Source organism: Halorubrum sp. 48-1-W (genome assembly GCF_003287355.1).
Lineage (GTDB): Archaea > Halobacteriota > Halobacteria > Halobacteriales > Haloferacaceae > Halorubrum.
Genome location: NZ_QMIM01000031.1, coordinates 1 through 55765 on the forward strand (window position 1 = coordinate 1; position 55765 = coordinate 55765).

Here is a 55765-nt window from a genome sequence, read left to right on the forward strand (position 1 = left end):
AGACGACCCGTTCTCCCCCAGTGTCGTCGGAGTTATCAGACATCTGTATCGGATGAATTTTCGAGAGGCAGGCTCTGTTGAAATCCTCTTCTTCAGACAAATTCTCACCTGAAACAGCCGGTCGATGAGAGTCGCTTACAGAGTATTTCAACAGAGTCCAGATCACCAATAGAAACCGTTCTAACTACCCACCGAGTGCGTCAACTTCGGTGAAGTAATACTGGTTTTCGTAGTGGATATACACAGCATAGCAATCCGTGTCCAACAGCTCCGGTCGCTCATATGTGGTGTAGTGTCCCGTCTCTTCGGAGTTGGACCGTAGATCACCTATCGCATTCTTAACCTCTTCCTGTGCTCCGGCGGGAAGCTCCGCAAACTGGCATCGAACACTACCTTCATCAATATCGTTTGTCGCTACTGATACGGTAATTCTGTGTGACGGGGGGTCTTCGTCCGCTTCGCTATTGTTGTCCGTAGAGTTATTGTCACCGTTTCGGGCAGGCTTCGTCTCTTGACCCATACACCCACTAATACCAGCGGCAACTCCGCAGTATATCAGAAGCCGTCTGCGGTTCATACAAAAAACTGTGAATATGAGACCGTATATGCTTTCTCCGAATATTGTACTGAGCGATTCGTGAGGCCCCTGTATTGACCGCTCAGAGTGATCGGTCGATGTTGTGAATGAGACAAGCGATAGTAAGTTCACGGAACTGCTTCCACCAGCGTCGTGATCGGACGAACGCACCGTACTTCCGCTTGAGCGTTGAGTTAACCGTCTCTGATTGACTCCGCTGGCCGTAGAGATCAGTATCTAAGCGCGCGTTCCATGCTCGGTGGAGTGGTGTGAACTCACGATGCTTAATTAGTGGCCGAACCTCGTGTTGCCGGGCAAGCCGCCTGATTTTCTGGTCGTCGTAGCCCTTGTCACCGAGCAAAATGTCAATATCCTCGGGATTGCGCTTGATCAACGATGGAGCGATCTGGCTATCGTGTTTCCGAGTCGTCGTCACGTGTAAATCGAGGACTGCGTTCACTTTCGCATCGACCAGCAACGTAACCTTCAACTGCTGAATCGTGAGTTCGGCCCGTTTTGTGTAGTGTTTTGACGCGTGACTGCGGTCAAATCCTGACGCATCAACTCCAACAACTCCGCTCGTCGGGAGTAGCGTCGCAGAGAGAGTCAATATAACACGCCACACAGCCATATCAAGCCGGTTGAACGCCTTACAGAGCGTTGAAGGCGTAGGAAGTTCAGATAAGCCGAGAGTTCGACGGATTCGTGGCATCTCGATCAGTTCGTCAAGCAGACCACGATAGGTCGTGTTCTTCCGCACTTTGAGACACAGCAGAACAACGTGCTGCGGAAGTGTGTAGCGGTGTTTGGAGAACTTTGATGAGTATTGAGAGACGGCTCGGCGGGCCAGATGGATTGCCTTTTCAGTAAACCGGAGAATCTGCGACTTCGGGAGGGATTTCATCTCGTCGAATTACAGGCTGAATATGTAACTCTCTGAGGATTTCAACAGAGCCGTTCGTTCGTATTTTCGGCTGTACAGTTAGTTACGATTCCAGCGGGGCGAGTATACCTGTACAGGCGTTACAGCAAGGTTGGACTGGCATAAACCAATTGTGTGGCTCTGTTGAAATCCTTAGAGACTGATGATTTCTACCAGTTCCGATCAACACTGGTGATCTACCTATCCTGACGTTCTCTTTCTATTATCTGTTCCAACTCTTTCTGAGTCATGACTGCCGAGAACAGATCAGGGTTCAACCGTTCGCCAAGCTGTCGATATGCGCGTTCGGACAACCAATAATACTGTAAGGTGTCGTCAAAGCGTGCCGCAATCGCCTCACCTTCGCTATCTAAGAAGTATGCGTGTGTCAGACCAGGAATATACAACGACAGCACGGCTTCGACTACATCTGGGGTCGTAGCGCATCGCCCCTGAATCGTTCCATCATTGTACTCGCTCTCGACGTACGAGATTTCACTTTCTAGGAGCGTCTTGACGGCCTCTTCATTCCGATTCCGGAGAAATTCATCTATCCCGTGAACTCCGACTGTGGCTACTTTCCGAGGATTTACGTCCAGAACTGCTTCCGTAATCGTTCGTGCGAATTCGTGGTATCGGTCCGACGGAAGTCCGTCTTTATCCAGGATGTATTTCGTTTCGTCGTCCGGTCCGTCAACGGATTCGTGGAAACCGCTCGCCTTCTTGGTGGTCTCCATCCTGGCTTTGATAGCCTCCTCTAATTCGTCCATATCCACCTCTCCTAACATCTGAGCGAGTCGTTCACTTCCACTGGGCTTACTCCCGTTTGACATTAGTAAACAGCCTCGGGCGCGGTGGCCCGAGGCTTTTTGTAATTCCCTCAGCCGTGCGCTAGCACTCCCTGCTCGGCAAGCGAGCGGGATGAGGGTGGGCGGCTTACGCGCCCCGACCCGGACAGACGCACCAACCGTACTTGCGGCTGGGTTTTGTGAGTCCGGTAATTCGTTGTGTTCCCATCGAGTTTCGCCTTCTCACGCCACGCGATGTTCACTGATGCATTCCGGTCAGCGTGGTCTTGCACCACGTCACACTCCTCGTTCGGACAACGGAACCGCCGTCCCTGCCGATCTCCACGCTCACCACAGCACGAACACGTCTGCGAGTTATAGTACGCATCCACCGTATCCGTGGGAATCTCTCGCCATGTCGCCTTGTACGAGACAAACTTCTCGAACTTGTGGAACGGCAGTTTGTGCAATCGGCGGTTCATATACGCCCCGTACTTGATTTCGCCCCGGATGCCGCTCATGTCCTCGAACACGATAACCGGATTCGAGTACTGCTCTGCGAACTCCACAACAGCACGGGAAAGCCGATGCAACACCCACTCGGTGAACCGCTCCTCCTTGTCACCGAGTGTGTGGTAGATGCTCGTTTTGCCGTGTTCTTGACAGCGAGTGGTGATAGTGTGGTAGCGTTGGCGTTCCTGCTTGACTCGTCCGTAATCGAGGACGAGTGTACCTTTCGTCTGCATCGTCTCGCGGTCAAGCGCGGTGAGTGCGACGTTGCGCTCGTTGATGTCCACGCCAACCAGCGTTTCGGCGGTGTCGGGTTCGGGCACGTCGAACTCGCGTGTGACCGTGACGTGTAGGGAGTACACGCCATTGCGGTACAGGAGTTCGGCCTGCCCCACATCCACCTCATCCGACGTGAGGGCATCTCGAAGTTCGTCCATCGCGTCCGGCTCGCCGCGCAGATGACCCCTCACCTTCTTGTAGGGTTTTGGGCTGATGCGGAACTGGACGCGGTTCGTGTCGTTGTCCACGGTGAGGCGGTAGCCTTCCGTGTGCGCCATCACGAGTGGATACGCACCAGATTTGTCCGTACTCGGCGGCGTCGGCTTGCCGCCATCGGGGTCGTCTTGATTTTCCCACCACTCTTTGAGCGATTGGTAGGAGTCCCACGTTTGGAGTGCTTTGCCGACGACCGCGCACTTGTTGTTCCGCAAGAAGTCGTCGCGGTCAACCTCCTTCTGTATCCCGGTGCGATTGTACCCTTGCTGTTTGAGGCGGATGGTCTCGTTGAAGATTTCGCGTGAGGCGAGGTGAGCGTCGTGAAGCCACGACCGTTCACCAGACGCTATGTGAAGACGCGTCTGAATCGTCTTCGTAGCTTCCTCACCCATGCTTTGACAATCATTTCAGACTATCATAAATTCAGGGGTTAGGGATGGAAAAGTACCGTAGTCACGCACATTCGGTTAGTTCCTGTAAGTATCACTTCGTCTGGTGTCCGAAGTATCGCCACCCTATTCTCGATGTAGTGGAGGACGATGTGCGAGAGTTGTTTGGTGAGACTGCCGACCACTTCGGTCACGAAATTCTGGCGTTGGAGATCGCGGACGACCACGTACACTTGTTCGTGCAAACAGACCCGAATCACAGTCCGGCGGACATTGCTCGGCAATTCAAGTCGTACTCGGGTAAGCACTTGCTGGAGCGGTATCCCGAGATTCGGGAGGCGTATTTCTGGGGTGGTGGATTCTGGAAGGTCGGGTACTACGTGGGAACGACGGGAGCGGTGTCGGAAGAAGTGGTTGAACGGTATATCGAAGAGACGGAACACGCGCCAGAGTGACGCGCTTCACCCCCGCCCACGGTGGGGCGGGGAACTCGCGCTGTTTTTCGTTTAGATGCCCGCGTTCTTCACAAATAAGACTACTGCCGCTTCAACGCTGAACCGCTAGAAACGACTGATAAACTGCCTGTAAGGTGAATCTAGCAGATCACAACTGAAGGCCCACTACTACCTTTGATCGATAGCGGGTCATCGCTCAGTACGCAGTTCTCATCGACCAGCTGTTTCAGGCGGGAATATATCTGAAGAATAGGATTTCAACAGAGCCAGGAGTTCTTATTCCTTGAAGAGCACGTGCTACGTGACGCTGAACGCCAGTACCAGCCAGTATGTCGGGCGGCGGGGAAAGCGTACTGTTACTTCCTTCAAATACCGAGATCGCGGAACGTCCAGTCATTCGAGAGATCTGCATCGAAGCCCATCTCTTCGACGAGGTCGCGGATGCGCTGTTCGACTGTCTCGTCGAGTTCGAAGGCGTAATCCAACTCATCGTACCAGTCGTAGTACCGTGGCATCCCCGGCCAGTGGCTGTCTGTTTTCAGTCCGTAGACGCAGTCGAGCAGGTAGCGACGATATGGCATATCGTCACGGGTGACGCGAGGGAGCGTCCCATTGATCGATTCGTCTCGTACCAGCTGTTCAAGTAGGTCGACGGCAGCGTACTGGTCAGCGTAGAAGGCGTGTTCGACTGTTGGGTTGACGGAGAAGATGTCCTCCGTCGTACGGGCGTGGAGCTGGTCGACGACCGAGTGGTTTGGATGTCCGATTCCCCACCCATAGGCATGGACTTCCTCGCGCGCGACATCGTCGCTTTCGGGAGCGTTGACCGCGACAGTGTTCAGGTATTCGAGTGCCTTGACCGGAATCGCCTCGACACCATCGGTTATCCGCGTTCGAATAAGATATCGCCCGACAGCGTTTGCTATTGTGGGCGTGACGAGCGGAAATTTGTCCTTCCCAGTGGGCTCATGCGCATCGATTACATCCGCAAGGAATGGCCAACCGTGTACTCTCGCTGCATCGTCGAGTTCGTTGCTGACGCGCTCGTAGTATGGCCAGAACACGTCCCGAAACGTGTCTCCACTGCTGTCTTCCTCGACTGCAGTCGAGAGTGCTGCTTCGAATTCGACGACTGCGTAGTGTAGAGCATCCACGTCACCGTCGGAGAAACGATCAAGCAGGTTATCGAGTTCGGCAACCTCCTTGTTCCGTTTTTCGCTTGTAGATGAGTCAGATTTAGACCTCCCCGAATCGGTCGAGGTTGAGAACGTGTCCGATTGGACATCGCCACAGTCGTGAAGTCGGAGACGAGTGAGTGTCTCGAACGACTCCCCGCAATCGTCGCACTCGTGAGCCATAGTCCGACTAGAGGCATGTGAAGGAAATGTGTTCCCTCTGGAGCCGGATTTCGGAACTAATCTCTCTCCCCTAGCGAGTACCGACCTTCCCCAATCTCGATGTCTCTTATCGAGATGGACGAGGACTTCTGCGTGTCGGAGTCAGTATCTCGTAGTGGCTTCGACTCCCGAGTCTCGTCGAACGATCTTTCGACGTATCGCTCAGCGATCGTACGTCGAGTGGCCGGCGTATGATTCGACACCACTGTATGACCGAACGTCGCTCGCGGGACTGGAATCAGATGTTCGGACGATTTCGGAGACGTGGTTCAGCCACGAGAGCCACAACTCGGTCGAAAAGTTCGTCTGTTCGCTACCGCTCGCTTACTTCAAATTCGAGACCCATGACCGCTATGCGGGATCGACGAGCTACGAGATGGACACCCTCTTTCGAGTGTTCATGTTGAAAGAACTCCACGGATGGGACCACGAGACAGCACTCGTCGGATTCCTCGAGTGCCACCCTGAATTGCGTGAGCAACTCGGACTCGAGAGCGTTCCGAATCAGTCGACGCTCTGGCGTAGCTGGCACGAGCGCTTCACGGGTGAGTTACGAGACGGTTGAGACGGCTGCCCAGACGGCCCTGATCAATGCCCAAAACGCGGGTGTGAGCGTTCCGCGTGACCCGGACAGGACGCTCCCTCAGCGAGGAGACAGTACCGGAGACTCCGATCCGGACGAGCAGACCGTGCTGGAACAGGCGGGAACGATCACGGATCACGTCAGTCGCGTTGTCTTCCCGGCGTTCTCGATGGATCGCGGAGAGGGTTGTGAGATCCACGAGAATGCCTACTGGGACTTACAGACCTATCTCTGCCTCCGCGAGAACTTAGCTGCCAATGAGGGGGCTCGGAGCTTCATTTACGAGTCGACGCGTAGTCGGACACCGCTGGGACACGCCCATCGTGATCAGATTCGTGACCTCTCGATAGCGGAGATTCGTGAGATGTACCGCCAGGCCGTGAAACGGCTACTGGATGAAGTCGCGGAGACAGAGCAGTTCTTCCGAGCCGGAATCGTGGCCATCGACATCACTGAAGCTGAGCCCTTCACCGGTGATAGAACAGGTCACGAAGATGAGATCATCGGGACAAAAGAGAAGACCGACGAATACGCCTATCAGTGGGCGACCGTCCAGCTCGTCGGTAATGCGGTCCCGATTGTCTTAGACGCAAGGCCGGTGCGGCGTGGCGAGAGTCGGCTCGAAATCGTCGAGGATCTACTTGACTCGGCTGAGGACCTCGTCCACGTTGACAGCGTGCTGATGGACAGAGAATTCGACAGCCAACACGTCTTGGAAATGATTAGCCAACGCGGGCTCACGTACGTCGTTCCAAAGCGGATGCACACGAGCGAGAGAGCCCAGGCGAAACGGCTCTTGAAAGTGAGACAGATCGATACGTGAACGACCGTAAGCTCCACTTGGGCAAGAATGAGTGGCACCAGACGACGCTCGTGTACCGTCGAAACGAGAATTCTGAACACACTGACCACCGGCAGTATTCGGTGTTCATGTGCAACGGTAATGTGGGACTGCTGAGTGAGTACGGCTATCGCTGGGAGAGCGAGAGCGACTACCGGAGCATTAAGCGGTTCATGGCCGCGACAACCTCGAAGAACTTCGTACTGCGATTCTTCTACTTTGCGTTCGCCTGTCTGCTGTACTCAATCTGGCGGGCCGTCGACCTCCTCGTACAAGTCGAGTTGACGGGTGAGTACGAGCATTCTCCGATTGTGACTGCGGACAATACGCTCACACTGTTGAAGAAGGAAACTGGAGTCGGGTAATCGCTGATATTGAGCTAGTGAGAACAGGGGTAACGAGCGGCAGCGCTGTTCTGATCTGTTCAGATACGCAGTTCTAGTTGGGATACTAACTGGAAGTGATGTCCCGACCCGAGTGTGAACCGTGTCAAGTTCGGTGGTTCGGCTGATATCGTACATACCAGCGGTGCTATAGCCGCCGTAGTCTCAACTTCCCCGAACGACGTATTTTATATCGTGAAATGTGGTTTATCATTCGGGACGCCCCGACGCGCGTCCCTTTTAGGAATCCCCGGAGTAGAGCCCGTATGGTACGCAACGTCGCCGGCGATATGGCGGAACTCGCGCCCGAGGACTTCTACCTCCTCTCGGGTGTCGAGCAGGGGATGCGCTTCTCCGAGTGGGTGCGCCGCGACACGCTCCCGGACTACGCCGACCTGACGCCGGAGGAGATAGACTACCGGATCGACCGGTGTCTCGATCGCGAGCTGATAGAACGGAAGACGATCCAGTACGAGGGGTACCAGCTCACCTTCGAGGGGTACGACGCGCTCGCGCTCCGGACGTTCTCCGAGCGCGGGACGATAGACGGCGTGGGCTCCCCGCTCGGGCTCGGCAAGGAGGGCGACGTCTACGAGGTCCAGTCGTTCAAGCCGCTCGCGTTGAAGTACCACCGCGAGGGGTACACCAACTTCCGGGCGGTCAACCGCGAACGCGAGTACACCGCCGACCGCGACCACGTCTCCTGGATGTACACCGCGCGCAAGGCGGCCGAACGCGAGTACGAGGCGATGGAGTCGCTGTATCCCGACGTGTCCGTCCCCCGTCCGGTCGATCACAACCGCCACGCCATCGTGATGGACAAGTTCCCCGGCGTGGAGCTCGCCCGCGCGAAGCTCGAACCCGAACAGGCTGGGGGCGTGTTGGACCTGATCTACCGCGAGCTGGTGACCGTCCACGAACTCGGCTGGGTCCACGCCGACATGTCCGAACACAACGTCGCGGTCGCCAACGAGGGGATCACGGTGTTCGACTGGCCGCAAGCGGTCCCGACGGACCACGAGAACGCCCGCGAGTTCCTCGAACGCGACGTGGCCAACCTCCTGCGGTACTTCGGACGGAAGTACCCACACGAGATCGACCGCGAGACCGATACCGCCGCGATCGCCGACGCGATCGCCGACGGCTCCTTCGAGACGGTCCGGGCGTTCGACAAAAAATAAAGTGAATACTGCGATATGAAATTCGATCGACGCCGTCCCTCGCCGCCCACGTCGTAACGCCTACCACCCGCGGCCACGAGGACCGGGTATGAACGCACGCGACCTGATGGTCGAGGACGTGAGGACGGTCCCGGCGGACGCCGACGTGAGCGACGTCTTCCACAAGTTCGCCCGCAACCCCTTCTCGGGCTTTCCGGTGGTCGACGACGACGGTCGGGTGGTGGGCGTGGTCACGGAGTCGGACCTCGTCGACCTGTTCGAACCGGAGGAGGAGACGCTGTGGATCCCGATCGGGCTCCCGCCGTTCGTCGACACGCTCACGTATCAGGTGAAACCGCCCTGGGGCGACCTCGACATGGGGATCGACCTCATGCGCAATGCGGACCGGCCCATCACCGAGGTGATGACGACCGATCCCGCGACGGTCACCCCCGACACCGACGTCGACGAGGTGCTCGAACTGCTCTCCGGCGACGACCCGGACATCAACCGCCTGCCGGTCGTCGACGACGACGGCGTCCTGGTGGGACTCATCGCCCGACAGGACGTGGTCCGCGCGTTCCGCGACAGGCGGATCTGAGCTGTCGACCTCACTCGGCGTCGAGCCCGACGAGTTCCGCCTCCACGTCCTCGACGAACGCCCCCCGTCCGCCGACGGTGACGGTCCCGTCGTCGGTCTCGACGGTCAGGGAGTGCTGGACCGGGAACGCGTTGTTCGTCGGCTCGACCATCCCCTGGGTGACGGAGACCACACGCCCGGACACCTCGACCGCCTCGTCGTCGGGCGTCCGCCGGCCGGCGACCGTCGCTCGGAGGGACGTGCCGCTCCGGAGGTGTCGTGTCGCCTGGAACACCGCGTGTCTGAACGCCGCGTACTCGGCCGGCAACGGAGCCGGCTCGGCGACGGTCGCCTCGGCGGCGACGGGCCAGTAGTTTCCCATGAACGACCCCGTTATCACGGGGGAGAGCTGTTCCTGGGCGAAGACGATCGCCTGGCGGTCGGAATCCGACCGGCGTAACAGCTCCGGCGGTGCGACGAGCCCCCGCGCCGAGTCGACGGTGAGCATCGTCGGCATCGCCTCCTCCCACGTCCGGACGACGCTGGCTATCGGCCCGTCGTCGGCGATAGGCTCGTCCTCGTCGATGGTCTCGTCCTCGTCGATGGTCTCGTCCTCGTCGATGGTATCGGCGACGGCGGTGACGTCCCGGCTCCCGTCGAGGTCCTCGGCGTCGGTGACGACGAGCAGTACGAGGACGCCGCGGTCGACCGCGTCCGCCAGCCCGTCCCGGACCGCAGGGAGGTGTTTCGCCGGGAGCGAGAGCGTCACCTCCGCGTCGGCGTCCTCGAGGAGCGACCGGATCCGCTTTAGAACGGTGACGCGTGATTTGACCACCTCGAACTGCTCGGTTTCGCGTTCGACCCGAGAGTAGCGCTCCTCGAGTCCGGGCCGGATCGCGTCCGCATCGGACCGGAGCCGGCCTATCACCTCCTCTGGCGGGTTCGCGCGGATCGTCGTCGGCACCGCGTGGTCGTGGACCTCGACGAACCCGCGGTCCGCGAGCGACTCGCTCACGCTGTACACGTAGCGCTTCGAGACGCCCGCGGCGTCGGCGACCGTGCTGGCCGTCGCCTCGCCGTGTTCGAGGAGGGAGAGGTACGTGTCGATCTCCTTCCCGGAGAGCCCGAACCGGCCGAGGAGGTCCGTCAGCGTCCGGTCGTCCATACGTCGAAGGGGTAGACGGGGCACTTATACCGGTCGGTGGTGGTCGATGCCGGTCAGATCGGTCACCTCACGCGAGGACGGCGACACTCTCGACGACGACCGCACCGTCGACCGGCTCGTTGGCAAACAGGTCGCGGTCGACCCGCTCCGGTACGTCCACGGTCGCCGGCGAGTCCGCGAAGTTCACGACAACGAGCAGGCGGTCGCGGGGACTGGTCCCCCCGTCGCCGGCCTCCGATCCGGCCGTCCGTTCGTACGCGGTCACGCGGTCGGGGTCGCCGGCGATGACCTCGGTCGCTCCGGAGCCGGCCTCGAAGTCGACCGCACCGACGCGGAGCGCCGGTTCGGCGGCCCTGAGCGCGGAGAGCCGTCGGTGGAACTCGGTGAGCGCGGTGTCGCCGTCGTGCCAGCGGAACGGCCCGCGGGTCGTCTCGTTGCCCCGTTCCTGTCCCGCGTACACCATCGGCGCGCCGGGGAGCGTGAACGTCACGGCAGTGGCCGCGCGTAGCGCCGGTTCGCCGTGGCTCGTCAGGTAGCGGTCCTCGTCGTGGTTCTCGACGTAGCGCAGCTGTGCGCCCGGATCGTCGAACCCGAGCCACCGCGTGCGCTCGAGTGCGTCCGCGACCGCGTCGGCCGGCTCCCGTCCGGCCCCGACCGCGTTCAACGTCCCGTACAGCGAGGTGTCGTAGTGGAGGTGGAACTCGCCCTCGCCGTAGAAGGGGTCGTGCGGGAGCGTCTCGTCGAGGAGCAGGACGTCGTCCGGGACGCGGTCGGCGACCTCCTTCCAGAACCCGTGCGGGACGCCCCAGGCCACGTCCGCACGAAAGCCGTCGACGACGGCCGCCCACTCGTCGACGACGGACAGCATCCACGCCCGGACGGCGGGGTCGTCGTAGTTCAGGTTCGGGATCCGCCCCCAGTCGAAGCGGTACTCCGGGACCTCGCCCGCGGGGAGCACGGCCCAGTCGATCCCCGTCACGTCGACCGCGGCGTCGGCCCGGCGGTAGCGGTCGGCGTAGTCCGGCAGGCCGGCCGAGTGAAGCTGGAACGCCGGGTGGTCGCGGGAGGTGTGGTTGATCACCAGGTCGAAGACGACCCGGATCCCGGCGTCGTGGCAGGCGTCGACCAGCGACTCGAACGCCGCCCGCGACCCGAGGTCGTCTGCCGTCTCGAAGTAGTCGGTGACGTGGTAGCCGTGCTCGGTCGGCGAGGCGAGCACGGGGGTCAACCAGAGCGCGTCGACGGCGAGGCTCTCGAGGTAGGGGACCCGGCGTTCGATCTCCCGGAACGTCGTCGGGAGCGTGTCGCCCGCAAACGACCGGACGTACACCTCGTACACCGTCGGCGACGCCGCCCACGCCGGCCGGGCGTGTGGGTTCACCACCGTGGAGGACGCCCCCCACGTCGACCCGTCCCCGCCGGCTCCGCCGTCCGGTTCGACCCGAACCGTCGCCATCGCCCCGTGTCGCTCCGCGTGCGGGACGGCGTGGATCCGGAGTTCACCCTCGATCCCGTCCAGCTCCCGGAGCGGGACGGCGAGCGCGTGGCCGTCCGAGCGAGCCTCGATGCGCTCGACGTCGGCGGGGTCCGCGTCCCGGTCGTCGACGAGGAAGGTCACGTCGACGTCGGCCGGGTCCGTCCCCGACCCCGGCGGAACGCCGACGTCGGCCTCGACGACGAGGCGGCGGTCGGCGGCGTCCTCGCCGGACACGTCGTCCGCCGTCGTCTCGACCCGGCCGTCGAACGAGAGCCGGGGACGACCCGGACCGTCGACCTCGTGGACGACGTGGCGTTCGTTCCCCCGGTCGTCGTTGGCGACGAACCCGACGCCGTGACGGCCCGGTGGGAGGCGGGTCCGGTAGACCCACTCGTCGTCCTCGCGCGTCGGACGGTCGCGCGCGAGCAGTCGGTCGTTGTGTCGCCAGAGCAGGGAGACCCGCTCGACCGCGTCGTCCGCGACCGGGAGGCCGCTCGCGGGCACGCGGACCTCGGTCTCGCGGCGCTCGTCCGGGAAGACACGCACGCGCTGGCGGTGCGATCCGTCGGGCGCGTCGAGCTGTAGGACGTAGGTCCCCGGCGCATCCGGATGGAGGTGGACGACCGGGTCGTCCGGCCGGCCCGTCTCGCCGGGCCGGAGGACGGGGTCGTCGCCGGTCCCGTCGACGTCGCTGTCGGTCGTGCTAGCGGCGTCGCTGTCGGCGGGCGCCTCCAGGAGCGTCCACTCGTACCGTCCCGACGGGTCCGGGTCGCGCGGGGCCAACTCGACCGACCGCCCGACGCTCGTCGCCCGCGGCGGTCCGGGCTCGTACATACCTCCATCCTGGGGCGGACTCGCTTGAGCGTTTCCGTCGTGAACAAATTATGATTGACTATTTCACCAAAGATTCATTCGTGGCCGGCACGTCCTCGCGACCAATGCAACTACGCGACGCGCTCGACGACTACAAGCGAAACGCGGGCCACAACCGGCGCTTCCCGGGCGAGCGACGCACCGTCACGGGACGGTTCACGGGCGGTGACGGCCGGCTCGTCCACGTCGCCCCCGACGGCGGACTCCGAGACTTCGGGTACCCGCTCACCGGCATGAGCGGGCTCACCCGCTCGCGGTTCGGGCTGGCCGTCGACGGCGACGTGACCTGGTTCGACCCGTCGCGGGCGCGTCAGCGGTACGTCGACGACACGCCGCTCGTCGAGACGGTCCACGGGACCGACCGCGCGACCGTGCGCCGGTACGACCTCGCGGTCGGGGACGCCCACCTCACACACGCGACCGTCGAGCCCGACCCGGACGCCGACCGCGACGCGGACGACTTCGCGCTCGTCGCGTACGCGGCCTTCGCCCCCGACGGCCGCGACGACCACGTGGGACAGCTCCGCTACGACGACGCGGTCGAGGTGTACCACGCCGACGAACACGACTTCCTCGCGAGCGCCACCGGCTTCGACGACCTCCGCGGACAGCTTCCGCCTACGTTCCCCGAGGTCCTCGACGACGCGCCGATCGACCTCCCGCGCGACCGCGACGCTGCCCGCTACGACGAGGAGCGGCTCTCCGGGGAGGTCGTCGTCGAAGCCCCCGTCGAGGACGCCACGGCGACCCTCGGAACCCTCCTCACGGACCGCTCGGAGACGAACCGCGAGACGGCGCGGAGCCGCCTCTCGACGCTGTTCGCGGAACTCGACTCCCCGGAGGCGCTGGCCGCCGCCGCCGCCGACACGACCCCGACCGTGTCGGCCTCGATGCCCGAGCGGGAGTCGGTCGTCGCGGACCTGCGGGTGTTGTCGTTGCTGTCGGCGGAGAGCGGCCTGCGGATCGCCGGGCCGGACTTCGACCCACACTACCAGCACTCGGGTGGCTACGGCTACACCTGGTTCCGCGACGACGCCGAGATCTCGACGTTCCTCCTCGAGTCGGACGACCGGCTCGGCCTCGGGCTCGACGACTGGCACGCCCGGTCCGCGCGGATGTACGTCGAGGCCCAGCGCCCCGACGGCTCCTGGCCCCACCGGGTCTGGCCGCGGAACGGCGCGCTCGCGCCCGGGTGGGCGAACGCGCGCATCGAGGACGGCCCCGACGTGGACTACCAGGCCGACCAGACCGGCAGCGTGATCGCGTTCCTCGCCCGGGCACGGGGGCGCGACGTCGACGTCGACGGGCTCGATCCGGCCCTCGTCGACGCGCTCGCGAGCCTCGACTCGACCCTCGCGGACGACGGGCGTCCCGTCGTCTGTCAGAACGCCTGGGAGGACTCCGTCGGCCGGTTCACGCACACGGCCGCGACGTTCCTCGAGGCGTACAGCACGCTCGCGCGTCACGGCGCGGGGCTCGCCGGCGACGCCGACGGCCGGTTCGACGACGTGCCCGCCGACCACGCCCGACGGCGTGCCCGGGAGGTGTACGACGCGCTCGACGACCTCTGGGTTCCGGATCGGGGGTGTTACGCGCTCCGCGAGACGGTTCACGGCGACGTCGACGACCGGCTCGACTCCGCGACGCTCGCGCTCGCGAGCGCGCACCACGCGTACGACGCGCTCGGTGACGCTCCCCAGGCCGGGAGCGGCGCGGTCGACGACGGACGACTCGATCGGCTGGTCTCACACGTCGAGCGCGTCGTGGACGGGCTGGCCCGCGAGACGGACGACGTGTCGGGGCTGTTCCGCTACGAGGGCGACGGCTGGCGGCGCGTCGACCAGCCGGTCGAGAAGGTGTGGACGGTCTCGACCGCGTGGGGCGCACACGCCTGCGCGGAGACGGCCGCCCTGCTCGCCGACCACGAGGATCCCCGGGCGGAGCGGTTCGCCGAACGCGCCCGCGACCTGCTCGGGGTCGTCTCGCCGGACGGCCCGCTGTGTGAGCCGACCGGGTACCTCCCCGAGCAGTTCTTCGACGACGGGACGCCCGACAGCGCCACGCCGCTGGGGTGGCCACACGCCATCCGGCTGGCGACGGTCGGGACGCTCGACGCGCGCGGGATGTTGACGGCGGAGCCCGTGCCCGCCGACGACTGAGGAACCGACTCAGGACGACTGAAGAACCGACTCAGAACTCGGCCAGCCCGGCCTCGATCCGGTCGAACCCCTCCTCGATCCGCTCGGCGGAGTTGGCGAACGAGAGCCGGAGGTGGCCGGGCGTCGAGTCGCCGAAGCCGTCGCCGGGCGCGAGCACGACGCCGTGTTCCGTTAGCAGGTGTTTCGCGACGTCGATCGCGGGCGCGTCGAGCCCGGGGTCGAGGTAGGCGTAGAACGCGCCCTCCGGCCGGGGACACGAGAGGCCGTCGATCCCCGCGACGCGGTCGACCACGAGGTCCCGGCGCTCACGGAAGGCGTCGTACATCTCCTCGTAGGGTTCCTGCGGGCCGGTGAGCGCGGCGACCGCCGCGTGCTGGGCGACGCTCGACGCGCAGGCGGTCGTCGACTCGTGGACCCGGGTCACGTCGTCGATCACGTGGTCGTCGCCGGCGAGCCAGCCGAGCCGCCAGCCGGTCATGGCGTACCGCTTCGAGCAGGAGCCGACCGTCAACACGTGGTCCGGGTGGCCGGTGTAGGCGGCGATCCCCTCCGCGGGCCCGTCGTAGGTGAGCCCGAGGTACACCTCGTCGGCGATCACGTAGGCGTCGTGGTCGGCCGCAGCCTCGACGACCGCCCGGCACTCCTCGGGGTCGAAGACCCTGCCGGTCGGGTTCGAGGGCGTCGTGAGCACGACCGCGGCGGTGTCGTCGCTCATCGCGTCGACGACGCGGTCCGCGTCGAGGGCGAACCCGGTCTCCGCGGGCATGGGCACCTCCCGGAACGTCCCGTCCGCGAGCCGCGCCTGCGTCGCGTAGTTCGGCCAGGTCGGCCCGGGGACGAGCAGTTCCTCGCCCGGCGAGACGGTGGCGAGCGTGGCAAGGTGGAGCGCCTCCATCCCGCCGACCGTGACGACGACCTCGTCGGGGTCGTGTTCGACGCCGTAGTCGCGCGCGAGCGTGTCGGCGATCGCGCGTCGGCAGGCGGGCGTCCCGGCGTTGGCGGTGTAGTGGGTGGCGCCGCCGCGGGCGGCCTCCGCGGCCGCGTCGATCACGTGGTCGGGCGTGTCGAAGTCGGGCTCGCCGACCTCGAGTCGGACGAGATCGCCGCCCCGTTCCTGTGCGAGGTCGTACATTACGCGGATGCTCGATCGGTCCGCGTCCCGGACGCGGTCGGTCGGCGTTGGCATACCGTCCCCACGGCGATCCGTCCCAAAAGGGGTTGGGTCGCGGAAATCGTGAGATTTGGGGGGCTCCGCGGCCGACAGTCACACCATGTCGCCACGCACCGACGAGCCCTCCTGGTCGGCACGCTCGGTCGTGAGCGCGTCCGCGACCGCCCCGGCGACGTCGTCGTCGACGCCGAGCGTCGAGAGCGCAGTCGACAACGTCGGCATCGCGAACGATCCCGCCCGAAGCCGATCGAACGCCTCGTCGTCCCGGCGGCCGTCCGCCCAGAGACAGACGCCGCGGGGGTCGAGAACCTCCCCGTACGCCTCCCTCGCGAGCGCGCCCTTCAGCCGCTGGGTCACGTTGTCGCCGAAGCTCGCGTTACACACCTCGAGGTGGACCGGGACGTCGGGAACGTCGCCGGCGGCAGGGTCGGCGGCAGTGCGATCGTCGCCGGGCGGCTCGCCGTCCGCTTCCGGCACGGCGAGCAGTTCCGCCGCGAGACACTTCTCCGGGGCGGCGTACCCGTTGTCGCTGGCGCGGACGCGGTCCGGATGTGCCTCCGCCCACGACGCGCGGACCGTCGTGCCGACGCCCTTGATCCCGTACTCCGCCTCGAAGGCTGTCGCGGCGTCCGCGTCGCTCGCCATCAGGACGTCCTTCGTGAGGTAGACGTCGAGCCGGTCGATCGGGTCGAGCCCGAGCGCCACGTCGCCGAACGCCCACACCTCCCGGACGGGCACGGGCATCTCCTCCTCCTCGACGCGGTCGACGATCGTCTCCAACCGGTCGACCGCCCGGTCCAGTTCCATCGACCCGCGGTACGGGCGGCGGGCTCATACGGGTTGCGCTCGCGGGACCCGACCCGCGAACGCCGGCGGATCCCCTACTCGGCGATCCCCGCCACGCGCCCGGCGACCGACTCCCAGTGGCCGCCCTTCCAGAACCACTGCCCGCAGTCGGCACAGCGCCAGCGACGCCCGGAGGGCGGGTCGTCGGGGACGTATGCTGGAGGGTCGTCGGTGGAATCGGCTCGTTCGAGCGGGCCGTTACAGGCACCACAGCGGGTCGGTTCCGACGCCGTCCTGACGGCGTAGCCGGCGTCGGAGACCTCGCGGAGCTGGTCGAGCACGTCGCGTTCGGTGAGGAGCAACGACTCGTCGACGGCGGCGGCGAGGTCGCGATCGCGGGTAATCAACAGCCGGTTCTCGGCGGTCGCACGCGCCGCGATCCGGTCGTCGTCCTCGATCCCCTCGTCGAGCGCGTACGCCGCGTCGTATCCACAGAACCGGAGGTACGTCGCGAGTTTGCCGCACATCACGTCGAGGAGGACGCGCGGCCGGTCGGCGTGGGCGTCGGCGTGAGCCCCGACGCGGTCGGCGTTCGATTCGGCGTCGACGTCGGAGCCGCACATCTACCCGAGGAACTCGCGGAGTTCGTCGACCGAGTACGTGTTGAGTACGTCGGCAGTCTCGGCCCAGCCGCGACGGGCGGTGTGGACGCCGTACCGGGCGTTGTCCAGTTCGCGGGGCGTGTGCGCGTCCGTGTTCACCGCGACCGTCGCGCCCGCGTCGACGGCTACGCGGACGGCGCTCCCGTCGGCGTCGAGGCGGGCGGGGTTCGCGTTCACCTCGATCGCGACGCCCTCGCGGGCGGCCACTGCCGCGACCGCGTCCATGTCCGGGTCGAGCCCCTGCCGCTCGTTGATCCGCCGACCGGTCGGATGGCCCAGGATATCGACCTCCGGGTGTTCGACCGCCCGGACGAGCCGCTCGGTGGCGGCGTCGGGGTCCGCGTCGAGGGCCGAGTGCGGGGAGGCGACCACGATGTCGAGCGTCGCGAGCGTCGCGTCGTCGGTGGCGAGCCCCCCCTCGGCGTCGATGTTGGCCTCGATCCCGTGAAACACCTCGATCTCGGCGTCGACGGCGTCGACAGCCTCGGCGACCGCAACCGCCTGTTCGTCGATCTCGGCCTCGTCGAGCCCGACGTTCCCGAACACGCCCGGCCCGGCGGCGTGGTCAGTGACGGCGTGGTACTCGTACCCGCGGTCGGCCGCGGCCGTGATCATCTCCGCGATCGTGACCCTACCGTCTGACCAGTCGGTGTGGGTGTGGAGGTCGCCGCGCAGGTCGTCGAGAGCGACGAGTTCGGGGAGGTCGCCGGCGACAGCGGCCTCGATCTCGCCCGCGTCCTCGCGGAGTTCCGGCGGGACGAACGCCATGTCGAGCGCCCCGTAGACGCCCGCCTCGGTCTCGCCGGCGACCCGGTCGCCGACCCGCCGGCCGGCGTCCGGGTCCGCCACGTCGCTCACGTCGAACAGGCCGTACTCGTTGAGCTTGAGCCCGCGGTCGATCGCGCGGTTGCGGACCGCGACGTTGTGCGCCTTCGACCCGGTGAAGTACTGGAGGGCCGCGCCGAACTCCGCGTCGTCGACGACCCGCAGGTCGACGCGGGTCCCGTCCGCGCGGACGCTCGCCTTCCCGGTGCCGGCCTCGATCGTCGCGTCCGCCGTCGGCCAGTCGACGAAGGCGTCGACGATCGGCTCGCGCTCGTCGCTCGCGACGAGGAGGTCGATGTCGCCGATGGTGTCCTTCCACCGCCGGATCGACCCGCACACCTCGACTCTGGAGACGCCGTCGACGTCCGCGAGGTACGCGAGGGCGTCGTCGGCGACCGGGCGGGCGTCACCGAGGCGCGTCCGCTTCCGCGACTCGCGCGCGAAGGGGACGTTCTCGAGGATCGACTCCTCCGTCTTCGCGCCGAACCCCTTCACCTCGCGGATCTCGCCGGCCTCGGCGGCTGACTCCATCTCGTCGAGCGTCGTGATGCCGAGTTCCTCGTAGAGCGTCCCGACGGTCTTCGGGCCGACGCCCTCGATCGCCGTCAGCGCCGCCATGTCGACCGGGAGCTCCGACCTGAGCTCCTCCAACTCCTCGATCTCGCCCGTCTCGAAGTACTCGACGACCTTCGCAGCGATGGCGTCGCCGACGCGGTCTATCTCCGCGACGGCCGCCTCGCCGTCGGCTGTGAGGTCCTCGATCGGGGTCGGGTGCTCGCGGACGTTATCGGCGGCGCGGCGATACGCCGCGGGCTTGTACTCCACGCCCGTCGCCTCGAGTCGGTCCGCGAACTCCTCGAGGAGCGACGCGATCTCGTCGTTCCGGCTCATTCGGGGGATCGTTCGGCCGGACGGGTCTTATACTGTCGGCCGGATGGTCGGTCGCGCATCCGTCACGGGGGGAATCGCTCAGTACAGCCTCAGAACGATCACTTGTAGTGCGGTGGCGCGTGCCTCCGAGCGCCGCGGCCGCGGCGCTCGGAGAACCGCGCGAGGGAGATCGAGGTGACCCGCCGGCGGTTCCGGCGGGTTACCGAGACCGAGGCTGGGGAGGCGTGAGGTGCGGGGCTGTGCGGGGTGGGACTCAAAGGGGCAGTCGCGAGGAGGCCGTAGGCGACACAAGCACCGCAACGAGGGAGCGATAGCGACCGAGTGAGGAGCGCAGCGAGCGTACGGCCTCCTCGCGGCTGGGGCTTTGGAGGTGTTTACCGTGTCGGCAACGCTCCCGTACTCACTGACCCGATCCCCATCCAAACGACCGTACTATTAACGGCCGGCCTCCATCGGTCGATTCACGAGTTCACGAGGCACCGGATCGCCACGAACGGCTCCGAGACGTTCCTCGACTCAAAAAAAAACCGGCTGTTCGACGAGCGCCGTCAGTCGTCGGACGGCGAACTCTGCTGTTCGGTCCGCACCGCCTGCGGCACGAGGTCCTTGCGGCTGGCGTCGAACTCCGAGATCCCGTAGACGAGCCCGTAGAGCAGGCCGACGCCGATCGGCAGGAGGACCAGCGGCGTGATCCGGGTCGCGCCCCAGACGGTCAACAGCGTCGCGGCGACGACGAGGACGGTCACCGCGTAGTACATCTGCGTCCGGACGTGGTCGATGTGGTCCGCCCCGGTGAACGTCGACGCCAGGATCGTCGTGTCCGAGATGGGCGAACAGTGGTCGCCGAAGATGGCGCCGCTGAAGACGGTCCCGACCGCGACCGGCAGGAGTTCGGGCGTGGAGTTACCGATGCTCCACGCCAGCGGGATGGCGATCGGCGTGACGATGGCCATCGTCCCCCAGGACGTCCCGGTGGAGAAGGCGATCACCGCCGAGGCGAACAGGATGACGACGGGCAACAGCGTCGGGGTGACGATGGTCTCCGCGACGCTCGTCACGTAGATCCCCGTGCCGAGTTCGGTCGTGACGGTGCCGATGGTCCACGCCATGACGAGGATGGACGCCGCGGTGATCATCATGCTGAACCCGTCGATGATCGTCTCCATCGCCTCCTCGAGGTCCATCAGACCGCCGAAGAACCCGGAGATGAGGCCCATCGCGACCATCGAGAACGAACCCCACAACAGCGCGTCGACGAACGCGGCGTTGCCGACGATGTCGATCAGTTCCGCGTTCGCGCCGGCCCCCTGGATGCCGGTGTAGGCGGAGCCGGCGAAGACGACGGCGATGAGCGATCCGACGGGGAGGAAAAAGTACCGGAGCTGCGGCGAGTCCGTCACCATATCTCCGAGGCTGTCCTCGGCGCTCTGCATCGGGACGGCGTCGTCACGGAGCACCTTCCCGTGTTGCCACGAGCGGTGTTCGGCGTCGAGCATCTCGCCGAAGTCGCGCCGCGTGATGACGATGATCCCGACCATCACGATGGCGAACAGACAGTACATGTTGAACGGGATGCTCTGGAGGAAGAGGCTGAACGCTCCGGGCGCGTCGACCCCCGCTTCGATCCCGGCGGAGTCGTACCCCTCGCGGATCATGCTCAGCTGGTAGACGACCCAGCTGGAGATGCCGAACGTCGCCACCGGCGCGGCGGTGGAGTCGATGATGTACGACAGCTTCTCTCTGGACATCCGCATCTCGTCGGCCATGTCCCGCATCGTCGTGCCGACGATGGCGGTGTTGGAGTAGTCCCCGAAGAACCAGAGCATGCCGAAGATCCACGTCGCGAGCCCGACCTTCCGTTGGGAGTTGAGCCGGGAGGTGGCGGCGTTCCCGATGGCTTTCGCCCCGCCGAGCCGCCAGATCATCGCGACCCCGCCGCCGAGGAACATCACGATGGTGAGGATCTTGGCGTTGAACAGGCTCTCGCCGAGCGACGACACCGTCCAGTTGAGTGTCTGGATGACCCCGAGGCTCCCCGTGAAGATGATCCCCCCGGACCAGATCCCGAGGAACAGCGAGAGGATCGCCCGGCGGGTAACGATCGCCAGCACGATCGCCAGGAGCGGCGGGACGACCGATATCGCCCCGAAGGTCTCGCCGCCCGTCATTCGTCACCCTCCACACTGTGGCGCGTTTCGAGACGACGACCCCCGTCGATCGGGTCGGTTCTCGGCCCGTACTCCTTCTCGGGTCGGGTAGTTAGACTGTGTGCGTGTATCATGTGCTACTCCCTCCCATGTCCGGTGTAGTGTCGATAGATATGGTACATAAACCCACCGATGTCAGAAGAAAAGTTGTCGTGATAAACACGAGAGGGCGAACGGGTGTCCGGTTCGGCCAGTACTGTTGCTGAGATAATAAGAAGGAGAATCGATCGGCGGATTTCGTCTCGGATCGTCATCCGGAGGATCGCTCCCCGAGGGGGTGGACGCACGGAGCGACGGGCCCGAGGGATCGGGGAGTACATCCTCACTCGGTCGCCCACAGCCCCGTCACCACGACTGCAGCGAGCGTGGTCGAGCCGGCGAGTAGCGCGAACGCGGGACGGAACCCGGCGACGTCGGCGATCGCGCCGACGATCCCGGGCGCGAGCGCGCCGGCGCCCATGAGCAGGGTGCGGACGACGCCGATCCCGCCGCCGGCGATCCGGTCGGGGAGGGCCTCGACCAGGTACGCCCCCCGGACGGGCCGGTAGCCGTGGGAGCCGAGCCCGAGCGCTGCGACGAGGACGCCGAGGACGATCGGGCCGGCGTCGACGAGGAGGACGACGCCGACGAGCGAGACCGCCGCCAGCCCGAGCGCGACCGCCATCACGGGGAACCTGCCGAGCCGGTCGGAGAGGTCGCCGGAGACGAGCTGGACGAACGTGACGGCGAACAGCACCGAGTACAGCAGGCTCGCCGTCGACGTGGACAGCCCGGCAGCTCGCGAGAGGTACAGCGGGAAGAACGCGACCGCCCCGTTGTACGCGAACGAGGCGGCGACCGTGGCGAGCACGAACGCCGTCAGCCGCCGGTCGCGGAACGACGCGAGGTACTCCCGGGCGGTCGGCTCGGGGCCCTCCCGTGGCTCCCCGCGGTCGGCGTTCTCGGGGAGTCGCTTCGGGACGCGCACGGCGAACGCGGCCGCCACCGCGAGGACGACGAGCCCCGAGACGACGAACAGCCCGCGCCAGTCCGCGCCCGGCAACCGGTCCAGGAGCGCGGCGAGGGCGGGGGGCGCGGACACGAAGAGCACGACCGCCGTCGGCGCGGCGACGCCGCCCAACGCCCCGATGGTGTCGTGTGCCCCGAGCGCGCGCCCCGTCCGCGCCGGGTAGACGCGCGCGAGGAGCCGCACCGCGACCGTCTTGTGTGCGCCCGTCCCGCCGCCGATGACGAGCATGAGGGCGGCGAGCGCGAGGAACGGCGTGTCGGCGACGAGCGCGAGCGCCCCGATCCCCGCGACCGCCGCGCCCGCGACGATCACCCGCACCGCGCCGACCCGGTCCGCGAGCGCGCCGCTCGGGAACTGCATCAGCGCGTACACCAGCATGAATCCGGTGTACGCCGTCCCGACCGCGGCGTTGCTCACGCCGTAGCTGGCCTGGAGCGCCTCGAAGAGCGGCGGGAACGCGTATCGGAGGAACTTGCCGAGGAACCACAGAACCGCCGTCAAAAGCAGGACGTCGTAGCCGGCGAGCCGCCTGAAGTCCATCGGCCGCCCTTGTCCGGTCGGACGCTTAAAATGGCGGGAGTCGGCAGGGCTGACCGTCGGGTCGACGGGCGTCGGACGGCGCGGTTCGGTCCCGCCTCCGGCTCATCCGAACGGCCCTTTCCCGCCGCCCATCATGTCGCCGAGGCCGCCACCGCCGCCCATCTTCTTCATCATCCGCTGCATGTCGCCCTCGCCCATCCCCTGGAACTGCTGGATGGTCCGCTCCATCATCGAGTGCTGTTCGAGCAGTTGGCGCACCGTCTCCTCGTCGGTGCCGGAGCCGCGCGCGATCCGCCGGGTGCGCTCCTGGCCGACGACGCGGGGGTTCTCCAGCTCCTCGTCGGTCATCGAGTCCATGATCCGCTCGAACTTGCGCATCCGGTCCTGGGTGACGTCCATCGCGTCGTCCGGGAGCTGGTCCATCATCCCGCCGCCCATCCCGGGGATCATGTCCATCACCTGGTCGAGCGGCCCCATCCGGTTCATCGCGTCCATCTGTTTTTTCATGTCCTTCAGGGTGAACTCCCCCTTCAGCATGTCCTCGGGGTCCCAGTCGTCGTCCTCCTCCTGGGCCTCCTGCATCGCGCGCTCGACGCGCTCGGAGAGCTGTTTGAGGTCGCCCATCCCGAGCAGTCGCGAGATGAACCCCGAGGGTTCGAACCGCTCGATGTCCTGGACCGTCTCGCCGGCGCCGAGGAAGGCGATGGACGAGCCCGTCTCGTTGACGGCGGTGAGCGCCCCGCCGCCCTTCGCGGTCCCGTCGAGTTTGGTGATCATCACGCCGTCGATGCCGATCGACGCCTCGAACTGGCGGGCCTGGTCTTTGGCCCCCTGCCCGATCGCGGCGTCGAGCACGAGCAGCGACCGGTCGGGGTCGACCTCGCGTTCGATCTCCTCGATCTCGGCGATGAGGTCGTCCTCCAGGGCGTGTCGGCCCGCGGTGTCGACGATGCGCACGTCGGCGTCGGCGGTCGCAGCCATCCCCTCGCGGGCGATCTCGACCGGGTCGTCGGCGTCGGGGTCGCCGTAGAAGTCGACCTCCGCCCGCTCGCACATCTGCTTCGCCTGGTCGTACGCGCCGGGCCGGAAGGTGTCCGTCTGGATCACCGCCGGACGGAGCCCCTTCGTGGAGAACCACCACGCCATCTTGGCGGCGGAGGTGGTCTTCCCGGAGCCCTGGAGCCCGGCGAGGAGGATCGTCTGCGGTTCCAACGGCAGTGCGGTGGAGTCGCCGACGAGCGCGACCATCTCCTCGTAGACGATCTTGAGGACGTGGTCGCGGGCGGTCGTGCCGCCGGGCGGTTCCTCCTCCAACGCGCGGGTCTCTATCGAGTCCGACAGCTCCATGACGAGGGAGACGTCGACGTCGGCGGAGAGCAGCGACCGCTGGATCTCCTTGACGATCTCCTCGACGTCGTCCTCGTCGAGCCGCGCTTTCCCCTGGAGCTTGTCGAGGCTACTCCGCAGGGACGTTCCGAGGTCGTCGAGCACCATTTGCCGGAGGTAGACGGTCCACGCGGTAAAGCCTTCGTTCGTCGCGGGAGCGGGGCGGGAGCCGTCACAGCTCCTCCCTTGCCGGGATATTTATGTATCACAGGTATCTGGTTCGCGTATGGACCGCGACCCCGTGAGCCTCCGAGACGACTTCCCGATACTGGACCGGGAGGTCGACGGCGAACCGCTCGTCTACCTCGACAACGCCGCGACGACCCAGACGCCCACCCAGGTGTACGACGTGTTCCGCGAGTACTACGAGGGGTACAACGCGAACGTCCACCGCGGGATCCACGGGCTGAGCCACGAGGCCTCCGTCGCCTACGAGGAGGCACACGAGCGGATCGCGGAGTTCGTCGGCGCGAGCGGCGGGCTCGAGGAGGTCGTGTTCACCAAGAACGCCACGGAGGCGATGAACCTCGTCGCCTACGGCATCGGGATGGAGGAGTTCGGCCCCGGCGACAACGTGGTCGTGACCGAGATGGAACACCACGCCTCGCTCGTCACCTGGCAGCAGGTCGCGAGACGGACCGGCGCGGAGATCCGGTATATTCGCGTCGAGGAGGACGGCCACCTCGACATGGACCACGCCGCCGGAGTGATCGACGACGACACCCGCATGCTGTCGGTGGCGCACGTCTCGAACGTCCTCGGCACGGTGAACCCCGTCGCCGAGCTGGCCGACCTCGCACACGACCACGGCGCGTTGGTCTTCCTCGACGGCGCCCAGTCGGTGCCGAACCGCCCGGTCGACGTGGAGGCGCTCGACGCCGACTTCCTCGCCTTCTCGGGCCACAAGATGGCCGGCCCGACCGGGATCGGCGTGCTCTACGGGAAACGCCACCTCCTCGAGGAGATGGAGCCGTTCCTCTACGGCGGCGAGATGATCCGCCACGTCACCTTCGAGGGGTCGACGTGGAACCGGCCGCCCTGGAAGTTCGAGGCCGGGACGCCGCCGATAGCCGAGGGGATCGCGCTCGCCGCCGCCGCCGACTACCTCGACGGGATCGGGATGGATCGGGTCGCAGCCCACGAGAACGACCTCGCCCAGTACGCGATGGAGCGGCTCGGCGAGCGCGACGACGTGGCCGTCTACGGCGTCCCGCCCGGCGAGGAGCGCTCCGGGCTCGTCTCGTTCAACGTCGACGGCGTTCACGGCCACGACCTCTCGTCGATACTGAACGACCGCGGCATCGCCGTCCGCGCGGGCGACCACTGTACCCAGCCGCTCCACGACCGCCTCGACATCCCGGGCTCGGTGCGGGCGTCGTTTTACGTCTACAACACGGAACGGGAGGTCGACGCCCTCCTCGACGCGCTGGAGAACGCCCGGGAGCGCCGCGACGAGCTGGTCGCGTCCGACCGCTTTCACGACCGCTTTTCCGACCACTACCGCTCGCCGCGGAACGCGGGCACGATCGCCGACCCGACGTTCACGAAACACTCCGCGGAGACCTCCTGTGGCGACGACGGCGAGTTCTACGTGGAGCTCGACGACGACGGGACGGTCGCCGAGATCGGGTTCGAGAGCGAGAGCTGTGCGGTGAGCACCGCGGTCGCGAGCATGGTCTCGGAGGCGCTGACCGGCGAGCCGATCGGGCGTGCGCTGGAGGCCGAAGCGATGATCGAGGAGCTCGTCGACGGCCACTACCCGGACCTGCGCCGCGAGTGCGTTCGAGGCCCCGCCGAGGTGATCGCCGAGGCCGCGCGCGACCACCTCGACGAGCGACGGCCGGTGACCACGAGAACGGACTGACAGCGGAGACGGCCCGCGTCGGTTACCCGTCCCCGTCGATTACCCGCGCGCCCGCCGGGTGGGTGTGACAGACCGTGGGGTCGTAGCCGGCGTCGGAGAGCCCGGTCCCGAGCGCGAAGACGGTGCGACCGAGCATCGCCATCGCCGCGCCCGTCCCGGGTCCGTCGTCGGCCTCGACCGCGTCCACCGCGTCGATCGCCTCGGCGACTTCGGGGACGAGCAACCCGGCCCGCTCCGCGAACTCGCGGGAGGCGTCCATCAGGGTAGGGACTCGTGGATCGGCACGGAGCCGGGAGAGGGCGCGCTCGCCGGCCTCGGTGAGTACGGCGGTGTCGCCCGCGAGCACCGCCTCGGTCGAGAGCTCACCGAACGTGACGTACTCGACGCGGGTGTGTGCGGGGATCCCGTCCAGTTCGCCGTGGCCCGGTGCGCCGGGCTCGACACGGATCGGGATCCCGCCACGCGCCTGTGCGACCACGTCGCCGAGCCCGGTTCCGCGTTCGACCTCGGCCTCGTGAGCGAGACGAACGAGTTCGTTCTCGGAGCGCCCCCGATCGGCGACCGCGTTGGCGGCGAGCGCCGTCCCCAGCGCTGACGCCCCCGAGACGCCGAAGCCGGCCCCGACCGGGAGGTCGGTCTCGAGGACCACCTGCGCCCGCACGTCGAGCGCTGCGAGCACGTCCGCGACCGCACCGATCGATGCCGACTCGCCGTCGAGGGTGAGCGTGGCAGTGCCGCCCACGGCGGACGCGTCGTCGGCCAGCGTGACAGTCACGTCGACGCCGTCGGAGAGGGTCAACCCGGCACCGCGGGAGCCCGCGGCAGCCGGGTCCGCGGCGGGGTGTGCACTGAAGAAGGCGGTGACGTGGCCGGGGACGAACGCGGTCGCCCGCTTCCCGTTCATGTATCTCCGCACGCGAAGCCCCTGATTAACGGTTGTTATCGGCGACCGTCCGCCACCGTAGCCGGTAAGTATCGGCCCCGAGAAGCGGACGACATGCGACGTAGCCTCCGCGCGCCGGTCGCCGCCCTCCTGGCGACGTTCGTCCCCGGCCTCGGACACCTGTTCTTGGGGCGGCTCGGGCGGGCGATAGTGTGGCACGTGACGGTCGTCGGCGGGGCGCTCGCGTTGTACAGCCTCTCGGATGCGGACCCCGTCGACCCGAGCGAGTCGATCGCCGACGTCACAGCCGGGATCCCCCCCGAGATCGCCCTGCCGATATCGGTGCTCGTCGGGCTCTCCGCGGTGGACGCGTTCCTCGTGGCGCGCTCGCAGGCCGCGGAGGCGGACCGGGCCGACGCCGCGACGGCGGCGATACGTCGACACGCTGCGGAGGGAAGCGAGGAGGACGCCGTCGGTCGCCACGGACTCGGGGCGAGAGGTACCGAATCGGACGGCCTCGGGACGAGCGACGCGACGGCGACGACCGCCGAAACACCCGCCAGCGAACCCGCGAACGTCGAGTGTCCGCACTGTGGCCGCGAGACCGACGCGACCCTGGACTTCTGTCACTGGTGTACGGAGCCGCTCCCGTGGGACGACGCCGAGTAGGTGGCTCGTTCGCGATCCCCCATCTCGCCGGGAGCGCAGGAGTCATGTCTACCCGGTCGTAACCCCGGAGAACCGATGTTGTTCGCGGCGCTCGCCACGCTGGTCGCGGGAGTCACCCTCGCGTGTTTCGCCCTCCTGTTCCCGGCGTGCGTCGGGATCGAACGGGTTCAGTCGGTCGCCGAGGACCGTGAACACCTCCGCCGTCGACTCCGGGCGGTCGGTCCCTACGTCGGCGGGCTGGGGGTCGTACTGCTCGTCAACAAGGGACTCCTCGACCGGCTCGAGGCGTTCTCTCGACGGTACGGCGTGGACGCGACCGCGTGGTTCTACGCCGTCGAGGGGGACTTCGTCGCGACCCTCCAGGGAGCGATCCCCGACTGGGGACTCTACTACTTCGCGCCCGTGTACGTGATCGGGTACGTCGTTCTGCTCGTCTTCCCGTTCGTGACGTACCTGTTCGCCGAGAATCCCCGGCCACTGAAGACGCTCGTGGCGGCGTACGCGGTCAACTACACCGCAGCGATCGGCTGTTACGCGGCGGTGCTGGCGTACGGTCCGCGAAACTACCACCGCCTGCCCGGAGCGGACCCGAACGCGGCGCGCGTCGGGGAGCCGCTTCTCGACTCGTTCCGGCAGGTGACACAGCTCACGGCGCGGGTGAACGTCGAGACGAACGTGTTCCCCTCGCTTCACACGGCGCTTTCGGTGACCGTCCTCCTCGTCGCCGTTTCGACCCACGAGGAGTTCCCGCGGTGGACGCCCGTGGCCGCGTTCCTCGCAGGCAGCATCGTGATCGCGACGATGTACCTCGGGATCCACTGGGCGACCGACGTCGTCGCCGGCGTCGCTCTCGCTGTCGTCAGCGTCGCCGTCGCGGGACGGATCGTCGACCGAGCTGGCGGTCGGAGCGTGTGGTAGTTTCTCACGAGGCCGAACGGTTCCCAGCGGAACTGGAAGACGCCGGGCCACACGGAGACGACGTTCGGACGCTTGCCACGGAGTCGTGAAAACTGGAGAGAAAAACATCAGATATATGGTTTTAAAGCGAATATATAAGATACCAAGACTATATCAACCGTTCAGGGAACGTGTCGGATTCGGCGTTCAGCGTCGCCGTCACTGGGGAGCGGTCCCACGACGTCAGTCGCGGATCGCCGGCGACGCATACATTTAACACTCACAGCACCCGATACGTCTCTATGTCTACCGAGCAAGTCGTCCTGCCGGACGTGCGCGTCGACGTCCGCAACATCGGCGGGATAGACGAGACGGCGGTAACGATTCCGTCAGGTGTCTCCGTCCTCACCGGACGGAACGCGACGAACAGGACCTCGTTTCTCCAGGCGCTGATGGCCGGCCTCGGCAGCGACCGAAGCTCGCTGAAGGGGGACGCCGAGGAGGGTGCCGTCACGCTCGAGATCGGCGATGAGACGTACACGCGGACGCTCACGCGGCACGGCGGCACGGTTACGTTCGGCGGGGACCCCTACCTCGACGACCCTGAACTCGCCGACCTGTTCGCGTTCCTCCTCGAGAACAACGAGGCGCGCCAGGCCGTCGCGCGCGGCGACGACCTCCGGGAGATCATCATGCGGCCCATCGACACGGACCGGATCGAAGCCGAGATCGAGTCGTGTAAGCGGGAGCGCGACGAGTTGGAGGACGAGATCGATCGGCTCGACGAACTCGAACGCGAGCGCCCTAGGTTGGAGGAGGAGCGCCGGGAGAAACGTGAAGAGCTGGCCGACGCCCGCGAGGAACTGGCCGACGCACGGGCGCGCTTAGAGGAGCTCGACACCGGCGTCGAGGAGAGTCGGTCACAAAAACGGGAGCTGGAGGACGCCTTCCAGCGCGTTCGTGACGCCCGCTCGGAGCTGGAGGACTTGGAGTTCGACCTCGAGACCGAGCGCTCGACGCTGGCGGAATACGAGCGCGAACGCGAAGAGCTGGAGGCGACGCTCGCCGAGAAGGAGGAGAACGCGGGGAACCCCGACCGGCTCGCGGGGCGCATCGACGAGCTCCGGCGGCGCAAGCGCTCGCTCGACGACACGGTCAGCGAACTCAGCAGCGTCATCGGGTTCAATCAGGAACTGTTGGAGGGTGACGGGCTCGACGTCGTGGGAACCGACGACCCCACGAACGCGCTGACGGCCGACAGCGAGACCGTCTGTTGGACCTGCGGTTCGGAGGTGGAGACCGAACAGATAGAGGGAACGCTCGAGGACCTCCAGCGCCTCCGCTCGGAGAAGCTCGACGAGCGCAAGGAGGTGCGCGCCGAGATCGACGAACTCACCGACAAACAGTCGCAGATCCAGCGGAGGAAGCGCGAGCGCCAGCGAACGAAGAACCGGCTCTCGGAGATCGAAACCGAGACGGAGACCACGCGAGCGCGGATCGAAGAGTTGGAGACGGCGATCGAGGCGAAACGGGACGAGATCGCGGAACTGGAGGCCGAAGCGGAGGAGATCGACGTCGACGGCCACGACGAGGCGCTCGACCTCCACCGCGAGATCAACGGGATCGAGCTCCGGATCGAGCGGCTGGAGTCGACGATCGACGACCTCGACGCCGAGATCGACGACCTCGAGACGGCCATCGACGACCGCGACGAGCTCCGCGAGGAACGCGAGGCGCTCGCCGACAGGCTGACCGAGCTCCGAACGCGTGTCGACCGCGTCGAGGAGGGTGCCGTGGAGGCGTTCAACGAGCACATGGAGACGGTACTCGGGATCCTCGGGTACGACAACCTCGACCGGATCTGGATCGAACGGCGCGAGACCGAGGTTCTGGAGGGGCGTCGGAAGGTGTCTCGAACCCGTTTTGAACTCCATATCGTGCGCTCGGCGCCCGACGGGACGGCGTACGAGGACACGGTCGATCACCTCTCAGAGAGCGAACGCGAGGTCACAGGGCTCGTGTTCGCGCTCGCCGGCTACCTCGTCCACGACGTCCACGAGCTCGTGCCGTTCGTCCTCCTCGACTCGCTCGAATCGATCGACTCGGAACGGATCGCCCGCGTCGTGGACTACTTCCGCGAGTACGGGGACTACTTCGTGACGGCCCTCCTCCCGGGGGACGCTGCCGCGCTCTCGGAGGAGTACGCGTACATCGAGGACATCGACTGACCGACGGTCGATCCACGTACGGAACACCCCGACGTCGGACACGGTCGACCGGACAGGGCTATTACACCGTTAACTTTGTAATGGAGAGGAGGATATCGAGGGTATGACCGCTCGGACCGACAAGCCGGCGACGAAAGTAGCACGGGTTATCCGCGAGTACGATCTGGACGGGATCGGGAGACGGCTCGAGGAGGAGTGGACGGGTGTATCGGGCGAGCGAACCAGCCTCCGTGACCTCGCCGACGAGTTCAACCAGGCCGTCCTGGAGGCTGCGCTCCGCCGGGCGGGCGGCGCTCCGCTCGACTTCGAGGTGGTCGGGACGTACGAATCGCTCCGGTCGGACGCCGGACCGGAGGTGAACCGCGCGCGCCGTCGGCTCGAACGCGAGGGCGTCGACCCGGAGACCGTGGAGGGGGATTTCGTTACCCACCAGGCGATCCACACCTACCTCACGAAGGACCGGGGGGCGACGCTACCCGAGAACGACGTCGACCCCGTGGACCGCAAGGTCGAGACGGTGGAAAAGCTCCAAGGCCGCGTGACCGTCGTGACCGAGAAGGCGGTCTCGTCGCTCGCCTCGTCCGGCGCGCTCGACCACGACGGATACGAGATACTCGTGGACGTCCGCGCCGTCTGCCCCGAGTGCGGGTCCGACTACGCTGCCGGGGAACTGTTCCGACGAGGCGGATGTGACTGCTAAACACGACTAAATATAATATCCACAGTATATATGTTATTTTGGTATGTCTGGTGTCGGTGTATAAACCGTGGGGCGGAGTCGACCCACAACGACTCCTCCCGTCACCAGCCCCCAATTCGCGAGAGATACGCCGCTCGCGGTGTTGCTCCCGGCAGAAGTAGTCCCGGGCGGATTCGAACCGCGAGGACTCGAATCCGCTCGTCCTCTGGGTTCGACCCGCCGAGGATACCCGCGCCTCACGAACGTGTTCGGCGCAAAGTAGTCCCGGGCGGATTCGAACCGCCGTCAATGGCTCCAAAGGCCATTATGATTGGCCACTACACCACGGGACTGCGATCGGACCTAACCGGGCCGGCCTCAAGTAGGTTACTTTCCAGGGTTACGATCCCCGGTCGGAACGGTCGTCCGTGCCCTCCCCGCTCTCGTCGGCGCCGTCGTCGGGATCGCCTTCGTCGTCCGAGTCGCCGCTATCCGATCCGCCACCGAGGAGCGACCCCGTGAACAGGCCCGACCCCTCGTCAGTCCCCTCCCCCACGTCGGATCCCTTCACATCGGAGCCGTCCACGCTCGGGTCGCCGGAACCGTCTCCCGTTTCCGGGTCGTCGTCGAGCCCCCCGGCGACGGGCACGGACGGCGGCCGGTAGGTGTAGACGAACTCGCCGGCGACGGCGTGGAACGCCCCGGTGTTCGGGTCCTCGACGACGCCGGTGTCGTTGTCGATGGAGAAGTCGACGAGGTCGCGTAGCTCCTCGGCGTGCGCCTCCGGCCGGTCGTAGACCGCCGGGGGGAGCCGGACCCGCGTGATCCACTCGTCGAACTCCGAACGGTCGTCGCGGTACGAGAGGTACGCCCGTTCGGCCTCGCTCACGTCGAAGGAGCCGCCGTAGCGCCCGTAGACGAGTCCGGCGGCGCCGAGGAGGCCGACGACCAGCAACGCGGGGCCGCCGACGCCCCGAAGCGGGCCGTACGTCCGCTCGACGGCCTCCGTGACCTGCTGGTCGTCCGAGTCCGACTGGACGCCGGGGTCGGAGACAGTGTAGGTGTCCCCCTCGTGGGAGATCCCGAACTCGACCGAACGCGTGTACGTGACGTCCTGACCGTTGAGCGTGCCCGCCACCTCGACGTCGGTGACGACGAACGTCTCCGTCTCGCCGGGCGACGCGCCGAGCTGCTCGTCGATCGCCGAGACCCGCCCGTCGATCGCGGTGCTGTTCAGCGTGAAGGGGGCGGAGACGGTCTCGCGCGGGTCGACGCCCTCGGCGGTCGTCGAGTCGACCGTCTCGTTCTGCTCCCAGTAGACCACCCCCTCCTCGCCGACGTTTCGGACCACCAGCTCCGAGTCGACCGCGACGTCGACGTCCTCGGCCGAGTCGGCAGCGTAGACGACTTCGGCAGCGACGTCGAGCTCGGGGGCGATCGTCGCGAAGTACGTCTCGCGGTCCGTGAGTTCGTCGCCGATCGAGAAGACGGGGCTCGGCTCGGTCACCTCGGCGCTGTGGGTGTACCCCGTCTCGACGGTCCACGAGGAGACGGTTCGCGTCTGCGTCTCCGTGCCTGGATCGACGTGGGTCGTGTAGACGAGCGCCCCGCCGGCGACGGCGACGAGGAGACAGACGACGAGGAGGACGGTGAACTGTGCGTCGAGGAACGCGCGGAGTCGAAGCCGGGTGTCGTCGGGTCCCGCGGACGTGTGATCGTCGGGGTCTGGAGGCGTGCTCATGGGTATCAGTAGAGTTTTCGGAGGAGGCGTCGGTGGAGCGGGGTCGTCCGGCGCGACTCGCGGCTCCGGAGCCGTGCCGGCTCGCCACGGAGCAGGGCGAAGCCGGCGAGGAGGATGCCACCGCCGAGCAGGGCGTCGATCGCGACGATCGGGGCCCACGGGTGGACCTCGTAGAGGCCGTCGATGACCGCCGGCGGCAACACCGCCAGGTACCGGTGCTCGACCACGAACATCCGGTAGTAGCCGGTCTCGTCGGGGGCCGTCAGCGTCACCGTGGTCGACCCCTCACTGCGGGGGCCGACCGCGACCCGCTGGGGTTCGACGGTCACGCCGGGGCTCGCCGGGGTGACGTACGTCCGAACCGGAACGAGCCCCGCGTTGGGGACGACGTACTCCACCTCCTGGCTCGTTCCCCGCTCGATTACGGTGGGCCTGTCGGACTCGAACTCCGCGCTGACGACGCCGTACTCCTGGGTGCCGCCGGGAACGACCATCGCCGCCGTCGCGGTCGCCATCAACACGAGCGCGAGCACGGCGAGGATGGCCGTCACCGAGGTGCCGTCGTCGCGGGAGCGGTCCCGTTCCGGGCGGTCGCGGGTCGATCCCGTGAGCACCCAGTCGGCGACGTACGCGACGATCGAGAGCCCGAAGAGGAGGTACGCGAGCCCCTGGGTCCCCTGGAACGACCTGACGCCGAACGTCACCGCGAGCCACGTCTGGACCCCCTCCATCGACGACTGGAACGCCATGGCGACCGTGCCGAGGTGCGGGATCACGACCACGTTTCCGCCGACGGCGAGCGCCTTCGCGACGACGTCGGCCTCCTGGACGACCGGCTCGCCGCCGTCCTGGTCGGTGAAGGGGTTGTTGTCGCCCTGCGTGATGTAGCCGCGTTCGGTCTCCTCGACGACCCGGTGGGTCGTGAGCCCGCCGCCCTCGATCTCCTGGGCGTCGAAGGTCACGACGTCGCCGACGCCGATCCCCCCGGCGACCGGCGCGGGGATCGCGACGAACCCGTCACCGGGGGCGAGCGTGGGCTGCATGCTCCCCGTCTCGACGAAGCTCAGGAGGATCGGCTGGCCGAGGAACTGCCCGACGACGAGCGAGAGCACGACGAGGACCGCCGCGACCTGTAGGCCGATCGAGAAGAATCGTCGGGGAGACATGTGTCAATCAGGAAGCAACCGGGTTCGATAGTACGCAATCATCGGTGTGTGATAAATTCGCTGGTCGTGTCAATCGGTTCGGGGTTCGGAGCGACCCCCGGGTCGGGGCGACCGGTCGTCGAAGACGCCCACTGCGAGCAGCGTGTACGGCCCGATGAACCCGAGACAGAAGCCGAGGAGGTGAACGTAAAGGTTGATCACGCTCCCGTCGACCGACGGCTCCGCGGGGAACCCGACGACGGGATACGCGACCGCCAGGACCGCGCCGCCGACGAAGAGGTCGCCGAACCCGCGCCGGTCGACCACCCGACCGAGGCCGTCCCGAAGTGACGGTCGGCGCGCCGGCGGGGTCGACAGCACGCCGAGCGCACCGAGAAGCACTCCGCCGAGGAGGACGCCCGGGCCGACGAGTCCCGGCAACTCGGTCGAGGCCGGCAACGCCAGCGTTCCGATCCAGCCGGCGACGACGAGGAAGGTCGCCGGGAGCAGTCGAACCGCCGTGGAGTCGGAGAGCGGGACGCGGTCCGGTGTCTCGGATCGCGGCGGCAGGTCCGGTGTCTCGGATCGCGGCGGCAGGTCCGCGGACGCGAGGCCACGACCCGAGAGGTGCGTGTGGACGAACACTGCGAGCAGAAGCGGGAGAAGTCCCGCGAACGCCATGTTTATGCCGGAGAAACCGAAGCCGATCGCCCGCCGCGGGACGGCGAGGTTCAGCGCGGAGAGCGCGAACGGGAACGCGAGACAGAACGTCGCGAAGGCGGTAAAGAAGAACCGACGCCGTCCGGCGGCCACCGCCAGCAGGTAGCCGACGCCCGCGAGCAGGGCGTAGGCGAAGACGTTCGCGAGCAGGTGATCGGCTTCGAGGTGGACGTAGTGGGCCGTGAACGCCGATCGGACGGTCGGGTCGTGGTACGCGAACGCGAGCGATCGGCGGGTCGCCTCCGGGAAGGCGAAGACCGCGAGGAGCGCGACCGGCACGGCGAACAGGACGAGGAGGTCGACGGTCCGGACGCGCGCGAGGAGCGTTTCCAGGAGCGTCGAATCGTCGTCACGGGCCGTCGGATCGTCCCCGCCGTCGGCCGTATCGAGCGAAGTCGCCGTCACGAATCCGCCCTCGATCGGCCGGGGTATATTCCTGTCGCCCCGAGTACATCCTCGGCGACCGATGGCTTCGGTGACGAACGGGACGGTCGAACCCGCCGAGGGGACCGGGTCGGACACGGGAAGGGAGGGCTCCAACGGGCGCACGGTCAGGACCGTGGCACCCGGCGGAACAGTGCCAGCACCCCGAGCAGCAGGGCGATCAGGCCGGTGACGCCGGCGAGCGCTTCCAACCCGAACCCACCGGGTTCCTCGAGGGAGGGGTTCCTCGGGGCGTCGTCGGTCTCGTCGCCGTCACTCCCTTGCTCCGCGTCGTCCGAGCCCGTGTCCTCACCGGCCGGGTCGGTTCCCGCTTCGGTTCCACCGTCGCCCGAGTCGGTCCCGTCACCGACGACGAGGGGTCCGGCAGAGGTCCCGTCGACCGCGAGGTCGTACACGCCGTCGGCCCCGAACGCGACCGGGAACGTGACGGTCGTCGACTCGCCCGGGGCGAGTTCCACGTCCGTCGACGCGAGGGTCTCGCCGTCGGCAGTGAGTGCTACGGTCTCCTCGCCGGCCGTGCCGCCGGTGTTCTCGACGGTCGCCGTCACGGTCGTCTCGCCCCCGGCCTCGACGGCGTCGTCGGCGAGGTCGGCGTCGCTGACGCCGATCCGATCGATGTGGGCCGCCACCGCGAACGTCGAGAAGTCGCGGGTGGCCGCGACGAAGTGGACCCGATCCGCGGGGAGCCCACGACTCTCGACGGCCTCCTCGTCGAGCACCTCGATTTCGCGGGGTTCCCAGTCATCGGACCCGTCGTCGTCGCTCCGGCGGAGGACGGCCACGTCCTCGGGGTCGGTGTCGCCGAGGGCGTCGCGGTCGATACTGAACCGGAGGCGCATCGACTCGACGCTCTCGGGGTCGAAGTCGTACGCGAGAGAGAGGTAACCGAGCGGGATCGGCTCCTGTGGCGCCTCGAGCTCGCCAGCCTCCGCGAACGGCTCGGGGCTACCGTTGGCGGTCATGTCGACGCTCTCGACCGAGACACCCTCGAGGTCGAGGCGGTCGAGCGTGACGTCGGTACCGTTGATCGGTATCCGGTCCGTCTCGAACCGGACCGTGTCATCCAGGTCGATGCCGGTCGCGTTGAGGCTTCGCTCGGCTCCCGACCCCGTGACGAGGACCCTCGGACCCGACGACTCGGAGTCGTCGTCCGCGGTCGTCGCCGTCATCGCCGTCGACTCCGGGTCCGTGACGTTCGCGTGGATCGAGAACTCGCCCGGGCCGAGGCTCGTGCCCGCCTCCGCGCCGTGCGTGTCGAACCGGAGGCCGACCGAGACGGACTCGTTGGGACCGAGGGTGACGCCGTTCGTCTCGTTCTCGATCGGGCCCTCCGCATGGACGAACGTCAGGTTTCCGTCGTGGTCGCCGCCGTCCCGTTCGATCCATACCTCAGCGCTCCGGTCGGCGGTGTAGGTGATCGTGAAGACGTCGTCGATGGTCCCCTCGGCGTCGACGTTGACGCCCTCGAAGCTGGCGTTCCGGAGGTTCGGGTTCGTCGCCGAGACGTCGATCACGATCTCGTCGTCGTCGTTCAGGTACGCGTAGTCGCCGTTGGGGCCGTCCGCGGGCTGGACCGCGACGCGATCGTCCGCGAGGGTGTCGGCCTCGCCATCGAGGACCGTCGCGCCCGTCGCGAACGCGAGCGACCCTACAGCTACGAGGAGGACGGCGAGGATCACGGTACGGCGGGCGGTCGGCATACGGCTGTCGAAGAGGGGTTAGTCACCAGGGGGTGTAGTTATGGGGAGTCTGAACTCGGCGAAGGGTGACCACGTTCGCGAGGCGAACGGGGGAGAGGCCGTCCGCTCGTCGCGAACGCGGGAGCGTTCCGAACTCGTCCGCAGACCGGTGTGAAGCGGGTACGAGAACGGGTTTCAGGCTCGGCTTGAAGGCCGGTCGCCGGCCGTTCAGGAGTGGTCTGAAGCCGTGAGATCCGGCAAAGTACGTGTAAGTTTTTGGGTAGATACCCGCGATTTCCGATTTTGATTCGAAAATAATCAGATCAGATAACGGCGTTTTCAGGCCTCTGAACGCGGAAATTCTGGATTTAGCCGATCGATCCGTATCCGTATTATATTCCCGGTGAATTTTCAATTCCACATCACGATCCGAGGATTTATGTAGTCCAATTCATATGTGTCAGACGTAAATGGCGTCGGCACAGCAGATCGACGGGGGGCCCTCTGACGTCGGTATCGACATCACCGACGACGAGCTGTACGAGGTGCTCGCGAACCAGCGTCGACGGTTCGCGGTCCACCTGTTGAAACGGGAAGAACAGACGATGGAGATAGGCGAGATGGCCGAGCAGATCGCGGCCTGGGAGAACGACGTCGACATGGCGGAGATCACGGGCAGCGACCGCAAGCGCGTCTACACGGCGCTCCAGCAGTCGCACCTGCCGAAGATGGACCGTGCCGGCGTCGTCGAGTTCAACAAGGACCGCGGGGTCATCGAGCCCACCGAGGCGCTCCGGAACGTCGACCTGTACATGGACGTGGTCGAGGGCAAGGAGATCCCCTGGAGCGAGTACTACCTCGGCTTATCGGGGGTCGCGCTCGCGCTCGTCGCGGCGGTGTGGGTGGGCGCGTGGCCCTTTACCCTGCTCCCGCCGCTCGCGTGGGCGCTGGCGATCGTGGTCTCGTTCATGTTCTCCGCGGCCGCACACAAGTACTACACCGAGGAGATGAAGGTCGGGGAGCTGGAGGAGCCGCCGGAGCTCCGGTGAGAGCGGTATCGACCTGCTCGCTTCGGTTTCAGGCACTCCGTACCGGTCTTCCGGCGACGCATAACCATACGGATAGACCACGTTGACCGATCCGAGAGGGGCCATATGAAACGACGAAACCTCATCCTCCTGGTCGGCGGTGCGAGCTCCGGCGCGATGAGCGTCGGGACGGGGGCGTTCAGCAGTATGGAGGCCGAGCGTGGGGTTTCGGTGAACGTTACGAACGACGAGGACGCGTTTATCCGGTACGAGAAGCCGAGCGACGGTGCGGAGACCGAGGACGGCGAAGAGATCACGCTCGTTCGAATTCGGAACCAGTTCGGTGGCACCCAGGAACTCGCCTTGGTCGGCGTCGAATACGAGGACGAGGACGCATTGCGAAACGTCGCCGTCGAGCGATACGAGGTCCCCGAGGATCCCGACGAGGAATTCGACGAGGAGCACTTCGCCGACGTCGACGAGGACCACGTGGCGATCGAACGCGGCTCGACGAGTAGCGGCTTCCCGGACGCGAACGACGCCGACGCGTTCGGCCCGGGCGAATGGGTTCGGATCGTCGCGGACGCGCACGTTCCGGCCGGCGAGAGCGTCGACGTCGAAGTGACGGTCACCCTGAAAGGCGTCAAGGGAAGCATCAGCGCGCAACTGTTCGGCGGTACACGGGAGTTCGAAGTGACCAGTATCGAACCGGTATCGGAGGTCACCTTCCGCGGAGCCGGAAACGCGGATGCGTCCGCGGGAGGGCGCACGCTCGAAACGGAAGCGTGGTTCGTCGAGCCGGGTGAGAACACCGATCTCGATCTCGACGACGCCCGCGTGGAAGGTTCGTTCCATTGGAACACCGAAAAGAAACTGAAACACTCGTTCGACGGAACCCCGAGCGGAAATCTCGTCGCCGTGTACTTCACCGAGACCAATCAAACGTTCGTTCATCCCGAATACGACGTGGACGACGGCGAGCTACCCGATAGCTGGGGAACCGGAGCAGGACAGGAGATCGTCGAGGGATCGTACCAGAGTTCGTCGGAATCGACTGAGGACGACGAGAACGGCGACAGCGATAACAGTAGCAACGACGAGAACGGCAACAGCGGCAATAACAGCAACAGCGACAATAGCGGCGACAGCAACAACGACGAGAACGGCAACAACGACAATAACGGCGACAGCAACAATAACGGCGACAGCAACAGCGGCAACTAAGCGTACAACGGATTCACGACGCTTTCTGACGACACGACCCGCATTTTTCCGACGTATTTTCGACGTTTCATCGTACAGCGTCGAGGATTCGCAAAGAGAGAGGATCGAGATCCCGATCTGGTGAACGACACCAGAAAACATCTCGACGAGATCAGGGGGCGGTTCTGCCGTGCTCTCGTTTCGAAACTGTCCACGCCCCTCCGCAGGAGGCCCCTGAATCCGGTTCAGGAACACCCAGAATGGTTACAGACCTCCTCAGAAGCGATTCAACTCTCTCCAGAAATTCTTCTGCCGACTCATAACGATAGTGGATACTCCCCATGGGTGAAGTAGAGCGACCCGGGGTGACGCGGGATGTCCCGTGTCCCCGAACGCGGGTCGCGTGCGGTAACAGAGGTAGACAAACCATGGAACGACGCAAATTCGTAATCGGTCTGGGTGCATTGGCAACGGGTAGCGCGGCGGCAGTGGGTACCGGGGCGTTCGAGACTGCTTCGGCCGAGCGTACCGCAAGGGTCGAGATCTCGGCTGACTCCGAGGGATTCATCGAGATTACCGAAGGGAACGGCGTCTCGGGAGCGTCAAGCAGGTACGCCGAAGAGAGTGATGGACAGTTGGAGTTGTTCTTTAATGACGAGGCACTCGATGGTTCCAAAATCATCGGTTCGGTTGACGGGAAGGGCCTCAACCCGAACGCCGAATACAATTTTGCCGAAGTATTTACTGTCAGTAATATTGGAGGGTTCGGTCAGCTTGATTTCGTCGTCGAATCGGAAGGTTTCGATGGAGAAGTGACACTAACAGCTAGTGGAGAAAGCGGTACTTTTGAAGGAAATGCTGGCCAGTCGTTGATGGCCCGAGATTACAGCTCAACAAGTAACATTCCACGAATCAGCCAACCAGGGTCGTGCGTGATCGATGTGAAAATAGAGACGGGTGACTCGCCCAACGAATCTGCGGGTGGAACACTAACTATTCACGCGGCCACAGTTGGTAACGCATCTGAATTATCGGACGTTATCGGAGGAGAATAAAAACCAGAATTTTCGACTATTTACGATAATTAATGAAATAGAATTATTCTATTAAGTATTTAAAATACTTAATTTAAGTTATTTCGTCTGGGATAACATAGTTGGTGAGTTACATCAGGGAAGCCGTAACAAAGTGATCAGAGAATAATTAAAGAACCATCACTAGTCATGAAGGTTTTTATGACCACGATCTACAACGCGTAGATCGGTAAAATAAGATACGTCTGAGCAGTCAAATGTTGGTCTACGCCTCGTTCGCATTATCTTCGTATCCGACTTGCACGCATTCCGACACCAACATGTCATCTGCAAGTTCCAAATCTGCTACTTCCCCTCGGCGCCCGCATCGTCTACCTGCGCACTGGCTAACTGTTCGTTTACGACCGCGTTCCCCTGTGGCCCCCCACACCTTAGTCGGGTGTTCTTTGACGTACTCTGTCCACCAAATAACCTACTCGTGGCGGGGCGAGCGCTCGGGATCGCCGCCTCAGTTGAGTCATCCTCAGGCGTTCGTGAGTCGCTCATGGCGTCCGAATCGATTATCAGTCATCACCGGGACGGTACGCACCCGATCGGTGCTCGATGTCGTAGATCACCACGACCCTTCGATCGCGATCCGCGGAGGCCCCAACCGAAAGTCACCGATACGGACCTTCCGTGTGGAACGCCCGAAAGCGGTTCGATATACTCGGGTAGGTTCCGCCACTCGTCGGTCACTATGTCATCGAGCTTCGAGACGATACAGCGCTCTGTATCGCCGCATCGAGCCCATCGAACGTCCGCACAGCGGGCGGCCGGAACTCCTACATCCAGTTGTCACTCCTCGTCATCGATCAGTTCGACGACCTCGTCGCGAGAGACGGCCTCGCTCTCGTCCTTCCGCATCGCGTACTCCTCGGCCGCGATGCTCGCCAGCATGTCGCGCGACGCGCCGGGATGCTCCGTCGCGTCCTGGATCACGTGTCGGAGGAATTCGCTCCGCGACGTGTGCCAAATTCACCAAGTTGAACATGAGAAACGGTTCCGACAGCGAGTCGGGTCATCCACACCCACAGACAGACGGAAGAACACAACACCCGAAACCTATGAATACATCGTACACATAGCAAACAGTATGCCCACCATCTCCACCCGGGTCCCCGACGACCTCGAATCCGAACTCGAGGCGTACCTCGACGAGGAGCGCCTCGACCGGAGCACGGGGATCAGGAAACTCCTCTCTGAGGGGCTCGAGGAGGGGCGCAGGGAGCGCGCGCTCGACCGTTTCGCCGACGGGGAACTGTCGCTGTCGAAGGCCACCGAACTCGTCGATCTCTCCGTCTGGGAGTTCGCGCAACTCGTCGAGGAGAGCGACGCCGCGTGGGTCTCGGGTGACCACCTCGAGGGCGACCTCGACGAACTGTGAGCCGGGTGTTCGACACGGCTCGCGCGGCATCCGGGGTTGAGCGACGCCGACGTCGCGGTCCTGGCCTGCGTGGACGCCCGCGACGCGGTCGCCGTGATGGACGAGTCGGCCGGGCGCTCCGCGGCCGAAGTGGAGGACGTCGAGACGCGCGGGACCGCGTACCTCCTCCTCACAGCCGTGAAGGGCGGCGCGCTGTCGACGGCGGAGGGGCGTGACGCCATCGACGCGATGATCGATCACGGCTGGTACGTGGCACCGGACGTGTACACGAAGCTCGTCGGGAAGCTGGAGTCGTTCGAGTAACGACTATTGCGGCTCGTGAGAGAGACATCGATATGGTATCGTCGCTCCCGCTATCAGAGGAGGAAAAGGAACGAATGCAGCGCGTTCGGGTCAGTTCCGGGGTCGCGACCGACGAAGCGGACATCGACGAGATACTCTACGGCTGAGTTCGGGTGTCGATCTACTCCTCGCCGGTATTTTCGTCACCGCCCTCACCTTCAGCCCGCAACACCTCGTCCGCGAACTCCCGGATTCGTGTTCTGTCCTCGGCGCTCACGTCGACCGCCTGCGCGCTCTCGAGCTGTCCGTTCACGACCGCGTTCTGTTGTGGCCCCCACACCTCCGGCGGGTGTGTGTTGACGTACTCGGCCCACCGGATCACCTGCTCGTAGCGTGGCGGTCGCTCGGGGTCGGCGTCGGAGTTCGAGTCCGCATCAGGCGTTCGTGAGTCGGGCATAGCGGTCCTCGACGTCGAGTCGTTCGACCCACGCTTCGAGGCGGGTCCGGGAAAGCGTTTCTCCGAACACCGTGTAGAGGTGTGCGGCGTCCTCGAGGTCGGTCCGTCCCCCGAGCGAGAGCTTGTACGCGATCTGAAGCTCCAGCGGTCCGATAGGTACCGTCTCGCCGCCGACGTGTGCGTCGATCGCGTTATCGAGGGAGGCACGATCGAACTCGTCACCGGGGAATTTCACTTCGAGGTGCGGGGTCATCTCGCCGTCCGGTGCGACCCAGACGTTCGTCCCGTTGGAGAGGTTCCCGTACGTCTCGGAGAGCGGCATCGCGGGCCCCCAGTACCCTTCCCGTTCGAGTTCGGCGACGAGATCGTCGATCCGGTCGGCTGGGCATCGCTCGATGAACACGTCGATGTCCTCGGTCGACCGTGACCGGCCGGCGAGGATAGCCACGTAGCCCGCCACGAAGACGTGGTCGACGTCGAGACGCGAGAGGATGCGAGAGAACTCGATCGCGAGGTCGTCGAGGCGATTCGGCTCCCGATCGACGACGAGTCCGTCGTCAGTCAGTTCGACGCCACCCATACCGGACCCTCACGGGGGACTCGAATAAACCTCCGTACCGGCGTGGCCCACATCCACTCGATCTCCACGACCGCTCTCGAGCCGTTCAGGTGCGTTTTTGTATCCGGCGGTCACACTCGCGAGCATGGACGACCATTCCCACGAACCCGACCCGGAGAAGCGCGTGACCGCCCCGATGCAGGCGTTCGGTGGCCGCGAGGTCGGCATCGGCGCTGCGGTCACGCTCGTCGGCCTACTGCTCGCGTACGTGCTCCCGGCGCTACTGATCTAGACGCCCGGACGAGCAAGGACTCAGTCGAGGAACGCTACTTCTCGAAACGCTTACCGCGGGTACCACGCCAGCGGGTGGTCCGCGATGAGGTCGATGCTCACCGACTGGTCGAGCTCGAACTCCTCGACGTGGTTGTGCAGGCAGTGGACCGCCTCGCCGGAGTCGAGTTCGACCCGGTAGATGAACGAGGGGCCGACGTACTGTCTGGAGACGACGACGCCGTCGGCGACGTCCTCGTCGGCGGGCGTCGCGCGCAGGTCGTCCGGCCGGACGAGCACGTCGACGGGCGCACCGTCGTAGGTCGTGTCGTATCCCTCCAGCGTGGCGGCGTTGAACCGCCCGACGCCCGTCTCGACCTGCCCCTCCCGGAGGCGCCCCTCGAGGAACGACGCCCGCCCGAGGAAGGAGGCGACGAACTTCGATTCGGGCCGCTCGAAGACGCCCTCGGGGCGGCCAACCTGCTCGATGGAGCCGTCGTTCATCACGGCGACACGGTCGGAGATGGACAGCGCCTCCTCCTGGTCGTGGGTGACCGAGATCGCGGTGACGCCCGCGGCCTTCAGGATGCGGCGGACCTCCTCGCGCATCTCCACGCGCAGGCGCACGTCGAGGTTCGAGAAGGGCTCGTCGAGAAGGAGCACGTCCGGCTCGGGCGCGAGCGACCGCGCCAGCGCGATCCGTTGTTTCTGCCCGCCGGAGAGCTGGTCGGGCGTCTTCTCGCCGTGCTCGGTCATCTCGACGAGTTCGAGCAGTTCGTCGACCCGGGCTTCCGTCTCCGCCTCGTCGGCGTCCTCCAGCCCGAACGCGACGTTCTCGCGCACGGTGAGGTGCGGGAACAGCGCGAAGTTCTGGAAGACGATGCCCACGTCGCGGCGCTCGGGCGCGACGGACGTCCCCCCGGCGTCCGCGTCGGCGACCGTCTCGCCGGCGAGGGTGATCGACCCCGTCGTCGGCTCCTCGAGCCCGGCGACCATCCGGAGGGTCGTGGTCTTCCCGCAGCCGGAGGGACCGAGGAAGGTGAGCAGTTCGCCGGAGCGAACGTCGAGGGAGACCCCGTCGACGGCGCGTTCGGGGCCGAACTCCTTCGTCACGTTCGAGAGCGTCAGGACGGGCTCCGCTGTGGGCGACCCCTCGGGTACGTCGTCGGGCGAAGTCCCGTCGGCGGGCCGGTCCGTGGCCGCCGTGGATGACGCGGACGACGTCGCCCCTGGGCGGTCCACCACCTGCCGTGAGTCGGTCTGTTCGGAGTGAGCCATGTGAGTTCGAGTGCCGAGCTGGGCGGCACCAGTTCGTTGCGACGACATATTTTAGGAGAACCTAAAAGCGTGTCGTTCGCGGCGGCTCGGGCCGAGAGAGGTTCGACCGGCGGCGATCCGCCCGGCTCAGGCGAGCTCGCGCTCGATCACGCCGCGGAGTTCCCGGATCGCGTCGGCGTCGACCGCGATCGACTCGTCGCCGACCGACAGCGACAGCGTCCCGTCGGTCGTCACGTCCCCGAGCCGGAAGACGGGGCGGTCGCCGGCCAGCTCCGCGACCGCGTCGGGGTCCGTCGTCTGGACGACGACCCGTCCGGGCGTCTCCTCGAAGGCTGTCGGGTGGTCGGGTAGCGAGACGTCCGCGCCCGCGCCGTCACGGACGAGTTCGGCGAGCGCGACCGCGAGCCCGCCGTCGCTCACGTCGTGGGTCGCGAGCGTACCCCCGTGGCGCGCGATCGACGCGAGCGACGAGACGAGCTCCGCGGGGTCGTCGGGGAGCGCCGGGAACCGGTCCGTCCCGCCGACAGCCGCGAGATACGCCGAACCGCCGAGCGCGTCGCCGGACGGGCCGACGACGAGCAGTTCGGAGTCTTCCGCGGCGTCGCCGTCGAGCCGGGCGGGCGGGGCGTCGTAGCCCGCGCGCGTGCCGAGCAGTGCGAGCGTCGGCGTCGGCGGGATCGGCCCCGCGACGCTGTCGTTGTACAGCGAGACGTTGCCGCCGACGACGGGCGCGTCGAGGGCGGCACACGCGTCCGCGAGCCCGTCGACGATCGCCTCGAAGCCGCCGTACACGTCCGGCTTCTCGGGGTTGCCGCCGTTGAGACAGTCGACCGCGGCGAGCGGGGTCGCCCCCTTCGCTGCGAGGTTCGTCGCGTTCTCGAGCGCGACCGCGCGCGCCCCGTCGTAGGGCGCGACGCTCGTCCAACGGGGGTTCGCGCCCGAGGAGAGCGCGAGCCCGACGCCGGTCGTGTCGTCGGGGTTCGATGCCGGGTCGGTTCCGTCGTCGTCGACCGGCTCCGGGTTCTCCGGGCTCGCGCCCGCGGCTACCTCGCGCATCGCGACGATCGCGGCGTCGTCGCCCGGCTTCATCGCGGTCCGCGTCCCGACCTCGTGGTCGTACTGCCGGTACACCCAGCGCTTGCTGGCGGTGTTGGGGTCCGAGACGACCGCCTCGAAGGCGGTCTCGAGGTCGGGGTCGGGAAGGTCGCGCTCGGGTCGGGTCGGCTCCGTCGACGGGAGGTCGTTCATCGGCGCGCCCTCCGCGAGGAACTCGGCGTCGACGTCGACGACGGTCTCGCCGTCGAACGTACAGACGTAGTTGCCCTCGGTCACCTCGCCAATGACCGAACAGCCGAGGTCGAACCGCTCGGCGAGCTCGCGCACGCGGTCGACGTCGGCGGGGTCGACCTCGTAACACATCCGCTCCTGGCTCTCGGCCAGCAGGATCTCCAGGGCGTTCATGTTCGGCTCGCGCTGGTGGACCGCCGCGAGGTCGATCGCCGCGCCCAGCCCGCCCTTCGCGACGAGTTCGGAGGAGGCCCCGCCGAGCCCGGCCGCGCCGAGGTCGCGCGCGGCGACGACCAGGTCCTCGTCGACGAGCGCCTCGTTACACTCGATCAGCCGCTTTTCCGCGTAGGGGTCGCCGACCTGGACCGCGGGCCGGTCCTCGGTCTCGGCGTCCTCGGCGAGGTCCTCGCTCGCGAAGGAGGCCCCGCCCAGCCCGTCGCGACCGGTAGCGTTGCCGACGAGCATCAGGGCGTTGCCGGGCTCCTCTGCGGTCGCGGTGACGAGGCGCTCCTCGTTCGTCACCCCGACGCAGGCGACGTTGACGAGCGGGTTGCCCTCGTAGCCGTCGTGGAAGGCGACGCTGCCGCCGACGGTGGGGACGCCGATGCAGTTGCCGTAGTGGGAGATCCCCTCGACGACGCCCTCGAAGAGGTACCGCGACTCCTCGCTCCCGAAGCCGCCGAAGTACAGCGAGTCGAGCAGGGCGATGGGGTACGCGCCCATGCTCATCGTGTCGCGGACGATGCCGCCGACGCCGGTGGCCGCGCCGTCGAACGGGTCGACGTAGGAGGGGTGGTTGTGGCTCTCGATCCCGAACGTGACGTAGGTGTCGCCGTAGTCGTCGGCGTCGCGCTCGGCTGGCGGCACGTCGGCCGTCTCGGGGGTCGGTAGCGCCAGCACGGCGGCGTCGTCGCCGGGGCCGACGACGACCTGGTCGCCCTCGCTCTCGAACGCCGACAGCAGGGGACGCGAGGAGCGGTACGCGCAGTGTTCGCTCCAGAGGTTCTCGAACAGCGCGGCCTCGGCCGCCGTCGGCTCCCGGCCGAGCGCCGCGACGACGAGCTCGTGGTCCGGCTCGGACAGACTCATTCACTTACGTGATTATCGAGCCGGTTCTAATGCTTTTCTATGCGCACGTTCGTGGGTATCACTGCGAGATTTCGCGGATGACTCCGCCAGAGCCCCCGTCGCGAGGACTCGTGCGACTCGCCGTCCTCCGCGCCTCCGAAACCCGGCTGTACCGCCGCCGGCGGTTCTCCGTCGAGTTCCACCTGCCGTCAGCGTCCCCGCAACCCGAGTAGCTCCCGCGTCTCCGCGGGCGTCGCCACGGGGCGACCGAGCTCCTCCGCGATCCGCGCCGTCCGCGCGACCAGCGCCTCGTTGCTCGCGAGTTTCCCCCGCTCGTAGTACCGGTTGTCCTCCAGCCCGACCCGGACGTGCCCGCCGAGCAGTATCGACTGCGTCGTCATCGGCAGCTGGTGCGGGCCGAACCCGATCACGTTGAACTCGACGCCCTCGGGCAGCGCCTCCACCCGGTTCAACAGGTTCCGCGGGTGCGGCGGCGACGTGGTGCCGCCGCCGAAGAGCAGGTTGAGGTACGGCGGCTCGTCGAACTCCTCGAGGATCGCGAGCGACTCGTTGAGGTGGCCGTCGTTGAACACCTCGAGTTCGGGTTTGATCCCGCGTTCTTTCATCTCCGCGTGGAGCGACGAGACGAGTTCGCGGGTGTTCTCCGAGGTGAGCCGGTCGTAGCGGTTGAGCGGGCCCATGTCGAGCGACGCCATCTCCGGGGCGGGGTCGGTCCGGATCGGCTCGTGCCGGAGATCGTCGGGCGCCGCGGTGCCGCCCGTCGAGTGCTGGATCACCACCTCGTCGGTCGCCTCGCGGACCGCGTCGGTCACCTCCTGGAACCGCTCCGTCGAGAACGCCCGCTCGCCGTTCTCGCGGCGCGCGTGGAGGTGGAGGACGCTCGCGCCCGCCTCCTCACAGGCTGTCGCGGCTGTGGCGATCTCCTCGGGCGTCTCCGGGAGGTCCGGATGCGCCTCCTTCCCGTGGACGCCGCCGCTGATCGCCGCGGTGATAACGAGAGGCTTCCGGTCGAGGTACTCGTCGTAGGTCATCGGTCGTCCTCCGGCTCCTCGCCCGCGTCGCCCCCCGAGCCGCCGTCGTCCTCGCCCGAGCCGTCCGGTTCGACGTAGAACTCACAGTCGGTCGCCGGGTCGAGCCCGTATCGGGCGTTACAGATGTCGGCGCGCATCGGCTGGACGAACGAGTCGGTCACGGTACAGAACGCGCGGGCGACGTCGAACGATCGGTCCTCTCCCTCCTCGCGGTACTCCAGGTGCGGGCATTTCTCGGCCATACGCGGTCATCGTGAACGACCGGCTTGAAACTACGCTTCCGATCCCGCTCCCGTCGGTCGACGACCGAAGCCGGCTCTCCGTCGACGACGACCGGGACCCGCGTGACCGACGGGATTTAACCGACCGCCCGAGAACGGAGGGGTATGGAGCCGGTCGACGACTGGCGGACGGCGATCCGACGGGCCGGTGAACTCACCGGGCCGATCGCCGCCGCGATCGTCGACGAGCACGGCGACCGGGGTCAGCGCGCGATCGAGGCGGTCGCGGAGGGACGGGTGAAGCGCTACCGCGATTTCACCGTCGTCGTCGGCCACGAGGACGAGTACGTCGTCGAGGACGGCGGCTGTGACTGCGCGGACGCGACGTACAACCTCGACCCCGAGGACCCGCGCGAGCGGTGCTGGCACGCCATCGCCGTCGACGTCGCGGACGCGGTCGGCGCGGTCGACCACCACGACATGTGGTACTCGGAGGTCCGCGAGTTCCTCTGAACAGCGTGCGGGCCGGGCTCGACGACGACGTCGAGAATCCGGATCTCCGGATTTTCACCCGAGCGAGCCGGTCATTCTCGGCGTTTCACACCCGGGGAGTCGAAAACGTTTACAACCGCTGCCGGTCTGACCTACTGTATGGCGGACTGTCCACTCGCCGACGACTGCCCCAGCTTCGACGAACGGATCCAGGGCATGGGGTGTCAACACTACGGCAACAAGGGAGGTGCCGAGTGGTGCAACCACTACGACATGCCGATATACGAGCTCAAACAGCAGCCGGTCCAGCCCGGCGAGGAGGTCGTCGTCGAGGTCGACGACATCCACGAGAGCGGGGCCGGCGTCGGCCGCACCGACGACGGCTTCATCGTGCTCGTCGACGGCCTGCTTCCGCCCGCCCGCGCCGTCGTCTCCATCCACCGCGTGAAATCCAGCCACGCGACCGCCCAGGAGGTCGTCGAGCGGCTCCCCGACGACCCCGACGAGGGGGGCGAGGAAGGGGACGCCGCCGATACCGAGGGGGACGGTGAAGACGACGAGCGCCGTCCGAGCCGAACCGACCGCGAGCGGCTCGGCAGCCGCGAGAACTTCTGGGGCAAGTGAGGCAGGCCGGGGTCGGGTCACCCCACGGACAGTCCACGCGCCGTCGATCCATCGCGTCGATAGCCGATCCGGCCCCGCCGACTTCCGTTCCACCACGTCGACCGCCCCTTCGATCCCTTCGACCGCGGTTTCCCCGCCGAAACCGCCGTTTTTTCACCGCGCGTCCCGTCGATCGGGACATGGTCGCAGACGACGCCTCGGCGACGAACGGTGCGGAAGACGTCGACGACGGCGCCGTCGGCTCCGGCACTGCCGACGTGGACGCAGGGGAACTGTTAGCGCGCGCCGGCTTCGACGCCGACGCGAGCGTGCTCACCGAGCGACAGGCGGAGGTCCTCGCGCTCCGCGAGCGGGGACTCCGGCAGTCGGACATCGCCGACCGGCTCGGGACCTCCCGCGCGAACGTCTCCAGCGTCGAGGCGAGCGCGCGCGACAACGTCGAGCGCGCGAAGGAGACCGTCGCGTTCGCCGAGGCGCTCTCCGCGCCGGTCCGCGTCGAGATCCCCGCGGGAACCGACCTCTACGACGCCCCCAAACGCGTGTACGACGCCTGCGACGAGGCGGGCGTGAAGGTGAGCCAGACCGCGCCGGACCTGATGAAGACGATAGGCGAGCGCGCCGGCGACGCGGTGTACGGCCGGGAGGTCCGCGAGCGCCTGCTCGTTACCGCCTCGGCCGACGGGCAGATCCGGGTCCGATAGCGCCGTCACCGTCCGCCAGGCAGTTTTCCCCTCTCACTCCTCGATCCGCTCCGCGACGCCGACCAGCGTCGCGCCCGCGGTGACGGTCGACTCGCGAGCGACCGAGTAGACGATCCCGTCGCGGTCCGCCTCGGCGACCTGGAGCATCTCGAAGCTCGCGGGGTCGTATACCTCGCCCAGCCGCTGGCCGTCCGTCACCTCGTCGCCGATCGCGAGGTCGGGTTCTACCCGGAACAGTCCGGACTCGGTCGCGGTCACTCGCCCGAGGTGGTTGCGCGCGACGGTCCCGTCCCACGGGTCCGGGTCGCCGGCGAGCACGCCCTCGTGTCGCAGGACGCCCAGCATCCCGTCGACGCCCGTCTCGACCGCCTCCTCGACGATCTCGCGGCTGTGTGCGAGCTCCGGCGTGATCGTCGGGATCCCCTCGCGGGTGGCGGCCACGCGGAACTTCCCGCCGAAGTCCCGCTCGGCCCACTCCGTGTCGGCGTCGTCGCCGGCCGCCTCGGCCAACAGGAGGTCGGTGCCGAACGCCTCCGCGAGCCCCCGGCACGCCTCGTCGCCGCGCATGTAGACGGTGTGGGTGAGCATGGACGGCGAGCCGGTGTGGAGGTCGACGATCGCGTCGGCCGCGCTCGCGAACGGCCAGAGCCGTGCGGCCATCCGCTCGTGGAGCGTCCCGTCGGGGTCGCCAGGCCAGCACCGGTTCATGTTGGCGTTGATCGAGTCGAGTATTTCGGGGGTCGTATACGAGACGTGATCGAACGTGAGCGGGTCCGCAACCGGGACGCTCACGAGGGTTCCGTGGAACGCCGCCGCTCCGTCTCCCTCACCGCCCTCGCCCGCCAACTCCGCGTGGAGCCGCCGGAGGACGGCAGCGCCGTTCACCTCCCTACCGTGTTGGGCCGCCTGCGCGTAGACGACGGGGCCGCCGTCGTCGGGGACGTCGAGTTCGGGGCCCTCGTCGCCGTCGACGAGGGTTCCTTCGCCGTAGACGTGGACGCTCGTGCGGACCGGAACGCCTGACGGGAGCCGTGCGAGGACGAGCTCGCGGCTGTCGTGCATACGCCAGCGTTGGTCCGGGATAGCTTATAAATGAGGGTCGAACGGTCCGCGAGCGACGGGGCCGACCACGGACGCTAAGTCCGTGCGGCGAGGAGTGTCACGAGATGCGGGTCACCCTCCTCGGAACCGGCGACACCACGGGGACACCCACCGTCGGCTGCGACTGTGATACCTGTACAGAGGCGCGCGAGCGCGGCGTGTCGCGGTCGCGGTTCTCGGTCCACGTCGAAAACGAGCGGACGGGCGAGACGCTCCTGGTCGATTTCAGTCCCGACTTCCGGAGCCAGTTCCTGGACAACGACGTGCCCCTCCCGGACGCGGGGATCGTGACGCACATCCACTTCGACCATCTCGACGGTCTCGGCAACGTCTACCGGCTCGTCGATGGGCTACCCGTCCACGCGCCAAGCGGGACCGACCCGGCGACCGACGAGAGCGTCGCCGAGACGGTTCGCCGGAAGTACGACTACCTCGAGGACCGGATCGGCGTCCACTCGCGCGAGCCGTTCGAGCCCTTCGAGACCTGCGGGCTCGAGGTCCGGTTCGTCCCCGTCGACCACCCCCCGTTACTCTGTTTCGGCGTCGTCATCGAGGACCCCGAGACGGGCGGGAAACTCTCGCTCACGGGCGACACGAGCTACGACGTCCCCGAGCGGTCCCGGGAGGCGCTCGCCGACGCGGACCTCCTCCTCGCCGACGCCATCGTCCCCGCATCGCTGTGTGAGTACCACCCGATCGGCGGCCGCCACGAGGGGCCCGACGGGGTCCCGCGCACGTTCGGCACGAAACACATGACCCGCGAGGGCGCACTCGCGCTCGCCGAAGAGATCGACGCCGAGCGGACGCGACTCGTCCACCTCGCACACTTCTACCCGCCGGAGGAGGCGTTCGCCGAGCCGCTCGCGGTCGACGGGGAGACCTACGAGCTGTAGCGACGGAACGGGTGCCTACCCGTACTCGCTGCCGACAGCCTACTCGTACTCGCTGCCGACGACCTCGCGGATCCGCTCGGCGGTCACCGGGCCGACGCCCTCCACCTCCAGGAGGTCGTCCTCGGGCGCGGTCATCACCGCCTCGACGCTACCGAAGTGTTCGAGGAGCGACCGTGCCGTGACCGGGCCGATGTCGGCGATGGCGGAGACGACGTACTCCTGTTGTTCCGCGCGGGTCTTCGTCGTCTTCTCGCCGTGGACGCTCACCTGCCGGTCGCGCGTCTCCTGTTCGCGCCGGGCGATCGTCGCGAGCAACTCCGTGGTGTCCGTCTCGTCCTCGGTCCGGAGGACGCTGACCCCGAAGTCGACCGCGAGCGACGCGAGCGCGCCCCGGATCGCGTTGGGGTCGATGTCGCGCTGGCCGTAGAGGTTCGTCCCCTCGACGACCAACACCGGCCTGGCGTACGCCCGCGAGAGCTCGCCGACCTGCTCGAACATCGAACGGTCGGCGTCGAGCATGGAGTCGACGAAGTCCGCAGCCGACTTCCGCTCGACGGCGACCCGGTCCGAGAGGACGTAGTCGCCCACGGCGAGCGTCTCCAGCCGGGTGACGAGCCCGTCCCGCGTCGAGAGGGTCTTCGCGATGGCGGAGTCGAGCTCCCGCTGGTCGACCACCACTTCGACGCCATCGTCGACGCCGGCGGTCGCGACGACCGCGTCGCCGGCGTCCGTGTCGTCTCCGGCATCAGTCACCCCCTCACCGTCCCCATCGCTCGCGCGTGCCTCGGCGGCGAAGTCGGTGAGCCCGGCGTCCGTCCCGGCGGCTTCGCCGTCCGGCGGGACGGTGTCCCCGGGAGGGTCGTCGATGGAGTCGTCGGCGGACGCGTCGACCGCCGCCCCTTCGTCGGCGTCGGCCGTGCCGTCGTCGGCGTCGGCCGTAGCGTCCCTGGCGAACGCGTCGAGGCCCGCCTGCCCGTCGTCGCCGACGGCCCCCTCGATGTCGTCCGTGGCGGCCTTCAGGTCGGCGAGCTGGCTGGCCATCTCCTTCTCGCGTCGCCTGGAGATCCAGAAGAACGCCTCGTCGCGGGTGTCCTCGGCCATCAGGACGACGACTTTCCCCTCCGCCTGCCGCCCGGTCCGCCCCTTGCGCTGGATCGAGCGGATCGCGGTGGGGACCGGCTCGTAGAAACAGACGAGGTCGACCTCGGGCACGTCGAGGCCCTCCTCGGCGACGCTCGTGGAGACGAGCACCTCGAACTCGCCGGCTTTGAACTCCTCGAGCGTCTCCTGCTGTCGTGTCTGGCTCATTCCGTCGGACCCCTCCTTGTCGCCCTGGCCGACGAACTTCCGGACGTCGAAACTCGCCTCCAGGAACTCGACGAGCGCCTCCGCGGTGTCGCGGGACTCGGTGAAGAGGATCGCGCGCTCGCCCTCTTCGATCCCGAGCGTCTCCGCGAGTAGGATCCGCGCCTGCGAGAACTTGGGGTGGAGCCCGTCGAACGCCTCGGCCTTCCGCATCGCCTCCCTCACCTTGGGGTCGGCGACCATCCGTTGGCTCGCCTTCGACGCGCCCGACGAGCGGGCGGCCTCGCGCTGGCGCTCGAAGTAGCGCCGGACGGACTCGACCGACTGCGTCTCGACCAGCTCGACCGCCCGGCGGAGCTTCATCACCTCGGCGTGGGTGCTCATCCCCTTGTAGCCGTCCGACTGGTCGTTGTCCATCATCCGCTTCAGCTTCCCGCGCATCTCGTTGAGGTCGCGCTGGGAGAGGTCCGGGCTCGTCGTGTTCGTCACGCCGAGCGACTTCAGCTTCTCCAAGCGGTCTTTGATCACCTCGTTCAACGCGTCGCGGATCGCGAGCACCTCCTCGGGGAGCGTGACCCGCTCCCAGCGCACGTCCGTGTCGTGGGTGTACTCGTCGACGTCGGCGTCCGCCTCGGTCATCACCTCTACGTTCCGCAGGCCGAGGTTCTCACACACCGTCTCGATCTCCTCGATATCGCCGCCGGGGGAGGCGGACATCCCCGTCACGAGCGGGTCGGCAGCGTCGGCGTGGTAGCGCTCGGCGATGTACACGTACGCGTAGTCGCCGGTCGCGCGGTGACACTCGTCGAAGGTGAGGTGGGTCACGTCGCGGACGGAGATCCGGTTGCCGACGAGGTCGTTCTCTATCACCTGCGGAGTCGCGATCACGACGCGGGCGTCCGCGAACAGCGCCGCGCGGTCGTCCGGTTTCACGTCGCCCGTGAAGACGACGATCTCGTCGTCGGGGATCGTCATCGCCTCGCGGTAGAACTCCGCGTGCTGCTGGACCAGCGGTTTGGTGGGTGCCAGAAACAGCGCCGTCCCGCCCGCCTCGTGGAGCCGTCTCGCGGTGACGAGCAGGCTCACCGTGGTCTTGCCGAGGCCGGTCGGGAGACACACCAGCGTGTGGTCGTCGACGGCGGCGTCCGCGAGCCGGAGCTGGTAGCGGCGCCGCTGGAGGAAGTCGTCGACGAGCAACGGGTGGTCGATCCCTGTGGCCTCGGTCGCCATCGGCGACGCTTCGCCGCCGTCGGCCTAAAGGCTTCGCGAAGCGGGGCGAAAGTTAACCGTCGCCGGGACACTCGTCTCGGAGCTCCTCCGGCACGTCCTCGTCGACCAACTTCGCCCACTCGACGAGCCGATCTCCGGACGGGGTTCGCGTGCTCATCGGCGGATGGATCTCCGTGGTTCGTATTAACGCTTACCCCGATTCCAGTCTCGTCGGGACGGGTTCGGACCGCAAGTACCGGATCCGACGCGAATACCGGATCCGACCGCGAGTACCGGATCCGACCACACGATCGGCGTCGGGGCCGGCGCGACTCGCACGCCTTTTAGGGTTCACGCGCCTCCGGCCGACATGAGCAAGCTCGAGGCGTTCCTCGCCGGCGACCGGCTCGACGACGTCGTGTTCTACGTGAGCGACGCGTTCCTCGACGACGACTCGCGGCTCCGGGCGGTCGGCACCGAGACCGATGGCGGGGTCCTGCTCGTCCTCGACGGCGAGACCGGCCGGTCGGCGTTTCAGGCCGGCACGGGCATGGGCGCGATGGAGTTCGCGAAGGAGGCGATGGCGGCCGAGGGGGAGATCGCCCGCTCGCTCGACGGCGGCGAGTGCCCGTTCGCCGGGGACGCCGACGACGAGGGTGAGGATACTGACGACGACCACGAGGTCCGGTTCGTGTTCGCGTTCGCCGAGGGTGAGAACCCCGAAGTCGGAGGCCTCTACGCCGAGGGCGACGTGATCCACGCGTACGCCCACTGTACCTGCGGGGAGAGCTACTCGCGGAAGTGGGTCGTCGGCGACCGGGCGTAGCGCGACCGTCGAACCGTGAGGGATGGCCCTGTAGAGATATCCTATAACTGACGTACGTTTGTTGGATGTGGTCAATCCAGGTGAAGGAACGAGCGATCGCGGTGGCGCGCCTGCGAGCGCCCGCAAGGGCGCGAGCAGACCGCGAGGGACGTGGTGAGCGCTCGAAGAGCGCGAACCACGAGGCTGGGGAGGCGTGAGGTGCGGTGCGGTTCGGGTGGGGTTCAAAGGGGCAGCCGCGAGGGCGACGCCCGGCGACGTAAGCACCGCAG

General features: G+C 66.6%; 47 protein-coding genes, 1 tRNA gene and 2 pseudogenes. 21 read left to right on the plus strand and 29 right to left on the minus strand.

What is annotated here, in order from left to right:
• Window positions 1-184: 184 nt before the first annotated feature.
• The 4 genes from DQW50_RS17640 to DQW50_RS13745 form a co-directional block, all read right to left on the minus strand.
• The gene (locus DQW50_RS17640; RefSeq protein ID WP_127341338.1) at window positions 185-577 is read right to left on the minus strand and encodes a hypothetical protein; all 393 of its coding nucleotides are present in this window, start codon (window positions 575-577) and stop codon (window positions 185-187) included.
• Window positions 578-659: 82 nt separating this feature from the next.
• Complete coding sequence (locus tag DQW50_RS13735; RefSeq protein WP_112079841.1) at window positions 660-1481, minus strand: IS5 family transposase; 822 nt, start codon at window positions 1479-1481, stop codon at window positions 660-662.
• 215 nt (window positions 1482-1696) lie between these two features.
• Entirely contained in the window at window positions 1697-2269 is a 573-nt protein-coding gene (locus tag DQW50_RS13740; protein WP_241964434.1) for a hypothetical protein, read from the minus strand.
• Between the two features lie 110 nt (window positions 2270-2379).
• Entirely contained in the window at window positions 2380-3684 is a 1305-nt protein-coding gene (locus DQW50_RS13745; protein WP_112079843.1) for an RNA-guided endonuclease TnpB family protein, read from the minus strand.
• A 44-nt stretch (window positions 3685-3728) separates the two neighbouring features.
• Between DQW50_RS13745 and tnpA the strand changes: the two genes are divergently transcribed.
• Window positions 3729-4136: an IS200/IS605 family transposase gene (gene tnpA / locus DQW50_RS13750; RefSeq protein WP_112079844.1), complete on the plus strand. Its 408-nt coding sequence runs from the start codon at window positions 3729-3731 to the stop codon at window positions 4134-4136.
• Between the two features lie 365 nt (window positions 4137-4501).
• Here tnpA and DQW50_RS13755 read toward each other — a convergent pair whose 3' ends face one another.
• A complete protein-coding gene (locus DQW50_RS13755) occupies window positions 4502-5494 on the minus strand; it encodes a hypothetical protein (RefSeq protein ID WP_112079845.1) in 993 nt (330 codons plus the stop codon).
• Between the two features lie 154 nt (window positions 5495-5648).
• Between DQW50_RS13755 and DQW50_RS13760 the strand changes: the two are divergent.
• The 3 genes and pseudogenes from DQW50_RS13760 (at window position 5649) to DQW50_RS13770 (ending at window position 9101) form a co-directional block, all read left to right on the plus strand.
• Window positions 5649-7322, plus strand: a pseudogene (locus tag DQW50_RS13760) (transposase).
• 284 nt (window positions 7323-7606) lie between these two features.
• Window positions 7607-8521 carry a serine/threonine-protein kinase RIO2 gene (locus tag DQW50_RS13765; protein ID WP_112079846.1) on the plus strand — a complete coding sequence of 305 codons (915 nt, stop codon included), beginning with the start codon at window positions 7607-7609 and terminating at the stop codon, window positions 8519-8521.
• An 88-nt stretch (window positions 8522-8609) separates the two neighbouring features.
• On the plus strand, window positions 8610-9101 hold the full coding sequence (locus DQW50_RS13770; RefSeq protein WP_112079847.1) for an HPP family protein: 492 nt from the start codon (window positions 8610-8612) through the stop codon (window positions 9099-9101).
• A 10-nt stretch (window positions 9102-9111) separates the two neighbouring features.
• Here the strand turns inward: DQW50_RS13770 and DQW50_RS13775 are convergent, their stop codons facing one another.
• Both DQW50_RS13775 and DQW50_RS13780 read right to left on the minus strand, forming a co-directional pair.
• Window positions 9112-10245 carry a TrmB family transcriptional regulator sugar-binding domain-containing protein gene (locus DQW50_RS13775; protein WP_112079848.1) on the minus strand — a complete coding sequence of 378 codons (1134 nt, stop codon included), beginning with the start codon at window positions 10243-10245 and terminating at the stop codon, window positions 9112-9114.
• 67 nt (window positions 10246-10312) lie between these two features.
• Window positions 10313-12556: an alpha-amylase family glycosyl hydrolase gene (locus tag DQW50_RS13780; RefSeq protein ID WP_112079849.1), complete on the minus strand. Its 2244-nt coding sequence runs from the start codon at window positions 12554-12556 to the stop codon at window positions 10313-10315.
• A 104-nt stretch (window positions 12557-12660) separates the two neighbouring features.
• Here DQW50_RS13780 and DQW50_RS13785 point away from each other — a divergent pair, with 104 nt between their 5' ends.
• Window positions 12661-14754: a glycoside hydrolase family 15 protein gene (locus DQW50_RS13785; protein WP_112079850.1), complete on the plus strand. Its 2094-nt coding sequence runs from the start codon at window positions 12661-12663 to the stop codon at window positions 14752-14754.
• A 31-nt stretch (window positions 14755-14785) separates the two neighbouring features.
• Here the strand turns inward: DQW50_RS13785 and DQW50_RS13790 are convergent, their stop codons facing one another.
• From DQW50_RS13790 to DQW50_RS13820, 7 genes are all read right to left on the minus strand, one after another.
• Window positions 14786-15940: a pyridoxal phosphate-dependent aminotransferase gene (locus tag DQW50_RS13790; protein WP_112079851.1), complete on the minus strand. Its 1155-nt coding sequence runs from the start codon at window positions 15938-15940 to the stop codon at window positions 14786-14788.
• A 78-nt stretch (window positions 15941-16018) separates the two neighbouring features.
• Entirely contained in the window at window positions 16019-16732 is a 714-nt protein-coding gene (locus tag DQW50_RS13795; RefSeq protein ID WP_112079852.1) for a hypothetical protein, read from the minus strand.
• A 74-nt stretch (window positions 16733-16806) separates the two neighbouring features.
• Window positions 16807-17334 carry a Mut7-C RNAse domain-containing protein gene (locus tag DQW50_RS13800; protein WP_112079853.1) on the minus strand — a complete coding sequence of 176 codons (528 nt, stop codon included), beginning with the start codon at window positions 17332-17334 and terminating at the stop codon, window positions 16807-16809.
• Window positions 17335-19089: a DNA polymerase/3'-5' exonuclease PolX gene (gene polX, locus DQW50_RS13805; RefSeq protein WP_112079854.1), complete on the minus strand. Its 1755-nt coding sequence runs from the start codon at window positions 19087-19089 to the stop codon at window positions 17335-17337.
• Window positions 19090-19637: 548 nt separating this feature from the next.
• Entirely contained in the window at window positions 19638-21257 is a 1620-nt protein-coding gene (locus tag DQW50_RS13810; protein WP_112079855.1) for a Na+/H+ antiporter NhaC family protein, read from the minus strand.
• 361 nt (window positions 21258-21618) lie between these two features.
• Window positions 21619-22845 carry an MFS transporter gene (locus DQW50_RS13815; RefSeq protein WP_112079856.1) on the minus strand — a complete coding sequence of 409 codons (1227 nt, stop codon included), beginning with the start codon at window positions 22843-22845 and terminating at the stop codon, window positions 21619-21621.
• Between the two features lie 102 nt (window positions 22846-22947).
• A complete protein-coding gene (locus DQW50_RS13820; protein WP_112079857.1) occupies window positions 22948-24339 on the minus strand; it encodes a signal recognition particle protein Srp54 in 1392 nt (463 codons plus the stop codon).
• Window positions 24340-24457: 118 nt separating this feature from the next.
• Between DQW50_RS13820 and DQW50_RS13825 the strand changes: the two genes are divergently transcribed.
• Window positions 24458-26095 carry a SufS family cysteine desulfurase gene (locus tag DQW50_RS13825; protein WP_112079858.1) on the plus strand — a complete coding sequence of 546 codons (1638 nt, stop codon included), beginning with the start codon at window positions 24458-24460 and terminating at the stop codon, window positions 26093-26095.
• Window positions 26096-26117: 22 nt separating this feature from the next.
• On the opposite strand, the gene DQW50_RS13830 is transcribed toward DQW50_RS13825, so the two are convergent.
• Entirely contained in the window at window positions 26118-26999 is an 882-nt protein-coding gene (locus DQW50_RS13830) for a pantoate kinase (protein ID WP_112079859.1), read from the minus strand.
• A 93-nt stretch (window positions 27000-27092) separates the two neighbouring features.
• On the opposite strand from DQW50_RS13830, the gene DQW50_RS13835 reads away from it, so the two are divergent.
• The 4 genes from DQW50_RS13835 (at window position 27093) to rdfA (ending at window position 31472) form a co-directional block, all read left to right on the plus strand.
• On the plus strand, window positions 27093-27647 hold the full coding sequence (locus DQW50_RS13835; protein WP_112079860.1) for a zinc ribbon domain-containing protein: 555 nt from the start codon (window positions 27093-27095) through the stop codon (window positions 27645-27647).
• A gap of 75 nt (window positions 27648-27722) precedes the next feature.
• Complete coding sequence (locus DQW50_RS13840; protein WP_112079861.1) at window positions 27723-28565, plus strand: phosphatase PAP2 family protein; 843 nt, start codon at window positions 27723-27725, stop codon at window positions 28563-28565.
• A gap of 281 nt (window positions 28566-28846) precedes the next feature.
• Entirely contained in the window at window positions 28847-30772 is a 1926-nt protein-coding gene (locus DQW50_RS13845) for an archaea-specific SMC-related protein (protein ID WP_112079862.1), read from the plus strand.
• A gap of 103 nt (window positions 30773-30875) precedes the next feature.
• Window positions 30876-31472 carry a rod-determining factor RdfA gene (gene rdfA, locus DQW50_RS13850; RefSeq protein ID WP_112079863.1) on the plus strand — a complete coding sequence of 199 codons (597 nt, stop codon included), beginning with the start codon at window positions 30876-30878 and terminating at the stop codon, window positions 31470-31472.
• A gap of 259 nt (window positions 31473-31731) precedes the next feature.
• On the opposite strand, the gene DQW50_RS13855 is transcribed toward rdfA, so the two are convergent.
• The 5 genes from DQW50_RS13855 to DQW50_RS13875 all read right to left on the minus strand — a co-directional run bounded on the left by DQW50_RS13855 (window position 31732) and on the right by DQW50_RS13875 (window position 37201).
• Window positions 31732-31804, minus strand: a tRNA-Gln gene (locus DQW50_RS13855).
• A 47-nt stretch (window positions 31805-31851) separates the two neighbouring features.
• Window positions 31852-33192 carry a DUF5305 domain-containing protein gene (locus tag DQW50_RS13860; RefSeq protein ID WP_112079864.1) on the minus strand — a complete coding sequence of 447 codons (1341 nt, stop codon included), beginning with the start codon at window positions 33190-33192 and terminating at the stop codon, window positions 31852-31854.
• A gap of 5 nt (window positions 33193-33197) precedes the next feature.
• On the minus strand, window positions 33198-34358 hold the full coding sequence (locus tag DQW50_RS13865) for a signal peptidase I (RefSeq protein ID WP_112079865.1): 1161 nt from the start codon (window positions 34356-34358) through the stop codon (window positions 33198-33200).
• Between the two features lie 69 nt (window positions 34359-34427).
• On the minus strand, window positions 34428-35462 hold the full coding sequence (locus DQW50_RS13870; RefSeq protein ID WP_241964435.1) for a hypothetical protein: 1035 nt from the start codon (window positions 35460-35462) through the stop codon (window positions 34428-34430).
• 146 nt (window positions 35463-35608) lie between these two features.
• Complete coding sequence (locus tag DQW50_RS13875; RefSeq protein ID WP_112079866.1) at window positions 35609-37201, minus strand: CARDB domain-containing protein; 1593 nt, start codon at window positions 37199-37201, stop codon at window positions 35609-35611.
• A gap of 449 nt (window positions 37202-37650) precedes the next feature.
• Between DQW50_RS13875 and DQW50_RS13880 the strand changes: the two genes are divergently transcribed.
• From DQW50_RS13880 to DQW50_RS18530, 3 genes are all read left to right on the plus strand, one after another.
• A complete protein-coding gene (locus DQW50_RS13880; RefSeq protein ID WP_112079867.1) occupies window positions 37651-38229 on the plus strand; it encodes a hypothetical protein in 579 nt (192 codons plus the stop codon).
• A 105-nt stretch (window positions 38230-38334) separates the two neighbouring features.
• A complete protein-coding gene (locus DQW50_RS17645; protein ID WP_127341339.1) occupies window positions 38335-39432 on the plus strand; it encodes a hypothetical protein in 1098 nt (365 codons plus the stop codon).
• 407 nt (window positions 39433-39839) lie between these two features.
• A complete protein-coding gene (locus DQW50_RS18530; RefSeq protein ID WP_241964436.1) occupies window positions 39840-40466 on the plus strand; it encodes a hypothetical protein in 627 nt (208 codons plus the stop codon).
• Window positions 40467-41282: 816 nt separating this feature from the next.
• Here the strand turns inward: DQW50_RS18530 and DQW50_RS13905 are convergent.
• The gene (locus DQW50_RS13905) at window positions 41283-41426 is read right to left on the minus strand and encodes a hypothetical protein (protein ID WP_241964437.1); all 144 of its coding nucleotides are present in this window, start codon (window positions 41424-41426) and stop codon (window positions 41283-41285) included.
• Between the two features lie 154 nt (window positions 41427-41580).
• On the opposite strand from DQW50_RS13905, the gene DQW50_RS13910 reads away from it, so the two are divergent.
• Window positions 41581-41871 (plus strand): UPF0175 family protein, encoded by a 291-nt coding sequence (locus DQW50_RS13910; protein WP_112079868.1) that lies wholly within the window; start codon window positions 41581-41583, stop codon window positions 41869-41871.
• 9 nt (window positions 41872-41880) lie between these two features.
• Window positions 41881-42174 (plus strand): annotated as a pseudogene (locus DQW50_RS13915) (DUF3368 domain-containing protein); the annotation flags it as partial.
• 160 nt (window positions 42175-42334) lie between these two features.
• Here DQW50_RS13915 and DQW50_RS13920 read toward each other — a convergent pair.
• Both DQW50_RS13920 and DQW50_RS13925 read right to left on the minus strand, forming a co-directional pair.
• Entirely contained in the window at window positions 42335-42610 is a 276-nt protein-coding gene (locus DQW50_RS13920) for a hypothetical protein (protein WP_112079870.1), read from the minus strand.
• Window positions 42588-43190 (minus strand): hypothetical protein, encoded by a 603-nt coding sequence (locus DQW50_RS13925; protein WP_112079871.1) that lies wholly within the window; start codon window positions 43188-43190, stop codon window positions 42588-42590. Before DQW50_RS13925 ends, DQW50_RS13920 begins: the two co-directional genes overlap by 23 nt.
• A gap of 124 nt (window positions 43191-43314) precedes the next feature.
• Between DQW50_RS13925 and DQW50_RS18235 the strand changes: the two genes are divergently transcribed.
• Window positions 43315-43461, plus strand: coding sequence for a hypothetical protein (locus tag DQW50_RS18235; protein ID WP_198664688.1), 147 nt, complete (start codon window positions 43315-43317; stop codon window positions 43459-43461).
• Window positions 43462-43511: 50 nt separating this feature from the next.
• Here DQW50_RS18235 and DQW50_RS13930 read toward each other — a convergent pair whose 3' ends face one another.
• From DQW50_RS13930 to DQW50_RS13945, 4 genes are all read right to left on the minus strand, one after another.
• The gene (locus DQW50_RS13930; protein WP_112079872.1) at window positions 43512-44717 is read right to left on the minus strand and encodes an ABC transporter ATP-binding protein; all 1206 of its coding nucleotides are present in this window, start codon (window positions 44715-44717) and stop codon (window positions 43512-43514) included.
• Between the two features lie 126 nt (window positions 44718-44843).
• Window positions 44844-47093, minus strand: coding sequence for a phosphoribosylformylglycinamidine synthase subunit PurL (gene purL / locus DQW50_RS13935; protein ID WP_112079873.1), 2250 nt, complete (start codon window positions 47091-47093; stop codon window positions 44844-44846).
• A 188-nt stretch (window positions 47094-47281) separates the two neighbouring features.
• Entirely contained in the window at window positions 47282-48124 is an 843-nt protein-coding gene (locus DQW50_RS13940) for a 3-keto-5-aminohexanoate cleavage protein (protein WP_112079874.1), read from the minus strand.
• Window positions 48121-48366, minus strand: a complete 246-nt coding sequence (locus tag DQW50_RS13945; RefSeq protein ID WP_112079875.1) for a hypothetical protein — start codon at window positions 48364-48366, stop codon at window positions 48121-48123. The genes DQW50_RS13940 and DQW50_RS13945 overlap by 4 nt, the downstream gene beginning before the upstream one ends.
• Window positions 48367-48510: 144 nt before the next feature.
• On the opposite strand from DQW50_RS13945, the gene DQW50_RS13950 reads away from it, so the two are divergent.
• From DQW50_RS13950 to DQW50_RS13960, 3 genes are all read left to right on the plus strand, one after another.
• Window positions 48511-48858, plus strand: a complete 348-nt coding sequence (locus tag DQW50_RS13950; protein ID WP_112079876.1) for a hypothetical protein — start codon at window positions 48511-48513, stop codon at window positions 48856-48858.
• A gap of 138 nt (window positions 48859-48996) precedes the next feature.
• Entirely contained in the window at window positions 48997-49461 is a 465-nt protein-coding gene (locus tag DQW50_RS13955; protein WP_112079877.1) for a TRAM domain-containing protein, read from the plus strand.
• Between the two features lie 179 nt (window positions 49462-49640).
• A complete protein-coding gene (locus tag DQW50_RS13960) occupies window positions 49641-50162 on the plus strand; it encodes a Tfx family DNA-binding protein (RefSeq protein WP_112079878.1) in 522 nt (173 codons plus the stop codon).
• A 33-nt stretch (window positions 50163-50195) separates the two neighbouring features.
• Here the strand turns inward: DQW50_RS13960 and DQW50_RS13965 are convergent, their stop codons facing one another.
• Window positions 50196-51224 (minus strand): succinylglutamate desuccinylase/aspartoacylase family protein, encoded by a 1029-nt coding sequence (locus DQW50_RS13965; RefSeq protein WP_112079879.1) that lies wholly within the window; start codon window positions 51222-51224, stop codon window positions 50196-50198.
• A 104-nt stretch (window positions 51225-51328) separates the two neighbouring features.
• Here DQW50_RS13965 and DQW50_RS13970 point away from each other — a divergent pair, with 104 nt between their 5' ends.
• The gene (locus tag DQW50_RS13970; RefSeq protein WP_112079880.1) at window positions 51329-52156 is read left to right on the plus strand and encodes an MBL fold metallo-hydrolase; all 828 of its coding nucleotides are present in this window, start codon (window positions 51329-51331) and stop codon (window positions 52154-52156) included.
• 39 nt (window positions 52157-52195) lie between these two features.
• Here DQW50_RS13970 and DQW50_RS13975 read toward each other — a convergent pair whose 3' ends face one another.
• Window positions 52196-54691 (minus strand): DEAD/DEAH box helicase, encoded by a 2496-nt coding sequence (locus tag DQW50_RS13975; protein WP_112079881.1) that lies wholly within the window; start codon window positions 54689-54691, stop codon window positions 52196-52198.
• 349 nt (window positions 54692-55040) lie between these two features.
• Here DQW50_RS13975 and DQW50_RS13980 point away from each other — a divergent pair, with 349 nt between their 5' ends.
• Window positions 55041-55496 carry a DUF5807 family protein gene (locus tag DQW50_RS13980; RefSeq protein WP_112079882.1) on the plus strand — a complete coding sequence of 152 codons (456 nt, stop codon included), beginning with the start codon at window positions 55041-55043 and terminating at the stop codon, window positions 55494-55496.
• The last annotated feature ends 269 nt before the right edge of the window (window positions 55497-55765 follow it).

Bases quoted from the DNA above. Each gene is read 5' to 3' on its own strand.
- DQW50_RS13740 (WP_241964434.1), bottom strand. From the start codon at position 2,269: ATGGACGAATTAGAGGAGGCTATCAAAGCCAGGATGGAGACCACCAAG.
- DQW50_RS17645 (WP_127341339.1), top strand. From the start codon at position 38,335: ATGAAACGACGAAACCTCATCCTCCTGGTCGGCGGTGCGAGCTCCGGC.
- DQW50_RS13845 (WP_112079862.1), top strand. From the start codon at position 28,847: ATGTCTACCGAGCAAGTCGTCCTGCCGGACGTGCGCGTCGACGTCCGC.
- DQW50_RS13930 (WP_112079872.1), bottom strand. From the start codon at position 44,717: ATGGCTCACTCCGAACAGACCGACTCACGGCAGGTGGTGGACCGCCCA.
- DQW50_RS13920 (WP_112079870.1), bottom strand. From the start codon at position 42,610: ATGCCCGACTCACGAACGCCTGATGCGGACTCGAACTCCGACGCCGAC.
- DQW50_RS13970 (WP_112079880.1), top strand. From the start codon at position 51,329: ATGCGGGTCACCCTCCTCGGAACCGGCGACACCACGGGGACACCCACC.
- DQW50_RS13960 (WP_112079878.1), top strand. From the start codon at position 49,641: ATGGTCGCAGACGACGCCTCGGCGACGAACGGTGCGGAAGACGTCGAC.
- DQW50_RS13840 (WP_112079861.1), top strand. From the start codon at position 27,723: ATGTTGTTCGCGGCGCTCGCCACGCTGGTCGCGGGAGTCACCCTCGCG.
- DQW50_RS13810 (WP_112079855.1), bottom strand. From the start codon at position 21,257: ATGACGGGCGGCGAGACCTTCGGGGCGATATCGGTCGTCCCGCCGCTC.
- DQW50_RS13875 (WP_112079866.1), bottom strand. From the start codon at position 37,201: ATGCCGACCGCCCGCCGTACCGTGATCCTCGCCGTCCTCCTCGTAGCT.
- tnpA (WP_112079844.1), top strand. From the start codon at position 3,729: ATGGAAAAGTACCGTAGTCACGCACATTCGGTTAGTTCCTGTAAGTAT.
- DQW50_RS13965 (WP_112079879.1), bottom strand. From the start codon at position 51,224: ATGCACGACAGCCGCGAGCTCGTCCTCGCACGGCTCCCGTCAGGCGTT.
- DQW50_RS13780 (WP_112079849.1), bottom strand. From the start codon at position 12,556: ATGTACGAGCCCGGACCGCCGCGGGCGACGAGCGTCGGGCGGTCGGTC.
- DQW50_RS17640 (WP_127341338.1), bottom strand. From the start codon at position 577: ATGAACCGCAGACGGCTTCTGATATACTGCGGAGTTGCCGCTGGTATT.
- DQW50_RS13800 (WP_112079853.1), bottom strand. From the start codon at position 17,334: ATGTGCGGCTCCGACGTCGACGCCGAATCGAACGCCGACCGCGTCGGG.
- DQW50_RS13735 (WP_112079841.1), bottom strand. From the start codon at position 1,481: ATGAAATCCCTCCCGAAGTCGCAGATTCTCCGGTTTACTGAAAAGGCA.
- DQW50_RS13790 (WP_112079851.1), bottom strand. From the start codon at position 15,940: ATGCCAACGCCGACCGACCGCGTCCGGGACGCGGACCGATCGAGCATC.
- DQW50_RS13770 (WP_112079847.1), top strand. From the start codon at position 8,610: ATGAACGCACGCGACCTGATGGTCGAGGACGTGAGGACGGTCCCGGCG.
- DQW50_RS13925 (WP_112079871.1), bottom strand. From the start codon at position 43,190: ATGGGTGGCGTCGAACTGACTGACGACGGACTCGTCGTCGATCGGGAG.
- DQW50_RS13775 (WP_112079848.1), bottom strand. From the start codon at position 10,245: ATGGACGACCGGACGCTGACGGACCTCCTCGGCCGGTTCGGGCTCTCC.
- DQW50_RS13815 (WP_112079856.1), bottom strand. From the start codon at position 22,845: ATGGACTTCAGGCGGCTCGCCGGCTACGACGTCCTGCTTTTGACGGCG.
- DQW50_RS13865 (WP_112079865.1), bottom strand. From the start codon at position 34,358: ATGTCTCCCCGACGATTCTTCTCGATCGGCCTACAGGTCGCGGCGGTC.
- DQW50_RS13825 (WP_112079858.1), top strand. From the start codon at position 24,458: ATGGACCGCGACCCCGTGAGCCTCCGAGACGACTTCCCGATACTGGAC.
- DQW50_RS13830 (WP_112079859.1), bottom strand. From the start codon at position 26,999: ATGAACGGGAAGCGGGCGACCGCGTTCGTCCCCGGCCACGTCACCGCC.
- DQW50_RS13950 (WP_112079876.1), top strand. From the start codon at position 48,511: ATGGAGCCGGTCGACGACTGGCGGACGGCGATCCGACGGGCCGGTGAA.
- DQW50_RS13835 (WP_112079860.1), top strand. From the start codon at position 27,093: ATGCGACGTAGCCTCCGCGCGCCGGTCGCCGCCCTCCTGGCGACGTTC.
- DQW50_RS13955 (WP_112079877.1), top strand. From the start codon at position 48,997: ATGGCGGACTGTCCACTCGCCGACGACTGCCCCAGCTTCGACGAACGG.
- DQW50_RS13910 (WP_112079868.1), top strand. From the start codon at position 41,581: ATGCCCACCATCTCCACCCGGGTCCCCGACGACCTCGAATCCGAACTC.
- rdfA (WP_112079863.1), top strand. From the start codon at position 30,876: ATGACCGCTCGGACCGACAAGCCGGCGACGAAAGTAGCACGGGTTATC.
- DQW50_RS13820 (WP_112079857.1), bottom strand. From the start codon at position 24,339: ATGGTGCTCGACGACCTCGGAACGTCCCTGCGGAGTAGCCTCGACAAG.
- DQW50_RS13785 (WP_112079850.1), top strand. From the start codon at position 12,661: ATGCAACTACGCGACGCGCTCGACGACTACAAGCGAAACGCGGGCCAC.
- DQW50_RS13975 (WP_112079881.1), bottom strand. From the start codon at position 54,691: ATGGCGACCGAGGCCACAGGGATCGACCACCCGTTGCTCGTCGACGAC.
- DQW50_RS13945 (WP_112079875.1), bottom strand. From the start codon at position 48,366: ATGGCCGAGAAATGCCCGCACCTGGAGTACCGCGAGGAGGGAGAGGAC.
- DQW50_RS18235 (WP_198664688.1), top strand. From the start codon at position 43,315: ATGGACGACCATTCCCACGAACCCGACCCGGAGAAGCGCGTGACCGCC.
- DQW50_RS13860 (WP_112079864.1), bottom strand. From the start codon at position 33,192: ATGAGCACGCCTCCAGACCCCGACGATCACACGTCCGCGGGACCCGAC.
- DQW50_RS13880 (WP_112079867.1), top strand. From the start codon at position 37,651: ATGGCGTCGGCACAGCAGATCGACGGGGGGCCCTCTGACGTCGGTATC.
- DQW50_RS13755 (WP_112079845.1), bottom strand. From the start codon at position 5,494: ATGGCTCACGAGTGCGACGATTGCGGGGAGTCGTTCGAGACACTCACT.
- purL (WP_112079873.1), bottom strand. From the start codon at position 47,093: ATGAGTCTGTCCGAGCCGGACCACGAGCTCGTCGTCGCGGCGCTCGGC.
- DQW50_RS13795 (WP_112079852.1), bottom strand. From the start codon at position 16,732: ATGGAACTGGACCGGGCGGTCGACCGGTTGGAGACGATCGTCGACCGC.
- polX (WP_112079854.1), bottom strand. From the start codon at position 19,089: ATGAGCCGGAACGACGAGATCGCGTCGCTCCTCGAGGAGTTCGCGGAC.
- DQW50_RS13765 (WP_112079846.1), top strand. From the start codon at position 7,607: ATGGTACGCAACGTCGCCGGCGATATGGCGGAACTCGCGCCCGAGGAC.
- DQW50_RS18530 (WP_241964436.1), top strand. From the start codon at position 39,840: ATGGAACGACGCAAATTCGTAATCGGTCTGGGTGCATTGGCAACGGGT.
- DQW50_RS13745 (WP_112079843.1), bottom strand. From the start codon at position 3,684: ATGGGTGAGGAAGCTACGAAGACGATTCAGACGCGTCTTCACATAGCG.
- DQW50_RS13940 (WP_112079874.1), bottom strand. From the start codon at position 48,124: ATGACCTACGACGAGTACCTCGACCGGAAGCCTCTCGTTATCACCGCG.
- DQW50_RS13980 (WP_112079882.1), top strand. From the start codon at position 55,041: ATGAGCAAGCTCGAGGCGTTCCTCGCCGGCGACCGGCTCGACGACGTC.